General features: G+C 53.0%; 53 protein-coding genes and 1 other RNA gene (1 of these 54 only partly in view). 35 read left to right on the top strand and 19 right to left on the bottom strand.

Annotation, left to right across the window (positions count from 1 at the left end; all coding sequences use genetic code 11):
* Positions 1–50, top strand: the final stretch of a protein-coding gene (gene ptsG / locus A6301_RS03620; RefSeq protein ID WP_107167696.1) for a PTS glucose transporter subunit IIBC. The gene continues 1,384 nt to the left of window position 1, outside the view; 50 of the gene's 1,434 nt are visible here — the last part of the coding sequence; its start codon lies off the left edge, out of view; the stop codon is at positions 48–50.
* A 168-nt stretch (positions 51–218) separates the two neighbouring features.
* Here the strand turns inward: ptsG and A6301_RS03615 are convergent, their stop codons facing one another.
* Positions 219–1,016, bottom strand: a complete 798-nt coding sequence (locus A6301_RS03615; protein ID WP_234257119.1) for a helix-turn-helix transcriptional regulator — start codon at positions 1,014–1,016, stop codon at positions 219–221.
* 123 nt (positions 1,017–1,139) lie between these two features.
* Here A6301_RS03615 and A6301_RS03610 point away from each other — a divergent pair, with 123 nt between their 5' ends.
* The 9 genes from A6301_RS03610 to A6301_RS03570 all read left to right on the top strand — a co-directional run bounded on the left by A6301_RS03610 (position 1,140) and on the right by A6301_RS03570 (position 9,358).
* A complete protein-coding gene (locus A6301_RS03610; RefSeq protein ID WP_234257118.1) occupies positions 1,140–2,594 on the top strand; it encodes an MFS transporter in 1,455 nt (484 codons plus the stop codon).
* 218 nt (positions 2,595–2,812) lie between these two features.
* Positions 2,813–3,163, top strand: coding sequence for a purine nucleoside phosphoramidase (gene hinT, locus A6301_RS03605; RefSeq protein ID WP_107167693.1), 351 nt, complete (start codon positions 2,813–2,815; stop codon positions 3,161–3,163).
* Between the two features lie 40 nt (positions 3,164–3,203).
* Entirely contained in the window at positions 3,204–3,584 is a 381-nt protein-coding gene (locus A6301_RS03600) for a YcfL family protein (RefSeq protein ID WP_215484169.1), read from the top strand.
* A 21-nt stretch (positions 3,585–3,605) separates the two neighbouring features.
* Positions 3,606–4,187, top strand: coding sequence for a penicillin-binding protein activator LpoB (gene lpoB / locus A6301_RS03595; RefSeq protein WP_234257117.1), 582 nt, complete (start codon positions 3,606–3,608; stop codon positions 4,185–4,187).
* The gene (gene thiK, locus A6301_RS03590) at positions 4,168–5,052 is read left to right on the top strand and encodes a thiamine kinase (protein WP_234257116.1); all 885 of its coding nucleotides are present in this window, start codon (positions 4,168–4,170) and stop codon (positions 5,050–5,052) included. The genes lpoB and thiK overlap by 20 nt, the downstream gene beginning before the upstream one ends.
* Positions 5,053–5,123: 71 nt before the next feature.
* Positions 5,124–6,152, top strand: a complete 1,029-nt coding sequence (gene nagZ, locus A6301_RS03585) for a beta-N-acetylhexosaminidase (protein ID WP_215484165.1) — start codon at positions 5,124–5,126, stop codon at positions 6,150–6,152.
* A gap of 28 nt (positions 6,153–6,180) precedes the next feature.
* Entirely contained in the window at positions 6,181–6,723 is a 543-nt protein-coding gene (ycfP, locus tag A6301_RS03580) for an alpha/beta hydrolase YcfP (RefSeq protein WP_107167688.1), read from the top strand.
* A gap of 365 nt (positions 6,724–7,088) precedes the next feature.
* Positions 7,089–8,393, top strand: a complete 1,305-nt coding sequence (locus A6301_RS03575; protein WP_107167687.1) for an NAD(P)/FAD-dependent oxidoreductase — start codon at positions 7,089–7,091, stop codon at positions 8,391–8,393.
* Positions 8,394–8,818: 425 nt separating this feature from the next.
* The gene (locus A6301_RS03570; RefSeq protein WP_107167686.1) at positions 8,819–9,358 is read left to right on the top strand and encodes a glycine zipper 2TM domain-containing protein; all 540 of its coding nucleotides are present in this window, start codon (positions 8,819–8,821) and stop codon (positions 9,356–9,358) included.
* A gap of 84 nt (positions 9,359–9,442) precedes the next feature.
* Here the strand turns inward: A6301_RS03570 and A6301_RS03565 are convergent, their stop codons facing one another.
* Both A6301_RS03565 and A6301_RS03560 read right to left on the bottom strand, forming a co-directional pair.
* Complete coding sequence (locus tag A6301_RS03565) at positions 9,443–10,585, bottom strand: MFS transporter (protein WP_234257187.1); 1,143 nt, start codon at positions 10,583–10,585, stop codon at positions 9,443–9,445.
* A gap of 89 nt (positions 10,586–10,674) precedes the next feature.
* Complete coding sequence (locus A6301_RS03560) at positions 10,675–11,883, bottom strand: MFS transporter (RefSeq protein WP_234257115.1); 1,209 nt, start codon at positions 11,881–11,883, stop codon at positions 10,675–10,677.
* A 135-nt stretch (positions 11,884–12,018) separates the two neighbouring features.
* On the opposite strand from A6301_RS03560, the gene A6301_RS03555 reads away from it, so the two are divergent.
* The gene (locus tag A6301_RS03555; protein ID WP_234257114.1) at positions 12,019–12,624 is read left to right on the top strand and encodes a TetR/AcrR family transcriptional regulator; all 606 of its coding nucleotides are present in this window, start codon (positions 12,019–12,021) and stop codon (positions 12,622–12,624) included.
* Positions 12,625–12,660: 36 nt separating this feature from the next.
* Here A6301_RS03555 and yegD read toward each other — a convergent pair whose 3' ends face one another.
* The 4 genes from yegD to mfd all read right to left on the bottom strand — a co-directional run bounded on the left by yegD (position 12,661) and on the right by mfd (position 19,792).
* Positions 12,661–14,013, bottom strand: coding sequence for a molecular chaperone (yegD, locus tag A6301_RS03550; protein ID WP_205542779.1), 1,353 nt, complete (start codon positions 14,011–14,013; stop codon positions 12,661–12,663).
* Positions 14,014–14,173: 160 nt separating this feature from the next.
* Positions 14,174–14,680 (bottom strand): hypothetical protein, encoded by a 507-nt coding sequence (locus tag A6301_RS03545; protein ID WP_234257113.1) that lies wholly within the window; start codon positions 14,678–14,680, stop codon positions 14,174–14,176.
* Positions 14,681–14,757: 77 nt separating this feature from the next.
* Positions 14,758–16,206, bottom strand: a complete 1,449-nt coding sequence (locus tag A6301_RS03540; RefSeq protein ID WP_234257112.1) for an alkaline phosphatase — start codon at positions 16,204–16,206, stop codon at positions 14,758–14,760.
* Positions 16,207–16,339: 133 nt separating this feature from the next.
* Positions 16,340–19,792: a transcription-repair coupling factor gene (gene mfd / locus A6301_RS03535; RefSeq protein WP_234257111.1), complete on the bottom strand. Its 3,453-nt coding sequence runs from the start codon at positions 19,790–19,792 to the stop codon at positions 16,340–16,342.
* Between the two features lie 136 nt (positions 19,793–19,928).
* Between mfd and lolC the strand changes: the two genes are divergently transcribed.
* The 5 genes from lolC (at position 19,929) to cobB (ending at position 24,913) form a co-directional block, all read left to right on the top strand.
* On the top strand, positions 19,929–21,131 hold the full coding sequence (gene lolC / locus A6301_RS03530; RefSeq protein ID WP_234257110.1) for a lipoprotein-releasing ABC transporter permease subunit LolC: 1,203 nt from the start codon (positions 19,929–19,931) through the stop codon (positions 21,129–21,131).
* Entirely contained in the window at positions 21,124–21,831 is a 708-nt protein-coding gene (gene lolD / locus A6301_RS03525) for a lipoprotein-releasing ABC transporter ATP-binding protein LolD (RefSeq protein ID WP_205542776.1), read from the top strand. The genes lolC and lolD overlap by 8 nt, the downstream gene beginning before the upstream one ends.
* Positions 21,828–23,075: a lipoprotein-releasing ABC transporter permease subunit LolE gene (lolE, locus tag A6301_RS03520; protein ID WP_107167678.1), complete on the top strand. Its 1,248-nt coding sequence runs from the start codon at positions 21,828–21,830 to the stop codon at positions 23,073–23,075. The genes lolD and lolE overlap by 4 nt, the downstream gene beginning before the upstream one ends.
* A gap of 84 nt (positions 23,076–23,159) precedes the next feature.
* A complete protein-coding gene (gene nagK / locus A6301_RS03515) occupies positions 23,160–24,071 on the top strand; it encodes an N-acetylglucosamine kinase (protein ID WP_107167677.1) in 912 nt (303 codons plus the stop codon).
* An 11-nt stretch (positions 24,072–24,082) separates the two neighbouring features.
* Entirely contained in the window at positions 24,083–24,913 is an 831-nt protein-coding gene (cobB, locus tag A6301_RS03510; protein ID WP_234257109.1) for a Sir2 family NAD+-dependent deacetylase, read from the top strand.
* A gap of 22 nt (positions 24,914–24,935) precedes the next feature.
* Here cobB and A6301_RS03505 read toward each other — a convergent pair whose 3' ends face one another.
* On the bottom strand, positions 24,936–25,172 hold the full coding sequence (locus A6301_RS03505; protein WP_107167675.1) for a hypothetical protein: 237 nt from the start codon (positions 25,170–25,172) through the stop codon (positions 24,936–24,938).
* A gap of 186 nt (positions 25,173–25,358) precedes the next feature.
* Positions 25,359–26,075, bottom strand: a complete 717-nt coding sequence (locus A6301_RS03500; protein WP_234257108.1) for a Crp/Fnr family transcriptional regulator — start codon at positions 26,073–26,075, stop codon at positions 25,359–25,361.
* A 116-nt stretch (positions 26,076–26,191) separates the two neighbouring features.
* Between A6301_RS03500 and A6301_RS03495 the strand changes: the two genes are divergently transcribed.
* From A6301_RS03495 to A6301_RS03455, 9 genes are all read left to right on the top strand, one after another.
* Positions 26,192–26,533, top strand: a complete 342-nt coding sequence (locus tag A6301_RS03495; protein WP_137741598.1) for a cupin domain-containing protein — start codon at positions 26,192–26,194, stop codon at positions 26,531–26,533.
* Positions 26,534–26,571: 38 nt separating this feature from the next.
* The gene (locus A6301_RS03490; protein WP_234257107.1) at positions 26,572–27,336 is read left to right on the top strand and encodes a class I SAM-dependent methyltransferase; all 765 of its coding nucleotides are present in this window, start codon (positions 26,572–26,574) and stop codon (positions 27,334–27,336) included.
* 158 nt (positions 27,337–27,494) lie between these two features.
* Positions 27,495–28,532, top strand: coding sequence for a vitamin B12 ABC transporter permease BtuC (gene btuC / locus A6301_RS03485; protein ID WP_234257106.1), 1,038 nt, complete (start codon positions 27,495–27,497; stop codon positions 28,530–28,532).
* 66 nt (positions 28,533–28,598) lie between these two features.
* Positions 28,599–29,150: a glutathione peroxidase gene (locus A6301_RS03480; protein ID WP_107167670.1), complete on the top strand. Its 552-nt coding sequence runs from the start codon at positions 28,599–28,601 to the stop codon at positions 29,148–29,150.
* Positions 29,151–29,927, top strand: a complete 777-nt coding sequence (gene btuD / locus A6301_RS03475) for a vitamin B12 ABC transporter ATP-binding protein BtuD (protein WP_107167669.1) — start codon at positions 29,151–29,153, stop codon at positions 29,925–29,927. It abuts the gene before it with no gap.
* Between the two features lie 149 nt (positions 29,928–30,076).
* Positions 30,077–30,571 carry an NlpC/P60 family protein gene (locus A6301_RS03470; RefSeq protein WP_107167668.1) on the top strand — a complete coding sequence of 165 codons (495 nt, stop codon included), beginning with the start codon at positions 30,077–30,079 and terminating at the stop codon, positions 30,569–30,571.
* Positions 30,572–30,613: 42 nt separating this feature from the next.
* Positions 30,614–31,630: a lipoate--protein ligase A gene (locus tag A6301_RS03465; protein WP_234257105.1), complete on the top strand. Its 1,017-nt coding sequence runs from the start codon at positions 30,614–30,616 to the stop codon at positions 31,628–31,630.
* Positions 31,631–31,766: 136 nt separating this feature from the next.
* Positions 31,767–32,492 (top strand): EAL domain-containing protein, encoded by a 726-nt coding sequence (locus tag A6301_RS03460; RefSeq protein WP_168444504.1) that lies wholly within the window; start codon positions 31,767–31,769, stop codon positions 32,490–32,492.
* Positions 32,493–32,678: 186 nt separating this feature from the next.
* Positions 32,679–34,130 (top strand): YdiU family protein, encoded by a 1,452-nt coding sequence (locus A6301_RS03455; RefSeq protein WP_107167665.1) that lies wholly within the window; start codon positions 32,679–32,681, stop codon positions 34,128–34,130.
* 20 nt (positions 34,131–34,150) lie between these two features.
* Here A6301_RS03455 and A6301_RS03450 read toward each other — a convergent pair whose 3' ends face one another.
* From A6301_RS03450 to A6301_RS03425, 6 genes are all read right to left on the bottom strand, one after another.
* A complete protein-coding gene (locus tag A6301_RS03450) occupies positions 34,151–34,948 on the bottom strand; it encodes a heme ABC transporter ATP-binding protein (RefSeq protein ID WP_137741589.1) in 798 nt (265 codons plus the stop codon).
* Positions 34,941–35,945, bottom strand: a complete 1,005-nt coding sequence (locus tag A6301_RS03445; protein WP_107167663.1) for an iron ABC transporter permease — start codon at positions 35,943–35,945, stop codon at positions 34,941–34,943. Before A6301_RS03445 ends, A6301_RS03450 begins: the two co-directional genes overlap by 8 nt.
* Entirely contained in the window at positions 35,942–36,760 is an 819-nt protein-coding gene (locus A6301_RS03440) for a hemin ABC transporter substrate-binding protein (RefSeq protein WP_107167662.1), read from the bottom strand. Before A6301_RS03440 ends, A6301_RS03445 begins: the two co-directional genes overlap by 4 nt.
* Positions 36,757–37,809 carry a hemin-degrading factor gene (locus A6301_RS03435; RefSeq protein WP_234257104.1) on the bottom strand — a complete coding sequence of 351 codons (1,053 nt, stop codon included), beginning with the start codon at positions 37,807–37,809 and terminating at the stop codon, positions 36,757–36,759. The genes A6301_RS03440 and A6301_RS03435 overlap by 4 nt, the downstream gene beginning before the upstream one ends.
* A 217-nt stretch (positions 37,810–38,026) precedes the next feature.
* Complete coding sequence (locus tag A6301_RS03430; protein WP_234257103.1) at positions 38,027–39,073, bottom strand: 3-deoxy-7-phosphoheptulonate synthase; 1,047 nt, start codon at positions 39,071–39,073, stop codon at positions 38,027–38,029.
* A gap of 191 nt (positions 39,074–39,264) precedes the next feature.
* Entirely contained in the window at positions 39,265–40,086 is an 822-nt protein-coding gene (locus A6301_RS03425) for a pyruvate, water dikinase regulatory protein (protein ID WP_014700375.1), read from the bottom strand.
* A gap of 300 nt (positions 40,087–40,386) precedes the next feature.
* Between A6301_RS03425 and ppsA the strand changes: the two genes are divergently transcribed.
* Positions 40,387–42,765, top strand: coding sequence for a phosphoenolpyruvate synthase (gene ppsA / locus A6301_RS03420; RefSeq protein WP_234257102.1), 2,379 nt, complete (start codon positions 40,387–40,389; stop codon positions 42,763–42,765).
* 279 nt (positions 42,766–43,044) lie between these two features.
* On the opposite strand, the gene apbE is transcribed toward ppsA, so the two are convergent.
* From apbE to ydiK, 3 genes are all read right to left on the bottom strand, one after another.
* Positions 43,045–44,091, bottom strand: a complete 1,047-nt coding sequence (gene apbE, locus A6301_RS03415; protein ID WP_234257101.1) for an FAD:protein FMN transferase ApbE — start codon at positions 44,089–44,091, stop codon at positions 43,045–43,047.
* A gap of 91 nt (positions 44,092–44,182) precedes the next feature.
* An RNA gene (gene rprA, locus A6301_RS03410) (antisense sRNA RprA) lies at positions 44,183–44,294 on the bottom strand.
* A gap of 282 nt (positions 44,295–44,576) precedes the next feature.
* The gene (gene ydiK, locus A6301_RS03405; RefSeq protein ID WP_107167657.1) at positions 44,577–45,695 is read right to left on the bottom strand and encodes an AI-2E family transporter YdiK; all 1,119 of its coding nucleotides are present in this window, start codon (positions 45,693–45,695) and stop codon (positions 44,577–44,579) included.
* Positions 45,696–46,113: 418 nt separating this feature from the next.
* On the opposite strand from ydiK, the gene A6301_RS03400 reads away from it, so the two are divergent.
* Positions 46,114–49,167 (top strand): FAD-binding and (Fe-S)-binding domain-containing protein, encoded by a 3,054-nt coding sequence (locus tag A6301_RS03400; protein WP_107167656.1) that lies wholly within the window; start codon positions 46,114–46,116, stop codon positions 49,165–49,167.
* Complete coding sequence (locus A6301_RS03395; protein ID WP_107167655.1) at positions 49,167–49,583, top strand: hotdog fold thioesterase; 417 nt, start codon at positions 49,167–49,169, stop codon at positions 49,581–49,583. Before A6301_RS03400 ends, A6301_RS03395 begins: the two co-directional genes overlap by 1 nt.
* 48 nt (positions 49,584–49,631) lie before the next feature.
* On the opposite strand, the gene A6301_RS03390 is transcribed toward A6301_RS03395, so the two are convergent.
* Positions 49,632–50,033 (bottom strand): hypothetical protein, encoded by a 402-nt coding sequence (locus A6301_RS03390; protein ID WP_005970399.1) that lies wholly within the window; start codon positions 50,031–50,033, stop codon positions 49,632–49,634.
* Between the two features lie 426 nt (positions 50,034–50,459).
* On the opposite strand from A6301_RS03390, the gene sufA reads away from it, so the two are divergent.
* The 7 genes from sufA (at position 50,460) to A6301_RS03355 (ending at position 57,597) form a co-directional block, all read left to right on the top strand.
* Positions 50,460–50,831: a Fe-S cluster assembly scaffold SufA gene (sufA, locus tag A6301_RS03385; protein WP_005970398.1), complete on the top strand. Its 372-nt coding sequence runs from the start codon at positions 50,460–50,462 to the stop codon at positions 50,829–50,831.
* 13 nt (positions 50,832–50,844) lie between these two features.
* Positions 50,845–52,344: a Fe-S cluster assembly protein SufB gene (sufB, locus tag A6301_RS03380; RefSeq protein WP_107167654.1), complete on the top strand. Its 1,500-nt coding sequence runs from the start codon at positions 50,845–50,847 to the stop codon at positions 52,342–52,344.
* 97 nt (positions 52,345–52,441) lie between these two features.
* A complete protein-coding gene (gene sufC, locus A6301_RS03375; RefSeq protein WP_005970394.1) occupies positions 52,442–53,188 on the top strand; it encodes a Fe-S cluster assembly ATPase SufC in 747 nt (248 codons plus the stop codon).
* A complete protein-coding gene (sufD, locus tag A6301_RS03370; protein ID WP_107167653.1) occupies positions 53,163–54,509 on the top strand; it encodes a Fe-S cluster assembly protein SufD in 1,347 nt (448 codons plus the stop codon). Before sufC ends, sufD begins: the two co-directional genes overlap by 26 nt.
* A complete protein-coding gene (gene sufS, locus A6301_RS03365; protein ID WP_234257186.1) occupies positions 54,509–55,732 on the top strand; it encodes a cysteine desulfurase SufS in 1,224 nt (407 codons plus the stop codon). Before sufD ends, sufS begins: the two co-directional genes overlap by 1 nt.
* Positions 55,733–55,765: 33 nt before the next feature.
* Positions 55,766–56,182 carry a cysteine desulfuration protein SufE gene (sufE, locus tag A6301_RS03360; RefSeq protein WP_103807807.1) on the top strand — a complete coding sequence of 139 codons (417 nt, stop codon included), beginning with the start codon at positions 55,766–55,768 and terminating at the stop codon, positions 56,180–56,182.
* 392 nt (positions 56,183–56,574) lie between these two features.
* Positions 56,575–57,597, top strand: a complete 1,023-nt coding sequence (locus A6301_RS03355; protein ID WP_234257100.1) for a L,D-transpeptidase family protein — start codon at positions 56,575–56,577, stop codon at positions 57,595–57,597.
* The last annotated feature ends 74 nt before the right edge of the window (positions 57,598–57,671 follow it).

Below are 57,671 nucleotides of genomic sequence, written 5' to 3'. Positions count from 1 at the left end.
AATCCGATAACCTGAAAACTGATATGGACGACTACATCCGTAACCACTGATGAGTCGTTGGGGAGTTGCAAAAAGGGGCGTAAGCCCCTTTTTTTATGGTCAGGATTGAGCCGCTTTCAAGAAAACTTGCGCTGAACAGCAAGGTGATAATCTGCTTCTGTAACGTGCGTGATTCTGCCGCATAAATTGTTTACTGGTGCTACTGCCACCACGTCACATCATTCCTCTCCCTGAGATTGCTGTGCATAGACCACCAAGCGCAGATGCCGATCCTCATCAATGGTCAGCGATGTGTGCTCGAAGGCTTCAGCTTTGTCGGCGATCATCAGTTGACGCACTCCATTGCACGGAGCATGCACGTCATGCTGACGCCACCACGTTTTGAAATCGGGCGATACCTGTTCCAGTTCATCCACTAACTCATGAATATCGGCTTCCTGCGTTGCGCGAGCAAAATCACGGCGGAAACTCGACAGCATTTGCGGGGCTTGTTCCTCCCAGCCGACAAATCGCTCATGCAGCAACGGGTCGGTAAACAAGAGCCAGAGCAGGTTACGTCTCTCGGAAGGATGAGCGTTGAAGCCGAAAAGCTGGTTTGCCGGTTCATTAAAAGCCAAAACGTCCCAGCGCAGGTTGAGTATATAGGCTGAATGCGGAGCCAGATCGTGCATCAGACGCCGTACCAGTGGTGGCACCACGCACCATGTCTTACCTGGCTCGACAGGTGGCCTCTCATGTGCCAGCAGGTATAGATGACGGCGTTCGGCTGCATCAAGTCTGAGCACCCGCGCCAGATTGTTCAGAAAGGCTGCGGACACACCGATATCGCGTCCCTGTTCAAGCCAGGTGTACCAGGTCAGACCGACCCCGGCGAGCGCAGCGACTTCCTCACGCCGCAGTCCAGGCGTGCGCCGTCTTCCACCGCTAGGCAAGCCCACATCCGTGGGTGATACCCGTTCGCGGCGTGCGCGTAAAAAAGCAGCCAGATCGTGTCGAGTTCTCTCCAATGTTCTCATTGTTTACCGCATTGCTTTTAGTAATAGCATAAGTGGTTAAATTGTAATTGTTTAAAAAGGATTTGAGAATGATGGCGTGCTCACTCTTGATACATAAATTTGCGATACATAAGGATAGATAAAATGAACTCAACTTGTCGTGCTTCGGCTTTAGCGACGACGACAGCCAATAGTCCGCCGTGGCTTGGCCTGTCTGTGCTGCTCATGGCGGGCTTTGTCACGATCTTCGATCTGTTCGTGGTCAATGTTGCCATCCCCAGCATGCAGGCCGATTTGGGGGCCAGCTTTGCACAGATCGGTTTCATCGTCGCGGGTTACGAACTGGCTTTTGGTGTGCTGCTGATTACGGGCGGTCGACTAGGAGATGTGTTTGGGCGGCGTCGCCTGTTTGTTGTGGGGATGGTCGGATTTACGATCGCTTCTGCACTGTGTGGCTTAGCACCTGACGCGGAGCTCCTAATTGGCGCACGCATATTGCAAGGGCTTACGGCCGCGTTACTGTTTCCACAGGTTTATGCCTCTATTCGCGTTAACTTTAACGGCCACGATAGCCGCCGTGCCTTTGGACTACTGGGGATGACGTTAGGATTGGCTGCTATCGCGGGCCAGGTACTGGGGGGATGGCTGGTGCATGCTAACCTGTTCGGCCTAGGCTGGCGCAGCATCTTTCTTATCAATATTCCCATCGGTTTGCTGGCTATCGTAACCGCAAGATTTATCCCCGAATCCCGTACGCCACAGCGCCCTTCACTGGATTGGACCGGGGTGGCGTTGGTTAGCATCGGACTTACACTGTTACTGGTGCCGCTGATTGAAGGTCCGGGACAAGGGTGGCCGACATGGTGTCTATGGATGCTGGTTGCTGCGGTTGCCCTGCTGGGGATTTTTTACCGTCAACAGAAACGACGGCGAATGGCGGGGCATCTTCCGCTGGTTGATATGCGTCTGCTCGCACAGCGCCGTTTCCTGCTGGGGGTGTTGCTGGTGCTGCTGGTGTATTCCACATCCAGCTCCTTTTTCCTGTGTTTTGCCTTGCTGGTGCAAACGGGGCTGGGGCTTGATCCCTTTCTCGCGGGTAGTATTTTCGCGCCTTGTAGCGTGGGTTTTGTCTTGGCATCGCTGGCTGCGCCGCGCCTGATTGCCCGCTGGGGTACACTTGCCATCATAGCGGGGGCGTTAGTTTATGCCGTTGCCATTGGACTGTTGGTTACGCAGGTGCAGTTAGCGGAGGCGGATCTGGTAGCTACACGACTGATCCCTGTATTGATTGTCGTTGGCGCAGGGCAAGGTTTCATTATGACGCCGTTGTTGAATCTGGTACTAGGGTTTGTCGATGGGCCTCAGGCCGGTATGGCATCGGGCGTGATCTCAACGGTTCAGCAGGTTGGGGCGGCGTTGGGTGTGGCTGTGGTTGGCATCCTGTTTGGCTCCGCGCTGGCTACAGGCGATGGTGCCGTTGCACAAGCGGGTCAATATGTGTCGGCCTTTGTCGTGGGAATGCTCTACAACGTAGGCGCGGCTTTGCTGGTGTGCATCCTGTTGCTGATGTTGGTGAGAACGCAGCGGTCGTTTAACTGAAAAAGGAAAGCGGGCGGCGGACATTCGTCGACTAGCGTCAAATGCTTGCCGCAGCAGTGATAGCGTGGCTATTTCTGGTATAAAGCGGGTTTTTCCTGAGTGTCGTATTTTGACCACCTGCGCCAGAAATATATAAAGAAGGTTGAAAGAAATGGAATATGTCACTCATACTGCCTACATGACGTCGTTCAACGCCAGCTTTAACAAGGAAATCAATCATGGCTGAAGAAACCATTTTTAGTAAAATCATTCGCCGGGAAATTCCTGCCGATATTGTGTATCAGGATGAACTGGTCACCGCCTTCCGTGATATCGCGCCTCGTACGCCAACGCATATTCTGATCATCCCGAATGTATTAATCCCAACCGTTAACGATACGGCGCCAGAGCATGAAGCGGCGCTTGGGCGGATGATCACGGTTGCGGGTAAAATTGCGCAACAGGAAGGCATTGCGGAAGACGGCTATCGCCTGATCGTTAACTGCAACCGGCACGGCGGACAAGAGGTATATCACATCCATATGCATTTGGTTGGCGGTCGTGCATTAGGGCCTTTGCTGGCGGATTAGGTTAGACAATCAGGTGAGAAAACCATCATGCGAGTAAACCATGCGTAACCCGATGCTTTTTCTGTCTGCGTGTTTGATGGTGGGAATGCTGGCGGGCTGTAGTGCGCCAAAGGTGCTGACCATCAATGAGCGGCAAACGCTGGTGTTGGATGCGCCTGTGCTGTCAGCGGGTATTACGGCGGGGAATCCGTCGCTGGATTCAGAAAATGGCCGGCTGCGTGCTTCTTCCTCCGTCAGCAATGATGCTTCACACGCGGTGACCGTGCATTACCGCTTCTATTGGTATGATGAGAACGGGCTGGACGTACTGCCTTTTGAAGCGGTGCAGTCTATTGAAATCCCGCCACAGACGGAAATGACGGTTTTTTCAACGCGCAGCAGTCCCAATGCGCGTCAGGTTCGTCTTCATCTGTTTTTGTAATGGTGTGCTGAGAGAGAAAATATGAAAAAGTATCTAGGGGTGATACTGGCGGCATTGGTACTGACTGGGTGCCCCAGCCGTCCGCCGGAGCCCACCGAACCGCCTGCGACTATTGAGCCGGTTGAACCTCAAGTGCCGACCACGCCAACGCCGCCGCCGGGGGAATCTGTACCGCAGCCGCCTAAAATCCAGACATTGAACTGGGAAGCCAGCATTAATCCGCTGGTGGCACAGATGTTGAAAGCCGATGGCGTCACGCCAGGCAGCATACTGTTGGTGGATAGCGTGAAAAACAACACCAATGGCTCACTGCCAATAGCGAAAGCGACAGGGGCGTTGTACAGCGCGTTATCCTCCGGCAAGGCCTTTACGCTGGTGCCACGTGAGCAGCTAGCCGTTGCGAAACAAACGCTGGGTTTGTCGGTTGACGACAGCCTGGGGTCGCGCAGTAAGGCTATTGGTCTGGCACGTTATGTCAGCGCACAGTATGTGCTGTACAGCGACGTCAGTGGCGACGTGAAATCGCCGCAGATCGACATGCAACTGATGCTGGTGCAGACCGGTGAAATTGTGTGGTCAGGCAATGGCGCCGTTCAGCATTAAACAGGCGGGTATCCAGCAGCACCTGACTACGGCGATCCAGAAACATTTCCCAGCCGTGGAGATGGATGATATTCGCTTTGAACTGGTTGGTGGGTTAAGCAGTAAAAGTTGGCGTATCCGCGGACCAGGCATTGAGTGGCTTGCGCGGCGACAGTCGCCAACTGAGCGAAAAATGGGCGTTAATCGCCAGCGAGAGTTCGCTTTGCTACGGCAGATGTCAGCGATAGGGCTTGCGCCACGGCCACTGCTGTGGCGCGATGGCTGGCTCATTGTTGAGTGGGTGCCGGGGCGTATTGCTACCTCTGATGAGTTCCTGATGATGCTGGCGAATGGCGAAGTAGCGCGTATATTGTCCCAGCTTCATCGTCTGCCGTGTAGCGGTCATCCTGTCGATCTCAAAACGTTATTTGCTCAACATTGGCAGTTGATGGACCCACGACGTCGTTCACCTGCGTTGTTGCGCGGCCACCATCATTTTCAGTGTACTGCGTTGCCCACACCGTTGGCTCTGGCTCCCCTTCATCTGGATGTGCATGCGGAGAATCTACTGATTACGCCGCAAGGCGCGATGCTCATTGACTGGGAATACGCCTCAGACGGCGATATCGCCTTTGAGCTGGCGTTCATTGTGCGAGCGAGTCAGATGGAAAGCGTGGCGCAAACGCGTTTTCTACAAAGCTATCAGCAGTATCGGCGAGGATTTTCCGTGAGCCGCCTTCAGCAACAGATGACGCAGTGGTTCCCCTGGGTCGATTATCTGGTATTGATGTGGTTTGAAATTCGCTGGCAGCAAACAAAGAACCCCGAATTTTTAGCAGAAATCCCCGCACTCTATCAGCGGCTACAGCTGTGCCATCGGCTATAGTCTGGTTGAAGGCGTGATGTTGTGGTAGTGACCATTTTACTCAGTTGTACTATCTAAAGAATGAGGTTTTTGTGGGTCCGGTAATGTTAGATGTCGCCAGCTATGAGCTGGATGCAGAAGATCGTGAAGTGTTGGAACATCCACTGGTTGGTGGCGTGATTCTGTTCACCCGTAATTTTCATGACGCGGCACAGTTACGTGAACTTGTACGCCAAATCCGCGCCGCATCGCGCGAACGTCTTGTCGTTTCTGTGGATCAGGAAGGAGGACGTGTTCAGCGTTTTCGTGATGGATTTACCCGTTTGCCTGCTGCACAGGCATTTGCTGCATTAAATAGCCTGTCGGACGCTCAGCGGTTGGCGGAAGAGGGCGGCTGGCTGATGGCGGCAGAAATGATTGCGATGGATATCGACATCAGTTTTGCACCAGTGCTGGATATTGGTCACCAGAGTGCGGCGATTGGCGAACGCTCGTTTCACGAACAGCCAGAAACGGCGTTAGCGGTGGCGCAGAGTTTTATTCGCGGCATGCACAGCGCGGGTATGAAGGTCACGGGTAAGCACTTCCCCGGTCATGGTGCGGTCAGCGCCGACTCACATAAAGAAACGCCGCGCGACCCGCGTCCGCTTGCGGAGATTCGCGCACACGATATGCGGATTTTTAAAGAACTGATCCAGCGCCAGCAACTGGATGCGATCATGCCTGCCCATGTGATTTACACTGAGGCCGATCCGCGTCCCGCCAGCGGCTCACCCTACTGGCTTAAAACAGTACTGCGTGATGAGCTGGGTTTTGATGGCATCATTTTCTCCGACGATCTCTCGATGGAAGGCGCGGCCGTGATGGGGAGTTATCCTGAGCGGGCGCAGGCAGCGTTGCAGGCAGGCTGTGACATGATTCTGGTTTGCAACCAGCGGGAAGGAGCCATCAGCGTGTTAGATAACCTGTCTCCGGTCAAAGCGGAGCAATTGACGCGCTTATATCATCAGGGTTCGTTTTCTCGTCGAGAACTGCTGGATTCGCCGCGCTGGAAGCAGGCCAATCAGGCGCTCACTTCACTCAGCGAGCGCTGGCAGGCGCATAAAAATGGTGAGAAATAGGCAACCTAGTCAGTGGTGAGGATAAAAGATGATTATCTATTTACATGGTTTTGATTCGACCAGTCCAGGTAACCATGAAAAAGTCTTGCAGCTTCAGTTTATCGATGAAGATGTACGGCTGATTAGCTACAGCACGCTGCACCCGCGTCATGACATGCAACACTTGCTAAAGCAGGTGGATAAGATGATCCAACATTCTGATGACGAACGTCCGCTGATCTGTGGCGTGGGGTTGGGGGGGTTTTGGGCTGAACGGGTCGGATTTCTGTGTGATATACGACAAGTCATCGTCAATCCTAACCTTTTCCCGCAGGAAAACATGAGCGGGAAAATTGATCGGCCGGAAGAATATCTGGATATTGCCACGAAGTGTGTCGCTAATTTTCGTGAAAAGAACCGCGATCGCTGCATGGTCATGCTTTCCCGTCAGGATGAGATGCTCGACAGCCAACGCAGTGCACAAGCGCTGGAAGAATATTATGAGATCGTCTGGGACGATATCCAGACGCATAAATTCAAAAGTATCTCTCCCCATTTACAGCGGATAAAGGCCTTCAAAACGCTGGGCTGAGCCTGTGCTCGTGGTGCTCGTTAATCGCGACTGGCTTTCCTTCTGATGCCCTTGTTTATGGGGGATCAGAAGGAATGGTGCGGTTTATTTACTTTCCTTAATTCTTACAGACGCGCCTAGGCGCACGATTCAGCATTTTTTCTTCACGCAGACTTCCGCTAATTCACTGAAATGAAAATGGATTTTTCTCGGTAAAAAACCGTACAGCAAAATAAATTGATATATATCAATTTTGGTATGACCAAATAACCTAGCGTGCTATTCTTGCAGCAGATATCAGGCTTAACTTACGCGAACCCTATGTTATATAAGGATATTATTTTTTACTCTTTATTAACGATTGGTTCACATTTTAGGGGGTCATTTTGACATCACCAACCAAAAAAATTGTCATTGTCGGCGGGGGAGCTGGCGGACTTGAACTTGCTACAAGTTTAGGCCACAAGTTAGGACGCAAGAAAAAAGCGGACATTACGCTGGTAGATCGTAACCATAGCCACCTGTGGAAACCCTTGCTGCATGAAGTGGCGACAGGCTCGCTGGACGACGATATGGATGCGCTGAGCTATCTGGCGCACGCTCGCAACCACCATTTCCAGTTCCAACTGGGCATGCTGACGGATATCGATCGTGAGCAGCAGCAGATTCAACTGGCCGAAGTGTGTGATGAGCAAGGTGATGTACTGGTTGCGGCGCGCCGCATCCCGTATGACATCCTGGTGGTGGCATTAGGCAGCGCCTCAAATGACTTTGGTACACCGGGCGTGAAAGATCACTGTATCTTCCTGGATAACCCAAAACAGGCTCGTCGCTTCCATAACGAAATGCTGAATTTGTTCCTGAAATTTACAGCAAATCAGGACGAAAAAGAGCGCGTAAATATTGCGATTGTGGGCGGCGGTGCAACGGGTGTCGAACTGTCTGCGGAATTGCATAACGCGGTGAAACAGCTGCACAGCTATGGTTTTGACGGACTGGATAACCAAACGCTGAATGTGACGCTGGTGGAAGCGGGTGAACGTATTTTGCCAGCGCTGCCGCCACGTATTTCAGCGGCAGCACATCAGGAACTGAACAACATTGGCGTCCGCGTACTGACGAAAACGATGGTAACCAGCGCGGACAGCGGCGGTCTGAATACGAAAGACGGTGAATTTATCGACGCCGATCTGATGGTTTGGGCGGCAGGGATCAAAGCGCCGGATGCAATGAAAGATATCGCGGGTCTGGAAACCAACCGGATCAATCAGCTTGTCGTTGAACCGACGTTGCAGACGACGCGCGATCCTAACATTTTCGCTATCGGCGACTGTGCATCCTGCCCGCAGGAAGGTGGCGGTTTTGTACCACCGCGCGCGCAGGCTGCTCATCAGATGGCATCACGCTGCCACAGCAACATCATCGCGCTGCTAAACGGACAAACGCTGAAACCTTACGTCTATAAAGACCACGGTTCGCTGGTTTCGTTGTCTAAATTCAGTACGGTGGGTAGCCTGATGGGCAACCTGATGCGGGGCTCTGTGATGGTAGAAGGGCGGATTGCGCGTTTTGTTTACATCTCCCTCTATCGTATGCACCAGGTTGCCCTGCATGGCTATATCAAAACGGGCTTGATGATGCTGGTTGGTGGTATCAACCGGGTGATACGCCCGCGCCTCAAATTGCATTAATGCATCACCACTGAAATTTTCTGATACGGGCGCGAACGCGATTTCGCGCCCGTATTCTTTTTATCATCTCCAGTTTTGACTCTTGGAAAATAGCGTCCTTCTGTTTGTCATGCCATTGAGCACCTACCTGAAATAACAGCATAAAATGTCGTCCTATTAGCAATTACAGTTAAGATAATTCCCAAATGACGGTTTTATGTTACGAATCTGACACTTTTGGTGAGTTAGTCTTATTGCGAGAGTGTGAAACATTGTGCAGACTTTCCACTGTTTACAGATGGCGTAGCACGCACGCCGAAAATTCTGAATGTTGTTATTCAGGAGGAACCATCGGATTCATCGCGTTAAACGCGAGCTGGCGTAAAACAAGATTACGGCAGGGTTGCAGATGGGGAATGCGTGAGAATAGATTCGGGAGGTATCCTGTGAACAAATCAATGTTAGCGGGTGTAGGTATTGGTGTGGCTGCGGCATTGGGTGTGGCGGCGGTGGCGAGTATGGACGTCTTTTCCTCTAAACCTCAGTATGCACAGGTGCTAACGGCAACACCGATTAAAGAAACGGTCAAAACGCCTCGCCAAGAGTGCCGCAATGTTAGCGTGACTCACCGCCGTCCGGTACAGGACGAAAACCAGATTGCTGGATCGGTACTGGGTGCTGTGGCGGGTGGCGTTTTGGGGCATCAGTTCGGTGGCGGACGCGGTAAAGATGTCGCGACGGTAGCGGGCGCGTTGGCAGGCGGTTACGCGGGCAACCGTGTACAAAGTGGCATGCAGGAAAATGATACGTACACGACACAGCAGCAGCGTTGTCAAACGGTGTACGACAAATCACAAAAAGTTTTAGGTTATGATGTCACCTATAAAATCGGCGACCAGCAGGGCAAAATCCGCATGGATCGCGATCCAGGTACACAAATTCCCGTGGACAGAAATGGTCAGTTAGTCTTGAATCAACAGAGCTGATTTACCCCAACGTCTACGTTTTTGCGCTGACACCCTCTCTAAAAACCGCGAGACACCTGAAGAAGGTGCTCGCGGTTTTTTACTTTATTCGATCTTGTTGCTTTCGATCCGCGTCATGCTCAGTGATAACAGCAAAGCGACCGCTGCGCATCCACCCGCTAACCAAAGCGTCGCGTTCAGGCCGGAGCTATCCACTATCTGACCCCCGACCCAGGACCCAAGCGCGATACCAACATTAAAAATCCCCACATACAGCGCGGAAGCAATCTCCACGGTGCGCGATGCGGCTTTCATCATCCACGTCATCAAACCAACGGATACACCGCCGTAGGCCACTCCCCAGACCAGCAGCGCCATGCCGCCACCTATAGGCGAAGATCCGATGGTGAGGAACAAGATTGGGGTCAATAGCAGCCCGAAGGCAATTGCCGTTAAAGTTAACGCTGTGCGCTGCGCCGCAATGATGCCTGCCAGAAAATTGCCAACGATGCCTGCAATACCATAGGCAAATAGCAATGCACTAATCCACTGCGTGTCGAATCCCGACAGCGAGAGCAGCAGCGGACGCACAAAGGTAAAGGCCATGAAGTGTCCTGCCACCAGTAATAGCGTCAGAATTAACCCGATTTGCAATTTACGGTTGGTCAGTTGCTCACCGAACTGGTGCATGGTGGTTGAGTGGGTAACGGGCAGCGTCGGAATCACCGCGAGATGAAGTATCAGCACCAGTCCACTAAACGCTGCCATGCAACCAAAGGCCCAGCGCCATCCGGCGATGTCTCCGATAAACGCACCGAATGGTACACCCAGTACCGATGCTGCGGCGACGCCGCCAAAGATAATGGATGTCGCCAGACCGATGGATAGTTCGGGAACGAGCCGTGCAGCCAGACCACCGGCAATCGCCCAGATGCCACCCATACAGAAACCGACAAGCACGCGTGCAGCCAGCATCCAGCCGATGTTTGGTGCCAGCGCTGAGGCAATGTTGGCGATAACCAGCAACGCCAGTAGGCCACATAAAATCCTGCGTCTATCCATACCGCCGGATACGATCACCACGAGTGGAGCGAATAACGCGGCTAACAGCGCAGGGAGTGAAATCATCAGTCCCGCGATCCCGGTAGAAATCGTTAATGTAGCCGCGATTGGCGTTAGCAGGCCCACGGGGAGCATTTCCGTCGTGACAACAGAGAACGTCGCTAGACTGACGGCGACGACGGCCAGCTAGGGGTGCTGTGTAGCCGCGTTTATAGGGACAGATGAAGACGTATTCATGGTTCAATCCTTAACTTGGGAAAAAGGTTGGATGACGGTCAAGCGGCCTTGGGAAGGGAGACGGGATGTTCCCGAAAACGCAGGTATCCCCATAGCGCGACCAGCAGCACTAAAACGCCAGCGCACAGCGCAACGATGAATCCGGCTTGGGTACCGCCGTCATCAACAACGTGGCCTGATAATGCTGCGCCCAACGCCACACCGATGTTTAGCCCCGCCAGCAGCCAGGTCATGCCTTCGGTTAAGCGGTATTCAGGCACCAAACGCTCGACCAGCGACATCGCTACGATCATGGTGGGGGCGAAGAACAGCCCAGCAATCAGTACGGCCGCAGCAAGTGCAGGAAGACTGTCAACCAGCAACAGGGGGAGTGTGGTGATTGCCGTTGCCAAACCGCCTAGCAATAGCAGGTGATGCAGTGCGGTTCGTAGCTTTAGAGCACCGAACAGCAGGCCGGCCAGACAGGAACCGATCGCATAAGCTGACAAGATCAGACTGGCCGCTGCTGGTTGGCTACGCTGTTCGGCGAAGGCGACGCTGACGATATCCACAGCGCCAACGATGATGCCCATCGCGACCATCAACAGCGTCAGCAGGCGGATGTTTGTCTGCTTGAACACTGAGCTGGGACGATCGGTGCAGGTGTGCAGTAGCGCTATAGGTGGTTCAGTGCTGCGCTGTGTAACCAGTGCGAACACGCCAACAATCAGCAAGAGTGCCGCTGCCAATGGACCCGCCTGAGGGAACACGGCTACGGATAGCCCGATAGCCAGCGGAGGTCCGGCGATGAAAGTCGCTTCATCGAGTACCGTCTCCAACGAGTAAGCGGTTTGCAAACGAGGTTGCCCGCGATAGATGGCGGTCCAGCGTGCTCTTACCATCGCGGACATACTGGGCATGAAACCGGTCAGTAATGCACCGATGAATAAGGTCCAGTCAGGTGCTTGCCACCAGGAACTGGCGAGGAGAAGCAGCATGCCGATTGTGCTGATTAGCGTTGCCAGTGGCAGTACGCGAGTTTGTCCATGTCGATCCACCAGACGGGAGATCTGCGGTGACAGCAGGGCGTAGGCTAGTACAAAGGTGGCAGATACCGCTCCCGCCAGCGCATAGCTGCCGCGCAACTGCGACAGCATGGTGATAATGCCGATACCTGTCATGGGCAGCGGCACCCGCGCCAACAGGCCAGCTAGCGCGAAGCCTTTCGTGCCAGGCGCAGAGAAAAGCGCTCGATAAGGGTTAACCATCTCGTTCTCCAAAGTGAATTTGCTTGCCACCACAGCGCGGCACAGCGACAATACATACAGAGCGTATGAATAAAAGCATATATTCATACGGAATGAATGTAAATAATCATACGATGTGTATGTAAGGATGTGTCGATGGTTCGTCGTACCCGTGCTGACATGGAAGAAACACGCGCTACGCTGCTGGCGACCGCCCGTAAGGTCTTCAGCGAACGCGGCTATGCGGATACCTCAATGGACGATCTCACCGCGCAGGCGAGCCTGACCCGTGGAGCGCTTTATCATCATTTTGGTGACAAGAAAGGATTACTGGCGGCGGTGGTGGAACAGATCGATGCTGAGATGGATGAGCGACTGCAAGCGATCTCCGATACCGCCGAAGATGATTGGGAGGGGTTCCGCTGCCGCTGCCGCGCCTATCTGGAAATGGCGCTGGAACCAGAAATCCAGCGTATCGTGTTGCGTGATGCGAGGGCTGCACTGGGTGGTGCATCGCCGGATTCACAACGGCATTGCGTTGAGTCGATGCAGCGGCTGATCGACAATCTCATACGCCAAGGCGTAGTGGCTGAAGCCGACCCACAGGCGCTGGCATCGTTGATCTACGGCAGTCTGGCCGAAGCGGCGTTTTGGATTGCGCAGGGAGAGGATGGTACTGCGCGGCTGGCACAAGGCGTTACCGCGCTGGAGTTGCTGCTGCGTGGGTTGTTGGTCAACCCACAACCAATAATAAAATCATAGCCTTACGGGACGTATGGCTGACGTCTCGTATTTGACTTAACGGCGAAAGACGACCTCTGCCCAGCGTGCCAGACCGGCGGTAACGGAGCCAAAATCGTTACCGCTGGCGATAGGAATATCAGGCAGTAACTGCTGAATGGCCTGACGTAACAGAGGAGATTTTGCGCTACCGCCGGTCAGATAGATCACTTCTGGTCGGGTCTGGCTGGTTTCTAACGCCAGCGTTACCTGTTGCTGAATACGCGTGAGCGGGTTATCGATTGCGGCGTTGAGTTCATCAGCATGAATGCGCGTTGCCAGACCTGATTCGATAAAGTGTAAATCGGCAGCTGTTTCCGATTGGTTGGAAAGTGCGATTTTGCTCTCTTCCGCCAGTTGAATCAGACGATAGCTCAGGCGCTGTTGCCACACGGTCAGCAATCTTTTCACTAATTCTGGCTGGCGAGCATCGCGGATCATTTCGTTGATTAACGCGCGGCTGGCGGTGCTATGGAACTCTTTTTGCGCGGGAATATCGTTAATTGCGACCGCATTCCACCATGTCATGATCGGCAAGGCGATGCCTTTTTCCGACTCGCTATTCATGCCGAGCAGCGGCATTAGCTGTTTGAATGCGAGCATGATGTCCAGATCGTTACCGCCAACGCGGCAGCCGCTGTGTCCTAACAGGCTTTGCGACCGTTCGTGTTGTTTGTGCCACTCTGGTCCCATCAGCAACATGGAGCAGTCGGTGGTGCCGCCGCCGATATCCACGACCAGCACACGCGTTTCTTTCGTCAGTGTGGATTCGAAGTCCAGTCCGGCGGCGACAGGTTCAAACTGGAAGACGACGTCTTCAAACCCTGCACGGTGTGCGGCGCGATCTAAAATCCCTTGCGCCTGCTGGTTGGCTTCTTCGCCCCCGATACTTTGAAAGTTAATCGGGCGACCGATGACGGCTTGACGAATAGGCTGATCAAGCTGGGTTTCTGCCTGCTTGCGGATATGCAGCATCATGGCGCAGACCAGATCTTCAAACAGCGCAATCTGCTGTGCTTTCAGCCCGACGGCACCGAGGAAGGATTTCGGCGATTTAACGAACCATGTCTCTTCCGGGTCATCCATGTAGTGCCGTAATGCCTCGCGCCCGAACTTCACGCTATCGGGCTGCACGCGAATATCTTCCTCGCGGTTGTAGCTAATTGCGCGTTGTAGCAGTAGCCCGTTCTCACCTTCTGCGTTGACCTGATGGTGCCGCCATAGCCACTCGCTCACCGCTTCACGCACGGGCGCACACAGCAGGGAAGAAAGATAAGGCGAGCCATTTTCCAGAGACAGGAGCCGTGGCGTCCCTTCATCCATAACCGCCACGGAACAGTTCGCCGTGCCGTAGTCAAAACCGATAAACATCGTCGTGCCCCATGCCATAAAAAAGGGTGGCGACTTTACTGCGTTCCGGCAGTGCTTGTAAAGGGAGAGGCGATGTGTGAGTAAAATTGGGCAGTTGACTGCCCGGTTGTCTTCCGCGAAGGCGCGTCATGTGAGATTACGCTTCCGTCGTAAAGTGAGTCTACTGGCGATCGACAATGAGAACATCAGGAATAGGCGGCAAGCCCGGCAGTGTGAGAGTGACATGCTTCACTGTCGCCGGGGGGGCAACGAAGAGCCCTTGCCAACTTCCGACGCGGGGATTTTTCTTGCGATCATAGCTGAAATTGAGGCGTAGCGTTTTAGGAATGGTCGCTTTCCCTGCGGGGCTAAGCGTCCAGCGTTGCCCCTCGGCTTCGAGATAAAATGCGTTATCTATGCCGTCTGGTGGCAAATTGTCATAGATAATTTCGCCGCCGAACGTATCTGCTATCGTTTCAAAGCGTACATCGACTTTCAAGTGGCCTTCTTGGCGAACAGCGCGAATCACTTGCGCTTCAGCTTGATTGCTGGCCGTCATCACAGTCGGTTTTTCGGCGGCCTGAACCGTAAGTGTAGGGAACAGCAGCGCTGAGCACAGCAGCAGGAGGAACCTCCATCTCTGCCGGGATAGTGTGGGGCATTGGGTTAGCATAAATAAGATGGGCATGAATAAATACGGCCTCTTCTCTGGGGTTTACATCGGCTGTGCAGGAGGATGATTCCTACACAGCGTAATGTGATGGGTTACTGAGCCTGTGGCGTGGCAATACCGAATGCGCTCGCAACCGTGCGAAAGATATCGGTGTTATCGACGAATTGTTGACTATCTTCCGGCACGTGGTAAGCGGCCAGACCCGGATTAGGCTTGGCAACAGTTGTCAGGAAGTCTGCACCAGCGCCTTTGGCGTACACCGGCACCAGCTCACGGGTGTGGGTATCGGTGTGCCAGCGCACCAGCGGAAGAGCACCCGCCCCTTGGTTCACGATGTCAGAGAACGCTTCTTTGTTTGAATCTGGCCCCTGTAGCAACCCATTACCGTGATCGGTGGTGACAATCACCAGCGTTTCATCCCATGAACTGTGTTCGTCGACCCAGGCAGTAACGGCTTCCACTGCCTGGTTAAAGTCGATTTGTTCTTCAACCAAGCGAGGCAGGTTATTGGCATGAGCAGCCCAGTCAACCGCACCGCCTTCGACCATTAACATGAAGCCGTTAGGATTTTTCGCTACCAGATTCAGCGCACCTTTGGTCATAGTGGCGAGATCGGGCTGGTTGGTCAGTAAATTGCCTGCTGCGACGCCATCACGATTGAATTGCAGTGTCGCGTTGTTTTGTACGGTGCCCAACAGCTTGGTCTTTTTACCCATATCCAGCTTGTTGTTGGCTAATGCGACGAAATCAGCTTTGGTTTCAATATGTTTGTAAGCTGTTTTGCCTGAAACCAGACGATCCCATTCGGCTTTACCGCCAACATAGCGATAGGCCTTGTCATTTTGGGGCGTCGTTGGTTTGCCGTTGGCATCATAGAGCGGATGTCCTGACCCCATTACCACCGTCGCGAGACCGGATTCGACGATCTCTTTACCAATCGCCGCATAGTCGTTGCGGCTGACGTTATGAGCGAGAAAACCGGCTGGCGTAGCATGGCTCCACTGTACCGACGTTATTACGCCCAGCGCTTTGCCATTTTCCACGACGTATTCGCCGATATGTTTCAGTTTTTGATTGTCATTAGACCAGTTAATCGCGTTGTTATAGGTTTTATGGCCTGACGCCAGTGCGGTCGCTGCGGCAGCGCTATCGGTGTAGTCGGCGCGCAGATAATCATAGCCAGAAAAATAGCCGAGGTAGTTTCCCAGACTACCTTTGAAAACGCTGTCCGTTTTATCTTTCCCCCAGATCTTATCCGCGTCGAAAGTGACCGCCCCGTCTTGCGAGTGGGTCGGTACATTCGACGTGTTGAGAGGGTGGGTGGAGGCAAATAGCTTAATGTCAAAGTCATCGTAGACTTCATGGCCCAGAGCGCCGTGACGATAATAGCTGGCTGCATGCCAGGTGTTCATGCCAGCACCGTCAGAGATCAGTAAGATGACGTTTTTTGCCTTATTCGGGGCGGTATTTTGCGCTACAGCCTGAGTCATCAGTGGAACACTGAGTGAAAAAACCAGCAGTGCAGAGGGAGACATACGCATGGGGATAATCCTTTGTAGTGAAATATTACAATCAGAAAGATCCCCGACACATTACGTTGTGCACATGGCGGTTTTGTTACAGCAATAAAAAAGTTATGTTATATCATAACATAACCATTCGTTTGTTCTATTCTCACGCCGCTAGCGTATGCTGCGCCATGTTCCCCAGCAGTGTATCGATGAATTCGATGCGCTGTGGGCGGTCGCTCAAATCCTTCATAAATTTCAGGCGAGTTGGACCATCCAGACGATAGGTGCCGGGATCGCGCTGCAACAGGCCGATAAGATGGGTCGGATCGACGCGGTTTTGCTCGCCGAACTCGATAAATCCGCCTTTTTCGTTCCCTTCAATACGGCGAATACCCAGCGCTTGCGCCTGCTGGCGCAGGGCTGCAACCTGCAACAGGTAACGGCTTGCATCGGGAAGCAGACCGAAGCGATCGATTAGCTCGACTTTCAGCTCATCCAGTTCGGTGGCGGTTTTCGCACTGGCAATACGTTTGTATAACGACAGGCGCGTATTGACATCGGGGATGAAATCGTCAGGCAGTAGGGCGGGCAACCGTAGTTCGACGTCGGTCTGACTGTTGATCAAATCTTCCAGCGATGGCTCCCGGCCAGCTTTCAGAGCATCGACCGCGCTTTCTAACAGTTCCATATACAGTGAGAAACCGACGCTGGTCATCTGTCCGCTCTGATCGTCTCCGAGCAGTTCGCCCGCACCGCGAATCTCCAGATCGTGCGTTGCCAGCGCAAAACCGGCACCGAGGTCTTCCAATGAGGCGATCGCTTCCAGACGTTTCTGCGCGTCGGTGCTCATCGCTTTAGGGTTCGGCGTCAGCAGATAAGCGTAAGCCTGATGGTGGGAACGCCCCACGCGACCACGCAACTGGTGCAGCTGTGCCAAACCGAAGTGATCGGCACGTTCAATGATAATCGTGTTAGCGCTCGGTATGTCGATCCCGGTTTCGATGATGGTGGTACACACCAGCACATTAAAACGCTGGTGGTGGAAGTCGTTCATCACCCGTTCCAGCTCGCGTTCACGCATCTGGCCGTGGCCGATCGCAATGCGTGCTTCCGGCACCAGCTCTGCCAGTCGTTGGGCGGCTTTTTCGATATTTTCCACGTCGTTATACAGGTAGTACACTTGCCCGCCGCGCAGCGTTTCACGCAGGATGGCTTCGCGTACCACCAGATTGTCATATTCGCGCACGAACGTTTTTACCGCCAACCGACGGGCAGGGGGCGTGGCAATAATCGACAGGTCGCGCATGCCGCTCATCGCCATGTTGAGCGTTCGCGGAATCGGTGTTGCGGTCAGCGTCAGGATATCAACATCTGCACGCATCGCCTTGATGCGTTCTTTGTGGCGTACGCCGAAGCGGTGTTCTTCATCGACAATCAACAGCCCTAAATCGCGCCAGTGCACATCGCTCTGCAACAGCTTATGCGTGCCGATCAGAATATCGACTTTGCCTTCCTGCGTTTCTTCCAGCACTTGGGTTTGCTCACGCGCACTGCGGAAGCGGGAGATCATCTCAATCTTCACCGGCCAGTTAGCAAAGCGATCGCGGAAATTGTCAAAATGCTGCTGCGCCAACAGCGTCGTCGGCACCAGAACGGCCACTTGCTTATGGTTTTCTACCGCTAAAAATGCGGCACGCATCGCGACTTCGGTTTTACCAAAGCCGACATCGCCACACACCAGACGATCCATTGCCAGCGGCTGGCACATATCGCTCAGTACGGCGTTGATGGCCTGTGCCTGATCGGGTGTGGTTTCGAAAGGGAAACTTTCGCAGAACAGCTGGTACTGCGTTTTATCGTGCTTAAAGGCAAATCCGCTTTTCGCCGCGCGCTGGGCATAAATATCCAGCAGCTCGGCGGCGACATCGCGCACTCTTTCCGCCGCTTTTTGCCGCGCACGTGACCAGGCATCACCACCCAGCTTATGCAGTGGCGCATTCTCATCAGCACCGCCCGCGTAACGGCTGATCAAGTGCAGAGAAGAAACCGGAACGTACAGCTTGTCCTCGCCTGCATAGGTTAAGATCAGGTATTCGGCCTTAATGCCGCCTGCTTCTAGCGTAGTCAGCCCAGCATAGCGGCCAACGCCGTGTTCGAGATGAACAACGGGCTGCCCCGGCCGCAGTTCCGCCAGGTTGCGGATCAGCGTATCGGTATTGATCGTGCGGCGACTATCCTGACGGCGGCGGCTAACGCGTTCACCCAATAGATCGCTTTCGCAGATTAAGGCGCGCTGGCGCAGCGTGTCGATAAATCCGTGCTCGCTGGCACCGATGATCAGATAGGCGCCACGCTCCTGAGCCTGCTCCAGCGTATTGATGAGCTTAGGGTTCAGCTTGATACGTGCCAGAAGCTCTTGTAACGTCTCGCGCCGACCTTCGCTCTCAACAGAGAAAACGATCTGACCATCGAACTGTTCGATAAAACGACGCAGCGCATCCAGCGGTGATTTCTGCTGGTGTTGAATCGCGAGATCCGGCAGCGGTAGATAGGCCAGATTCACGTTGGCGGCTTTTTCTGGCAGCGTATCCGTTCTTAACTGCACGCGCGGCCATGCTTTCAGTTCGGTGAACAGACCATCGACGCGTAGCCAAAGTGAATCCGACGGTAAAAGGGGGCGCATCGGATCGACTCGGCGGCTTTCAAAACGCTGCTGAATATCCTGCCAGAAGCGCTCGGCGCTCTGTTCGATATTGCCTGTGTTGACGATCAGCGTGTTGTTCGGGAAGTAGCTGAACAGCGACGGCAGTGGCTCACTAAAGAATAATGGCTGCCAGTATTCGATCCCGGCGGGCCAGACGCTCTTGCTAACCTGCTGATAAATGTGCTCAGCATCGCGTCGTACTTCAAACTGTTCGCGCCACTGGCTGCGGAAAAGCTCGATTGCCGTTTTGTCGGTCGGGAATTCATGCGCGGGCAGCAGGTTAATGTGCGGTACTTCATTCAGCGTCCGCTGGGTATCGACATCGAACAGGCGCAGGCTGTCGATTTCATCGTCGAAGAAATCGATACGATAGGGTTCTTCACTCCCCATTGGGAAGAGATCCAACAATGCACCGCGCGTCGCATATTCACCGTGCTCCATGACCTGATCGACGCTGCGGTAGCCCGCCTGCTCCAACTGTGAACGCAGCTTATCACGCGAGAGACGCTGGCCTTTTTTCAACACCAGCGCATGGCCGTGCAGGAAACTGTGCGGGCAAACGCGCTGCATCAGCGTATTGACTGGCAGAATCAGAACGCCGCGCGTCATGTTGGGTAATTGATAGAGCGTGGAAAGGCGGGTCGAAATAATTTCCTGATGCGGAGAAAAACTATCGTAGGGCAGCGTTTCCCAGTCAGGCAACGTGGTGACGTGCTGGTCGGTAAATTGCTGAATTTCGTCACGCAATCGCAGGGCATTTTGCATATCAGGGGCGATAAGCACCACCAGTCCGGTGTGGCGTTCAACGATTTCTGCACATTCAACGGCGCAGGCAGCGCCGGTTAACTCGCCCAGCAGGCGCTGCTCACCCGCTTTGGGCGGCAGCGAATAACGGTAATTTTCAGGCATCATCTGATTATCGGGTCTCGCCTCCCTGCATCCGACCAAGAAAAAGCCGTAGAGTGAGGGTGTTAGGGTTCCATAAAGCAGTACTACCCTTTATTATCCTTGATCACTTTGCTTTGGCAACCTTATCCAGACGGATTTCATGTATCAACCTGTCGCTTTATTTATTGGCCTACGCTACATGCGCGGGCGTGCATCAGACCGCTTCGGGCGGTTTGTCTCCTGGTTATCTGCTATTGGCATCACGCTTGGCGTAATGGCGCTGGTCACCGTGCTTTCCGTCATGAATGGCTTCGAGCGCGAGCTGGAAGGCAATATTCTCGGCGTGATGCCCCAAGCGGTGATCTCTACGCCACAAGGTTCGCTGAACCCCGCGTTGATGCCTGCTTCCTCTTTAGACTCGCTGGAAGGCGTGACGCGTGTCGCGCCGCTGACGACGGGCGATGTGGTGCTGCAAAGCGCCCGCAGCGTCGCGGTCGGCGTGATGTTAGGGATTGATCCTGACGAGAAAGAACCGCTATCGCGCTATTTGGTCAACGTCAAACAGCAGCAGCTTCAGCCGGGTCAATATCAAGCCATCTTGGGTGAGAAACTGGCCGAGCAACTGGGCGTGAAAACGGGCGATCAGATGCGCATGATGGTAACCAGCGCCAGCCAACTGACGCCGATGGGGCGTATTCCCAGCCAGCGTATTTTCACCGTTGCCGGAACCTTTGCTGCCAACAGCGAAGTGGATAGCTACCAACTATTGGTGAATCAGCAGGATGCCTCACGGCTGATGCGTTATCCGGCGAACCAGATTACCGGCTGGCGTTTGTGGCTGGAAAAGCCGCTGTCGGTCGATTCGCTGAGTACGCAAACGCTGCCGGAAGGCATGGTCTGGAAAGACTGGCGCGAGCGTAAAGGTGAGCTGTTTCAGGCGGTGCGCATGGAGAAAAACATGATGGGGCTGTTACTCAGCCTGATCGTAGCGGTTGCCGCGTTCAATATTATTACCTCACTGGGTTTGCTGGTGATGGAAAAACAGGGTGAAGTCGCCATTCTGCAAACGCAGGGGCTGACTCAACGTCAGGTGATGGCGGTATTTATGGTGCAGGGAGGCAGCGCGGGTATTGTTGGTGCGCTGTTAGGGGCATTGCTGGGAGCGCTACTGGCCAGCCAACTGAATACGCTGATGCCCGTGCTGGGCGTATTGCTGGATGGCGCCGCGTTGCCAGTGGATATTGATCCCATGCAGGTGGTGACGATTGCCATTTCCGCGATGGTGATTGCCCTCTTATCGACACTTTACCCATCATGGCGTGCTGCCACCGTTCAACCCGCTGAGGCTTTACGTTATGAGTGATTTATCATTATTGCAGTGTACTAACCTGTCCAAGCGTTATCAGGACGGCAAGCTCTCTACCGATGTGCTGCGCGATGTCTCTTTTGAGATGAGCAGTGGCGAGATGATGGCGATAGTCGGGAGTTCAGGTTCAGGCAAGAGTACGCTGCTGCATATGTTGGGCGGATTAGATACGCCAACGTCAGGTGAGGTTATCTTCAAAGGCCAACCGCTGAGCACGCTTTCAGCGGCGGCAAAAGCAGACTTGCGTAATCGCGAACTGGGTTTTATTTATCAATTTCACCACCTGCTGCCAGATTTTACCGCGTTGGAAAATGTGGCGATGCCGCTGCTGATTGGCAAAGTACCCACGTCACAGGCGCAGGATAAAGCACGCGAAATGCTGGCCGCTGTTGGGCTGGAATCGCGTAGCCACCACCGTTCGTCGGAACTGTCCGGCGGTGAGCGACAGCGTGTCGCTATTGCCAGAGCGTTGGTCAACAGCCCATCGCTGGTGCTGGCAGATGAACCGACCGGTAATCTCGATCAACGTACGGCTGACACCATTTTCGAACTACTGGGAGAACTGAACGTTCGTCAAGGCACCGCCTTTCTGGTGGTGACACATGACCTGCAACTGGCTGGTCGACTGAACCGCCAACTGGAAATGCGCGACGGTCAATTGCAGCAGGAATTGACTCTGATGGGAGCGCGTCAATGACCTTTCCTCCGCTCTCGTTGCTGATTGGTCTGCGATTTAGCCGTGGCCGTCGGCGTGGCGGCATGGTTTCGCTGATCTCTGTGATTTCAACGCTGGGTATCGCCCTCGGCGTAGCGGTGTTGATTCTCGGCCTAAGTGCGATGAATGGGTTTGAGCGTGAACTGAATAATCGCATTCTTGCGGTGGTGCCACATGGCGAGATCGAGCCCGTTAATCAGCCTTTTGATGATTGGCAGGACATCCTGCCTACCATCGAACAGGTGCCCGGCGTTGCCGCCGCTGCGCCTTATATCAATTTCACCGGGCTGCTGGAGAATGGCGCTAAACTTCAGGCTATTCAGGTAAAAGGCGTTGATCCGCAGCAAGAAACACGCCTCAGCGCGTTGCCCAACTATGTTCTCAATGATGCCTGGCAGCGGTTTCGCCCAGGTGAAGAGCAGGTCATTATCGGCCAAGGCGTGGCGAAAACGCTGAACGTTGTTGAAGGGGACTGGGTCACGGTGATGATCCCGAACAGTGACCCGGAAATGAAGCTGATGCAGCCTAAACGCATCCGGCTGCACGTCAGCGGTATTCTGCAACTGAGCGGCCAGCTCGATCACGGCTTAGCGCTGATTCCGCTTGCGGATGCCCAGCAGTATCTGGATATGGGGCAGAGCGTGACGGGGATCGCCATCAAGGCCAACGACGTGTTCTCTGCCAATAAACTGGTGCGCGAGGCAGGCAAAGCCTCGAATCTCTATGTCCATATTCGCAGTTGGATTGGCACCTATGGTTATATGTATCGGGATATTCAGATGGTGAGAACCATCATGTATCTGGCGATGATCCTGGTGATCGGCGTGGCCTGTTTTAATATTGTTTCAACGCTGGTGATGGCGGTGAAAGATAAAAGCAGCGATATCGCGGTTCTGCGTACGCTGGGTGCACCCGATGGGCTGATTCGGGCTATCTTTATTTGGTACGGGCTATTGGCCGGGCTGTTGGGCAGTGTGATAGGGGCTGTGGTCGGCGTGATCGCCACCTTGCAATTGACGCCGATTATTCGCGGTATTGAAGCACTCATCGGCCATAAGCTGCTGTCCGGCGACATCTATTTTATTGATTTCCTGCCGTCGGAATTACATCTGATGGATGTGTTTATCGTGTTGGGTACATCGCTGGTGCTGAGCTTGATTGCCAGCTGGTATCCGGCGCGACGCGCCAGCCGTATTGATCCAGCCCGCGTGTTGAGCGGACAGTAAGACAAGCCAACGCACATGCGGCTTGAGAGATGACGGGGATATTCCCTATCGTGTGGCAAGGTGTTCACACCCTAAGGAGCAGTCATGTACTACGGTTTTGACATGGGCGGCACGAAAATTGAGCTGGGCGTGTTCGACGCGACGTTGAATAAGGTGTGGCAAAAGCGGGTACCGACCCCGCGCACGCATTACGATGAACTGCTCACTACGCTGGTCGATCTAGTGCATGAAGCCGATGCACAGGTTGGCATGCAGGGGAGCGTGGGTATCGGCGTACCGGGTATCCAGAATGAGAGCGGGGCGTTATTCACCGCCAACCTGCCTGCGACGATGGGAAAACCGCTACGTATTGACTTGTCACAGCGCTTGCAGCGCGACGTTCGCGTTAGCAACGACGCCAACTGTTTTGTGCTGTCTGAAGCCTGGGACGCAGAATTCCGTTCCTATCCCGTCGTATTAGGGGTGATTTTAGGTACGGGATTGGGCGGTGGTCTGGTGATTAACGGGCGTCCGGTAGACGGGCGCAACGGTATTGCGGGTGAATTCGGTCATCTCCGCCTGCCGTCCGATGCGTTGGATATCATCGGCGTAGATATTCCCCGCGTGAAATGCGGCTGTGGGCAATCAGGCTGTATCGAGAACTATATTTCCGGTCGCGGTTTTGAATGGCTATATGAACATCTTTATGGTGAACCTCTACCCGCTGTCACTATCATCCGACACTATCGTGGCGGAGAAGAAAAAGCGCTGGAGTTTGTCGACCGTTTTATGGATTTGCTGGCGGCCTGCCTGGGCAATCTCCTGACTCTGTTCGATCCGCATTTGTTGGTATTGGGCGGTGGTTTGTCGAATTTTGACGAAATTTATCAAATTTTGCCGATGCGTCTTCCGGCGCGACTTTTACCGATTGCGAAACTGCCACGTATAGAGAAAGCGCGCCATGGCGATGCGGGCGGCGTACGTGGCGCGGCATTGCTACACTTAATGGATAACTAGCTGGAGTAAGTATGTATACGCGTCAACGATTAGGGCGTTTTCACAAGGGAAAGCGTATGCGGCAACAGCGTCTTCGGGCGCGTATTTTCCATCGTGATTATCTGGCAGCAAGCGAAGTAAAAAAGCCGCGCGTTGTGGTACTGACGGGCGCAGGCATTTCGGCAGAATCTGGCATTCGTACCTTTCGCGCAGCTGATGGCCTGTGGGAAGAACACCGCGTTGAGGATGTCGCGACGCCTGAAGGCTTTCAGCGTAATCCCGAACTGGTGCAGGCGTTTTATAACGCCCGTCGTCGTCAGCTACAGCAGCCGGAAATTGTGCCGAATGCCGCGCATCTGGCGTTGGCGAATCTGGAGGCGATGTTGGAAGACAATTTCCAACTGATCACACAGAACATCGATAACCTGCATGAGCGTGCTGGTAGCCAGCGCGTCATCCATATGCACGGTGAACTACTGAAAATACGCTGTAGCCAAAGTGGACAGATTTTTGAGTGGACGGACGATCTCGCCGTCGGCGAACGCTGCCACTGCTGTCAATTTCCTGCCCTGTTACGTCCACATGTGGTGTGGTTTGGTGAAATGCCGCTGTACATGGACAAAATTTACCAGGCGCTGGCGCAGGCAGACTATTTTATTGCGATTGGTACGTCGGGGCACGTCTATCCCGCCGCGGGTTTTGTCCATGAGGCCCATTCGCACGGTGCCTATACGCTGGAGTTGAATCTGGAGCCTAGTCAGGTAGAAAGCCAGTTTGATGAAAAAATTTACGGCCTCGCGAGCACCGTAGTGCCCGAATTCGTCGGTGCCTGGCTGACGCGTGGTCAAAGCATCAAGTTTTAACCGTCAGCAAAACGTGAAAACGTCATGAATGGTATGAGGATGACGTTTTCTCTTGCCGATCGTTGCCGCAGCAGCATTCGTCAAGTTGATCGAAAGGCAACATGGCCGTGTGGTTAAAGAAACAATATTCGCTTTCGCTACAGCGAGCATGCGCAGCGGTTTCTGTCGGTGAGACCGTCTGCGGATGCGGCAGCTTTTGGCTGTTATTGCGTGACAATATTCCATGATGTGACAGTGTTCGTCGGAAAAAGCCTAGCATAGCGTTACCTCACGGCGTCTTATAAAGACAAATATGTTAATGAGAGTCATTCTCATCAATGTAAGCTAAGCGTAGTCGATAATCCGATGGGGTGGGAATGACAATTGTCAAAATACATATCCAAAATTGTTCTATAGCACCGCTATGCTTCCTCTTACAAAGCCTTAGCACCACCGGTTATCCCCGTCAGAATGTCCGTCTGGCCTCGGCAGCCAGCTCTTTCAGATAATTCAGATCGCACAATTCCACCTGATGGCCTCGATAGGTGATGTGGCCTTGCCGCTTCCAGTCGGACATCAATCGACTCAATGTTTCACCGCGCATCCCCAATGACGTAGCGAGTTGCCCACGGCTCACGGGTAATATCAGATGCTGAGTTTGTTGAATGTGATGCTGCCGCAGCAGGTAATCTGCCAGACGCTGTGGCGCGGAGCTGGAGGTCAGCCAGTCGATTTGGTTGATCGTTGAGTAGAGCTTTTTGCCCAGATAATTCAGCAAACGCAGCGCCAATTCCGGGCGTTGCAGACAAAACTGGTGAATATCCTGCCGTGGAATCATCAGCGTGTGGCCATCGCTCAGCGCACGAATGTTCATCGGGAAGCGGCCGTGATCCATAAAGACGGCAGCAATAGCGACAAACTCACCGCGTTCAAACTGCCCGAAAATTTTCTCATCACCGCCATAGGTATGGCGGAAAGCCTGCAATTTCCCTGCTTCAACCAGCAAACAGTGCTGCATTTTGTCGCCTTCGCGAAACAGAACATCGTCCTGCCGGAAAAACAGGCGTTCGCTTTTTGCCAATAGTTCACACACCACGTCGCTGGGTTCGCCACGCATCCAGTCATGCTGAAACAGCACGTCGCCGTATTCGTCGGACGATAGCGCCTTTTTGACAAATGTCATTTGCCCTCCCAGAGGCGGGTATTACCATTAAGCTAGTAAATGAAAATAATAATCACTTGCATGAATTCAGCAAGCAAAATCACGGCACGCTGAATCGAAAATAGCGGAGCGTTTCCATGAAAGACAATACCCTTCCGGCGGCACAGGCGCTGGTTCTCCATGAATTAATTACCCCAACCGAACACGGTATTGCCAGCCGCGTGTTGGCCCGTACCGACGGCGGCAACGTTACGCTGTTTGCCTTCGATCAGGGGCAGGGGTTGAGCGAACACAGTGCGCCTTATGATGCACTGGTTATGGTACTTGAAGGTGAATTATTGCTGACGATCGGGGGTGAACCTGTTATCGCACAGCCCGGCACGCTGGTACGTATGCCCGCGAATATCCCTCATGCCGTTGATGCGCAGCAGTCGTCACGTATGTTACTGACCATGTTGAAGACGCTGAAAACGCAGTAAATAGCGAACGCGATAACACAGAATTAAGGAGTGACAGTATGAGCGATCATGAAGCAGGACATAAATTCTTAGCTCGATTGGGGAAAAAACGTCTGCGCCCCGGCGGCAGAAAGGCAACCGAGTGGCTACTCAGTCAGGCGGGATTCCGGCAGGACAGCGTGGTGCTGGAAGTGGCTTGCAATATGGGCACCACGGCGATGGAAATCGCGCGTCGTTTTGGCTGTCAGGTCATCGGTGCGGATATGGATAAAGCCGCGCTAGAAAAGGCGCAGGAAAACGTTGTGGCGAACGGTCTGGCCTCGCAGGTCACGATTATGCAGGCGAATGCGCTGGAACTGCCGTTTCCCGATAACCACTTTGACGTCGTGATTAATGAAGCCATGTTGACGATGTATGCTGACAAGGCCAAAAGCCGCATTATTGCCGAATATTATCGTGTGCTGAAACCGGGCGGTCGTCTGATTACCCACGATATCATGCTGCTTTCCGAGAAAGATACCGGGGCATTGCAGGCAGTGGAACAGATGCATAAAGCGATTAACGTACATGCACAGCCGATGCTGCGTGAACGCTGGGTTACGCTGTTTCAAGAATGTGGTTTTAGCAAGGTTAACTATGATAACGGCGCGATGACGCTGCTGACGCCACAAGGGCTGATTTATGATGAAGGCTTAGCGGGTGCGGCGCGTATCGTAAAAAATGCGCTGAAAAAAGAAAACCGCAGCATGTTCTTCAACATGTTTCATACCTTCCGCCGCAATCGGAACCAGCTCAACTATATTGCGGTATGCAGTACCAAGTAATGGTCATCTCCATTTTGATTGCGGAGCGGTAGCAAGGAAAAAGCGTGTAAGGTCAGCGAAATCGTTTAACATACGTGACAACGTTTAGAGATGCCCCGAGCGCTTAAACCTCGGCAGGTCATTCTCTTATTACGCTGGATTCCTTGTTACGGTGAACAATGCAGCCATTACCGCCGGGTGATATCTCGCGAAAGCACGCGACGCCGTTACCTCATTACAGCCAGTTAAAACAACAGCAGTGCAGACGCGATCGTCGGAGTCTGGCATTGCTGTTGGTGTTTCTCGCACTCACGCTGGTTGTAAGCCTGTGCGCCGGGGAACGTTGGATTTGGCCGACAGCCTGGCTGGATGACGCTCAGCAGCTCTTTGTCTGGCAACTGCGGTTACCCAGAACGCTGGCTGTCATGCTCGTGGGTGCCAGTTTGGCGATGTCAGGCACTGTCATGCAGGCCGTCTTTGATAATCCGCTGGCTGAACCGGGACTGCTGGGGGTTGCAAACGGCGCTGGTGTAGCTTTGGTGTTGACGGTGCTGCTGGGGCAGGGACTGCTACCTGTCTGGGCGTTAAGTTTGAGCGCCATCGCTGGTGCGTTGTTGATCACCTTTCTGTTACTTCATTTTGCCCGCCGTCATATTTCCAATACCCGTTTATTACTCATCGGCATTGCGCTTGGGATTATCTGTAGCGCGGTGATGACCTGGGCGGTCTATTTTAGTACCAGTCTCGATTTACGCCAGCTGATGTACTGGATGATGGGCGGCTTCAGCGGCATTGACTGGCGGCACGGCTGGCTGATGTTGACGCTATTGCCGCTGCTCTTGTGGTTAAGTCGTCAGGGAACGGTACTGAACGGGTTGACGCTGGGTGAAATTCAGGCGCGTCAGTTAGGCATTCCGGTCTATCGCTGGCGGACGATTCTTGTGCTGGTCATGGGCGTACAGGTTGGTTTGAGCGTCGCGCTGGCCGGTATCATTGCGTTTATTGGCTTGGTGATCCCGCATATGCTGCGACTGTGTGGACTGACCGATCAGCGTTATTTATTGACCGGATGTGCGTTAGCCGGTGGTGGTGTTCTGCTGCTGGCGGATACGGTCGCGCGCGTTGCGTTGCGTTCAGCCGAGTTGCCGATAGGCGTGGTTACCGCTACGCTGGGGTCGCCATGGTTTATCTGGCTGTTATTACGTAATCGACTGTAGCGATACGTCTTGTGTTACCCATGCTTGTTTTATCAACGCGGTTTTATTACTGGAGGGAGCAAAACGATGAGCACTGAAATCTATGCTATTTCGCTGACCACTATCGACGGGAAAGCGACAACGTTCGAAGCGTTTAAAGGGCAGGTTGCTTTAGTCGTCAACGTCGCCTCTCAATGCGGCCTGACTAAACAATATGACGCATTGGAAAAACTCTACGAAACCTATCGTGACAAAGGTTTAGTCGTGCTGGGATTCCCCTCCAATGAATTTGCGGGGCAAGAGCCGGGTTCGGAAGCAGAGATTCAGGAATTCTGCCGTGGAACGTTTGGCGTTCAGTTCCCGATGTTCAGCAAAATTGAAGTGAACGGTGAGAACCGCCACCCGCTATACCAACAGTTGATTCGTCAGCAGCCGGAAGCCAACGGCACCTGGAAAAGTGACTTTTTTGCCCGCTTGGTCAATAAAGGCCGTAAACCCAAGAACCCGGAAGATATCCTGTGGAACTTCGAGAAATTTCTGGTGGATCGCGAAGGGCGTGTGATTGAGCGTTTTGCGCCGGATATGTCGCCTGACCATGACACCATCGTGAACGCGATCGAAGCGGCATTGGCAAAATAATTGATCCAGCAGATATCACCCGTATTGCAGTTGCGGCAGGCTAGCGTCTTGCCGCGTTTGTCGCCAACGACTGCGGAATGTCATCGCGGTGAACTGCTGCACATCATCGGCCCGAACGGTGCAGGAAAGAGTACCTTGTTGGCAAGAGCGGCGGGTTTGCTGGCAGGAGAAGGTGACGTGTTGCTGGCTGGTACGCCGCTGTCGCAGTATACGGCAGCGGATTTAGCCATGCGGCGCGCCTATCTGGCGCAGCAGCAACCGCCGCTGGCGCTGATGCCGGTATTTCAATATTGGCAACGACATCAACCACCGCTGGCGCAGGAATACGCGGTTGAACAGGTGGTGCACTCTCTGGCGGAACGCCTGATGCTAACTGACAAGCTGGCGCGTCCGCTCACGCAGCTATCGGGCGGTGAGTGGCAGCGCGTTCGGCTGGTGGCCGCGCTATTGCAAATTTGGCCGACGATCAATCCGCACGCACGTTTGCTGCTGCTGGATGAACCGACCAACAGTCTGGATGTGGCGCAGCAGGTGGCATTGGACTCGTTACTGAGCGAACTCTGTCGTTTGGGAATTGCCGTCGTGGTTTGCGCACACGATCTCAACCACAGCGCCCACCATGCGGATCGCGTCTGGCTGTTGTCAGCAGGCGTTTTGGTGGCACAGGGCGAAACGGCGAATGTCATGCTGCCGGAAGTGTTGTCTCCTGTATTCGGTGTCGCGTTTCAGCGGCACGTGGTCGATGGCCGAAACTGGATTATCACCCGCAGCGCCTGACTGCTGCCGTCAGAGAATCTGTGTCGCCAGAAAATAGGAAAAATCACCTTTACTTGCCAGCCACCCTGATTAAACGCTAAATTAATCCAATACCTAGCATTTTCAGACGCTAGAGGTTTATGGCCTCGGCGGTTTTATGGTAATCGCGCATGATACCTTTACGATCAGGTTTGACTCTACGATATGCTTTGCTCCTCGCCAGCCTGATTTTGGTTGGCTGTAGCAGTAGTCGGCATAATAATCCGCCGCCGAATGCGCGTCTGAGTGATTCGATCATGGTGATGGTGCAGCTAAACGATCAACTGGGGCAATGGTATAGAACGCCTTATCGCTATGGCGGTCTGGATCGTAACGGCGTCGATTGTTCTGGTTTCGTCTATCTGACGTTTCGCGATAAGTTTGGTATGCAACTGCCGCGCACGACGGAAGAGCAAACCGAGCTGGGTGAGCGCATTGACCGTGATAATTTGCTGCCGGGCGATTTGGTCTTTTTCAAAACGGGCAGCGGCAGCAGCGGGCTGCACGTCGGCATTTATGACAAAGACGACCAGTTTATTCACGCTTCCACCAGCCAAGGCGTCATCCGCTCGTCGCTGGATAACGTATATTGGAAACGGGCTTACTGGCAGGCTCGCCGCATCTGATTTCCCCCTTTTATTTAGCATATTTACAGCACGGAGCTGCTTATGTCCTCTCTGCGTTTATTGATCTCCGACTCTTACGATCCTTGGTTTAATCTGGCCGTTGAGGAGTGCATCTTTCGTCAGATGCCCACCACGCAGCGGGTGCTGTTTTTGTGGAGGAATGCGGAGACGGTGGTGATTGGCCGCGCCCAGAACCCGTGGAAAGAGTGCAATACCCGACGGATGGAAGAGGATGGCATCAAGCTGGCACGGCGCAGCAGCGGCGGCGGGGCGGTTTTTCACGATCTCGGCAATACCTGCTTTACCTTTATGGCCGGTAAACCGGAATACGATAAAAGCGTATCAACGCAGATTGTGCTGGATGCACTCAGCTCGCTTGGGTTAAAAGCCAGTGCGTCTGGGCGTAACGATCTGGTGGTAGAAACGGCTGATGGCGTGCGTAAGGTCTCCGGCTCCGCCTATCGTGAAACTAAAGATCGTGGTTTTCATCACGGTACGCTACTGCTGAACGCGGATCTCAATCGTTTAGCAGATTATTTGAACCCGGATAGTAAAAAACTACAGGCGAAAGGAATTACGTCCGTGCGTTCCCGCGTCGCTAATCTGGTGGAATTACTGCCTTCTGTCGATCATCCGGTGATTTGCCAAGCCGTGATGCAGGCCTTCTTTGATTATTTTGGCGAACAGTGCGAACCAGAAATTATCTCGCCTTCTGCTCACCCAGATTTACCGGGATTCAGCGAACAATTTGCGCGTCAAAGTAGCTGGGAATGGAATTTCGGTCAGGCACCGGATTTCTCGCATTTACTCGATAACCGCTTTACCTGGGGCGGCGTTGAATTACATTTCGATGTGGAACGCGGCGTGATTGTTCGGGCGCAGATTTATACCGATAGTCTGAATCCGGCGCCATTAGAAGCACTGGCGTCCGCATTACAGGGAACAGCATATCGCCCGGAAGCCTTGGCAGCCGCATGTCAGGCACTGATTACCGCTTTCCCCGAACAGCAAAACGAACTACAGGAACTGGCTGATTGGCTGGCGCAAAGTTTGCGCTAGATCGTGAAGTAACACTCTGAATAAACTGACTACATCATAGAAAAGCGCTTTTCGTGCGGTATGCGAGCAAGCGTGGTGGATTTGGCTATAATAATAACGTAATGTGATTATTATTTATTCTGTGTAGTACAGGATCATGCGCGTCCATCTTGCTGTTGATTACACCAGTGATTATGTTTTTTGGCCGATATTCAGGCTGGATGGAACGCTGTTGGCGGTTGAAATGATCAGCCATTTTAACGGCCTGGCGGGTAAGTTGAGTATGCCCGCCGATATTCTCCTCATGCAGTTAAGTCCGCGGCAACAATATGATTTTGTTCATGAGCAGCTTCTTTTTATCAAAGAAAAATCCGCATGGTTTATCGATAATCACATTCAACTGGTGTTGAAGGTTGGACGCCAGATAACCGAGATGTTAATGAAGTCCGACGTACTGCGTGGCGAGATCAAACACCTCAATTTTGTTTTGCTGGAAATTAATGAGTTTTTTCCGCACCTGTCGCAGGGAAAAGAAAACGCTGCGCTGCTAAACCTGAGTCAATCCGTTCCTTTATGGCTGGATAATTTTGGTTCTGGAAAAGCCACGCTTAAACCGTTGCATGATGGGCTAGTGCGCGGTGTGAAGCTGGATCGTCAGTTTATCGGGCAGCTTTTATCGCGACCGACGAATACGCTGATGATGGAGCCGTTATTACGGACGATTAAAAACAGCTATTCAGGCATCAGTATTATTGCTAAGGAAATTAATAATGTGGCGATTTTGAATAAAATCGGGCAACTGAATATTGATGCCGTTCAAGGACAGATGTGGCCTGCGGTGCATTTCGAACGGCTTGAGCAGCGCATGTCGCTTATCGGCTAACTCAATAGATTCACCGCGTTTAGGGTGATGGTATTCTCCTGAATACACGTTATGGAAATAATACCCCTGTGTTTCATCCGTGTTAATTTCATTGTCATCCCTCTACACTTTCTGCATACCCGTTAGTCGTTGTGTAGTGAGCGTGTGGCTCTCTTCAGCCGGACAGGGTGGCCTTAGGGAGACAGGATGCAGCAAACACCGTTATTTAAAAATCACTACTTTCATCAACTGCCGGGGTTCTATACCGCGCTACAGCCGACGCCGTTGCAGGGGGCTCGCCTGCTTTATCACAGTGAAGGATTGGCCGCAGAGCTTGGCTTGTCTCCCGACTGGTTTACGCCAGAACAGGATGGCATCTGGAGCGGTGCGCGTTTGCTGCCGGGAATGGAGCCGTTGGCACAGGTCTATAGCGGTCATCAGTTTGGTGTGTGGGCCGGCCAATTGGGTGATGGGCGTGGCATCTTGCTGGGGGAACAACAGCTGGCGGATGGTCGTAGCATGGACTGGCACCTGAAAGGTGCGGGGCTAACGCCGTATTCACGTATGGGCGATGGCCGTGCTGTGTTGCGTTCGGCAATACGCGAGTTTCTGGCCTCGGAAGCGATGCACCATCTGGGGATTCCCACCACGCGGGCGCTGACGATTGTCACCAGCGAACATCCGGTGCAGCGTGAGCAGGAAGAAAAGGGTGCCATGCTGCTGCGCGTGGCGGAAAGCCATGTGCGCTTCGGCCATTTTGAACATTTCTACTATCGCCGTGAGCCGGAAAAGGTGCGCCAGCTGGCGGAATATGTGATTGCCCGTCATTGGCCGCAGTGGGAAAACGACGAACGTCGCTATGAACTGTGGTTTGGCGATGTGGTAGAACGTACCGCACGGTTGATTACGCATTGGCAGGCGGTTGGTTTTTCGCACGGTGTAATGAACACGGACAACATGTCGATTCTGGGGCTGACTATCGACTACGGCCCTTATGGTTTTCTAGATGCTTATCAGCCAGATTTCATTTGCAATCACTCAGACCATCGTGGGCGCTACGCATTTGATAATCAGCCAGCGGTTGGGCTGTGGAATCTGCATCGTCTGGCGCAGGCACTGTCGGGGCTGATGGATACTGATACGCTGGAACGCGCGCTTGCGCGCTATGAACCGGCGCTGATGCAGCACTATGGCACGCTGATGCGCGCCAAATTGGGCTTGTTTACTGCGAGTTCTGAAGATAATGACGTATTGGTCGAGCTGTTGCGTTTGATGCAGCAGGAAGGCAGCGATTACACCCGAACATTCCGATTGCTAGCGGACAGTGAAAAGCAGGCATCGCGTTCGCCGCTTCGTGATGAGTTCATCGACAGAGCCGCGTTCGACAGCTGGTTTGCGACCTATCGCCAGAGATTGATGCAGGAAGAACAGAGCGATGAGGAACGCCGTCGTTTGATGAATGCGACGAACCCGAAATATATTCTGCGTAATTATCTGGCGCAAATGGCGATTGAACGAGCGGAAAGTGATGACATCAGCGTGCTGACACGCTTGCATCAGGCGTTGTGTCGGCCGTTTGATGAACAGCCGAATAACAACGATTTGGCGGCGTTACCGCCAGAATGGGGTAAGCATCTGGAGATATCCTGCTCCAGCTAAGCCAGAGCAGGAGGGGCAGGCTATTGACGCAGATAAACCTGCGGGATGGCGTAGTCAGGATGTGAACCCACGCTAAGATCGGCGCGATACCAGTGCGCCAGCGTTTCTGCCTGTAGTACGTGTGTCGGCGATCCTTGTGCGACCAGCTTGCCTTCGTGCAGCAGCAGGATGCGGTCGGCATACAGCGCCGCCAGATTCAGATCGTGCAGGACACAGCACACGGCGAGCGGCTGTTCACGCGTAAGCTGTTTGAGCAGCCGTAACAGGTGCTGCTGATGGTACAGATCCAGCGCCGAGGTAGGTTCATCGAGAAATAACCAGCCTGGCGTCGGTTCTGGATGCCACAACTGCGCCAGCACACGAGCCAATTGCACCCGCTGCTGCTCTCCGCCAGAAAGATGACGATAGTCGCGAGTTGCCAGCTCCAGGCAGCCCGTTTGTGCCATGACCTGTTGAACCACATCATCATTTTTTGGGTAACGCCCATGAGGAGAACGACCCATTGCGACGACATCCTGCACGCTAAACGCAAACGCCATACCGCTATACTGACGCATCACCGCACGCGTTTTTGCCAGTGCACCGGGCTGCCAGTGCGAAAAAGGTTGCCCGGCTAACAGGCACTCACCTTCATCTGGCGTCAAATAACCCGTCAGTAAACGGAGCAGGGTAGATTTCCCCGCGCCGTTAGGACCGATAATCGCCACGATTTCCCCACAATTCAGTTCCAGAGAAACATCGTCGGTTAGATAGCGTCCGTTGGTCTGAAAGCGCAAATTGTGGGCAGATAAGGTCCGGTCAAGCGCTGAGTCAGTCATTGCCGCGTCCTTTATGCTGAACGATCAGCCATAAGAAATAGGGGCCGCCAATCAGGCTGCTTAATAACCCAACGGGCATTTCTGCCGGAGAAAGTAGCGTACGCGCCAGCGTATCGGCAAACAACAACAGGCAGGCACCGCCGAGGATAGATCCGGGAAGGAGCCAGCGATGGTCGGCACCCAGATGCATGCGCATCAGGTGTGGGATGATAAGCCCGATAAACCCGATTACGCCGCTGACCGCCACTGCCACGCCAACCAGCAGTGAACTCAGCAACAGGAGCGTGTATTTAGTGCGCTTCACGTTAACGCCGAGGTAGTGCGCTTCTTCATCTCCTAACTGCAATAGGTTTAAACGACGTGCGTAGTATAAGGTAGCGATCATCGCAGGAATGACCAACGTGCTGGCGACGAGCAGCATGGGCCACTGCGCTTGTCCGAGACTCCCCATACCCCACAGTGAAAACTGGCGTAACTGCTGATCGGTACTGAGGTAGGTCAATACGCCGATGAGAGCAAGACACAACGCATTGAGCGCGATACCAGCCAGCAATAGCCGCGTTAATCCACCCTGTTCAGAACGGCTGAGGATGAAGATGATGGCAGTAATCGCCAAACTCCCGGCAAAGGCGGCAAACATCGGGCCATAAAGCGCCAACAGCGGAGGCAAACCAAGCGGCAGCACGATGGTCAGCGCTACGCAGAGAGCGGCACCGCTGCTGATCCCCAAAAGGCCGGGGTCGGCGAGCGGATTACGAAACAGCCCTTGCATAATCGCGCCGGAACAGGCCAGCGCCCCGCCGACGAGTATCGCCAGCAGCACGCGGGGAACGCGGATATTCAGCCAAATATGCCAAATCGGATCGTCAAATGGCGTTTGCCAGAGCGTGTTTAGCGACAGGCTTAGCGCGCCCATGTTGGCGGCACCCACCATCAGTGCCACCATCAGCAACAGCAGCGCGATCAACCAAGAGCGCGGATGAAACCGTGACGTCATTTTATCGCTTCAGCTGTCTGACGCAGCGTTGCCATCAGCGCCGGGGTTTCGAGCGTAAAGCCGAGCATCGCCATGTCATCCACGACTAACAAACGCTTGTTTTTACCGGCAGGGGTCAGTTCCAGCCCCGGTAATTTCCAGACCTGTGCGTCGCCGCCCAGCGTTTTCAGCCCCTGACTGGAGATCAGAATCAGATCCGGCGCGCTGGCAATCACGCCTTCCTGCGACAGTGGTTGGTAGCGTTCAACGTTTTGCATGGCATTCTTCAGACCCGCACCTCGGATAATGGTGTCTGGCGGGGTGTTTTTACCCGCGGCCAGCGCAGTCATACCGCCGTGGCTGAGAATGAAGAGCACGTTAACCGGCAGCGGCGACGTTTTTACTGCCGCCAATTTCTGCTGATAGGCTTCCGTCAGTTTTTTACCTTCAGTCTCTTTTCCTAGCGTCTGAGCGATAGCACTGATTTTCTTCGGCACGGCATCCAGAGACGGCTCAGCGGTCACATGCACCACTTTGGTGCCGCTGTCCGCAACCTGCTGTAAAGTAAGCGAGGGCTGAGACAGATCGCTGGCAACAACCAGAGAAGGTTTCATTGCCAAAATACCTTCGGTATTGAGGTGACGCATGTAGCCTACATCAGGCAGTTTCTTCACGGCTTCTGGGTGCAGACTGGTGCTGTCGCGTGCGACTAAATCTTTCTCTGCGCCGAGCGCGTAGATGATTTCCGTGACGTCGCCGCCGATAGAAACGACACGTTCGGCAGCAGACACCCCCAACGGGAGTGTCAATAACAGAGGGAATAACCAGTTTTTCATGCGGCAAGATCCTTACGCGGTTTCAGGGCATCGACCTGGTCGCGCCACTGTTGTTGTTCCGGCGTTCCTTCGGTACGTTGCCCAAAGAGTTGTGCAATTTGAGAGCCGTCTGCGGCATAGAGTTCCAGGCTGGTCACGATACCGTCGACCGTTGGTTTACGCGTGATCCAACTTTCAGCAATCGCGCCTTCGATCAGGTGCAGCGTGAAATCTTTATTAAAGATATTGATCCATTCCGCATGTTGCTCCATGCGCTCTACACGCTCAAGCGTACCCGTGAAGATTTGCACGCAGCCACGGTTACCGACAAATACCATGATTTCGTTCTGATCTTCACGTGCGGCAAACAGAATCTGTGACAGTGCGTCGTTTTCTACACGGTAGGCCAAATCGTCAGCGACCGAGTTAAACGCCTGCTGGCGTGTCAGATTGTAACGCTTGAGCAGGATGAAGAAATCATGTACGTCCGTCATCGCACGCCAGTCTGCTTCAAACTGAGGATTATGGGTAACGGTCTGCTCGGTTGCGGCGTTGTTACTTGCTGGACGAAGTGCTAACGCTGGGTTTTCGCTGCTGGTAAATTTCTCAACGAATAGCTGCCAGGCGGCCATATCGGTGGTGTCGGTCGTATAGACCTTCAGAATGGCATCACCCTGATGATCGAAGAATTGAATGCTCTGGCGTTCACCGCGTGCGGTGTTTTCACGCAGTTCAAAGGCTGAAGCCCATTGAGAAAGGAACAAACGCAGATCCAATTCGCGTGGATTGAGGATAAGACCGGCATGCCCATCCAGCGTCTGGTTTTGATAGTAGCCAGTATGTTCATGCACGGCGTACTCGTTGCGGGTGATCGACTTGGTATTACCAACCTGCTCCAGTGCACTGAGCCACACTTTGGCGTCACCCTGTAGGCGCTGCGCATCGTGTCCAACACGGGCGTGCGTCAGCTCCGCTTCGCTGATGCCGAGTAGCGCAGCCAGATCGCGTGCGTATTTACGCGGATGTTCAACTTTAGCCTGGAGGTATTGTTGGTAAATGGACGTCTGCATCGGGTTCCCTTAATCGTTGTCGTAGAGATTATAGCAATGAATGAGAATCATTTTCATGTAACAAAAACGCAACCTCAAGTGAAGTTTTCTTAATAAGTGGAATAAGGAGAATCGAGAGAGGAATTTAGGCGCTCGCGAGACAGCGGGAACGGTGGCAGGAAAGAAGGAAAACGGCTGGCATAGTACCGGGGGAAGGCGTATGCCAGCGCGTATTGTGTTAAAAACGACTATCGACGGCGCTTGCCAAACGTGCCAGCAGCGTTTCGGTGTCCTGCCAGCTTAGGCAAGGATCGGTAATGGATTGTCCATACGTCAATGCCAGAGGATTAATGGCGGACTGGTTCCCTTCGATTAAGAAACTTTCCGCCATGATGCCTGCGATAGCTCGCGATCCTGCGCGGATTTGCTGGCAGATGTCATCAGCAACGTCGAGCTGACGACGATGTTGTTTCTGACAGTTAGCATGGCTGAAATCGATCACCAGATGCTCAGGCAGAGAAAACTCGCTGAGATGCGCACAGGCGGCGGCGATATCTTCCGCATGGTAATTCGGCTTTTTCCCGCCACGCATAATAATGTGGCCAAACGGGTTACCTTGGGTTTTGTAGACGGACATGAAACCCTGCTTATCCGGCGAGAGAAACATGTGCTGGGCACGCGCGGCACGGATTGCATCGACGGCGATACGCGTATTGCCGTCTGTCCCGTTTTTGAAGCCGACAGGGCAAGACAGCGCAGAGGCCATTTCGCGGTGGATTTGGCTTTCGGTGGTTCTCGCGCCAATGGCACCCCAGCTAACCAGGTCGGCAATATATTGACCGGTGACCATATCGAGGAATTCCGTCGCGGTCGGCAATCCAAGCTGGTTGATATCCAGCAGCAGACGGCGCGCAATCTCCAGCCCTTCGTTCACCTGAAACGTGCCATTGAGCGCGGGATCGGAAATTAGCCCCTTCCAACCCACCACCGTGCGCGGTTTTTCAAAGTAGGTGCGCATGACAATTTCCAGTCGATCCTGATACTGCGTGCGTAGCGCAGCCAGACGACGCGCATAATCTAATGCGCTGTCGGTGTCATGGATTGAACACGGGCCAATCACGACGAGTAAACGGGGATCGTGGCCGGAGAGAATAGCTTCAATTTTCTTGCGTGACGAGGTGACATTTTCGGCAACGGCAGGGGTGATTGGGAGTCTGGCAAGTAGCGTTTGGGGCGTAACCAGACTCTCGATGCGCGCGCTCCGCAGTTCATCTGTTTGTAGCATGTTTTGTCTCTAAATACGGTCAAGCTGAAAACCCGTTGTCATCGAAAAAACGTGGATATGGCAGTATTTTCAGGCAATGTTTTCAACTAAAAGGTTGCTTCGCAGCGGCGAAATGCCGGGAAGTGATGGTGCACACAATAAACGAAATGGCACACATTACAACCGTATCAGGACAAAAAAACTATCATGTACTAGTACATTCTTCGGCTCATACCAAGAATGTCGATGATTTTGGCGGAAATTTCCTCGACAGAATAATTGGTGGTGTTGAGATATTTAATCTGATGTTTGCGAAATAGCGCCTCGACTTCGCTGAGCTCCATACGGCATTGGCGCAGAGAGGCGTAACGACTATTGCCCCGGCGCTCTTCCCGGATTGCCGCCAGCCGTTCGGCATCAATGGTGAGCCCAAATAGCTTGTGTTGGAAGGGTTTCAGCGCATCTGGCAGACGCAGGTTGTCCATATCATCGGCAATAAAAGGATAGTTAGCCGCGCGGATACCGAACTGCATTGCCAGATACAGGCTGGTCGGCGTTTTGCCACAGCGTGACACACCGAGCAGAATGACCTGAGCCTGATCGAGATTACGTAGGGAAATGCCGTCATCGTGTGCCAGTGTGTAGTCGATAGCCGCGATACGCGCGTCGTATTTGCCCAGATTATTGGCTGTCAAACCGTGAGTGCGGTTGGCAACTGGCGTCGGAGGGATATTTAATTCTTCCTGCAAGGGCGCAACCAGCGCTTGTACAATATCCTGACAAAACCCGTCGCTGCTGGTAATAATGTTACGAACGGTTGGTGTGACGATGGAATAAAACACCAGTGGGCGAACACCGGTTTGCTGATACAACGTATTGATTTGCTCACACACGGCTTTAGCGCGGGCTTCACTTTCAACGAAGGGTAAGGTATAGCTAACCGTGTTTACGGGGAATTGCGATAACACCGCATGACCCAACACTTCAGCCGTAATCGCCGTGCCGTCTGAGACATAAAATACGCTTCTTTCCACATAACCTCCTGATGATATTTCCGACAGTTCGAACACCTTAACCTCGTCAAAAATTGTGTTTTACGAATACTTTTATTAAAACACCATTTCATTATCTTTATGATAAAGAATGCTAATCTTCTACGATATTGGATTTTTACCGTGTTAGGCAATCATTCACCATGAAATCAGTTTTTTTTCATAGGTTGATCGATTCACCTGTCCATGTTCATCAAAACGCTATGCTAACCTGATTGCGTTGAGGCGATTCTCAACCGAACTCTTTCATACCCTAATTGTATGCAGAAAGGATTATTTTCGATGTCCAATAACGGCCCTGATTTGCGTAATGTCCTTTGGTATAACCAGCTCGGTATGCACGATGTTGAAAGGGTAGGGGGCAAAAATGCCTCTTTGGGTGAAATGATCACCAACCTTTCAGATTTGGGCGTATCCGTTCCCAACGGTTTTGCGACAACGGCGCAGGCGTTTAATGATTTTCTTAATCAAAGCGGGATCAATCAGCGCATTTATGAGCTGCTCGACCGCACCGATATTGACGATCTGAGCCAACTGGCCAGCGCGGGTGCGCAGATTCGCCAGTGGATTATTGATACGCCGTTCCAGCCAGAACTGGAGAAGGCAATCAGTGATGCCTATCAGCAACTGGCTGAGGGTGAAAAAGAGGCTTCATTTGCGGTGCGTTCTTCTGCCACGGCGGAAGATATGCCGGATGCGTCTTTTGCCGGCCAACAGGAAACCTTCCTGAACGTGCAGGGCATTGATGCGGTGATGGTCGCGGTGAAGCACGTATTTGCGTCGCTGTTTAACGATCGCGCTATCTCCTATCGCGTGCATCAGGGGTATGACCACCGTGGCGTGGCGTTGTCGGCGGGTGTGCAGCGCATGGTGCGCTCCGATCTGGCCTCGGCGGGCGTGATGTTTACCATTGATACCGAGTCCGGTTTTGATCAGGTGGTGTTTATCACGTCGGCTTACGGTTTGGGTGAAATGGTGGTGCAGGGGGCGGTGAACCCAGATGAGTTCTATGTTCACAAGCCGACCTTGCAAAACAACAAACCTGCAATTGTGCGCCGTAACATGGGATCGAAAAAAATCCGTATGGTTTATGCCGCGAGTCAGGAACATGGCAAGCAGGTGCGGATTGAAGATGTGCCAGCAGAACAAACGACGCGTTTCAGCCTGACGGACGATGAAGTGCAGGCGCTGGCGCGTCAGGCATTGCTGATTGAGAAACACTATGGTCGCCCGATGGACATCGAGTGGGCGAAAGATGGTCACACTGGCAAACTCTATATCGTGCAGGCGCGTCCGGAAACGGTACGTTCCAACGGTCAGGTGATGGAGCGTTATCACCTGCCGGCCAGCGGTACGGTACTGGTGGAAGGCCGTGCGATCGGTCACCGCATCGGTGCGGGCGAAGTGAAAGTGATTCAGGACATCAGCGAGATGCACCTAATCAACGCAGGCGACGTGCTGGTGACAGACATGACCGACCCAGACTGGGAACCGATCATGAAGAAAGCAGCGGCGATTGTGACCAATCGCGGCGGACGTACCTGCCATGCGGCGATTATCGCGCGTGAGCTGGGCATTCCAGCCGTGGTGGGCTGCGGCGATGCGACCGAGCGTTTGCGCAAAGGGCAAAAAGTCACCGTTTCCTGTGCGGAAGGCGACACGGGCTATGTGTATCAGGATCTACTGGATTTCTCCGTGAAGAGTTCACAGATTGATGAAATGCCAGCTCTGCCGCTGAAAATCATGATGAACGTGGGTAACCCTGACCGCGCGTTTGATTTTGCCTGCCTGCCAAACGATGGCGTCGGTCTGGCGCGTCTGGAATTCATCATCAACCGGATGATTGGCGTGCATCCGCGAGCGCTGCTGGAATTCGATCAGCAAACCCCGGAGCTGCAACGCGAAATCAAAACGCTGATGCAGGGCTTCGACGATCCGGTGGAATTCTATGTAGGCCGTCTGACGGAAGGGATTGCGACGCTGGCAGCGGCATTCGCACCGAAGCGTGTCATCGTCCGTCTGTCCGATTTTAAATCGAACGAGTACGCTAATCTGGTTGGTGGCGAGCGCTATGAGCCGGAAGAAGAGAACCCGATGCTGGGCTTTCGCGGTGCGGGTCGCTACGTGTCGCCGGACTTCAAAGCCTGCTTTGCGCTGGAGTGTGAAGCGGTCAAACGCGTGCGTAACGTGATGGGTCTGAAGAACGTAGAAATCATGATCCCATTCGTTCGTACCGTGGCGCAAGCGGAAGCGGTGATTGCCGAACTGGCGAATCAGGGGCTGCGCCGTGGCGAAGACGGATTGAAAATCATCATGATGTGCGAAATTCCGTCCAATGCGCTGTTGGCTGATGAATTCCTGCAACACTTTGATGGTTTCTCCATCGGTTCAAACGACATGACGCAGCTGGCGTTGGGGCTGGATCGCGACTCCGGCGTGGTATCGTCGCTGTTTGACGAACGCAACGATGCTGTGAAAGCGCTGCTGTCGATGGCGATCAAGGCCGCTAAGAAACAGGGTAAATACGTCGGTATTTGCGGACAAGGCCCATCAGACCATGAAGATTTCGCGGTCTGGCTGATGGAACAGGGCATCGATAGCCTGTCGCTTAACCCGGATACCGTGGTGCAAACCTGGCTGAATCTGGCTGAGCACAAGTAATTAGTACGGTGAATGCCTGATATATAATCATCAGGCAACTGAAACAGTATTCACAGAATGAAAACGGTGGTAATGGAATAGAAGAGTAAAGCGTTTGCGCCATGGACAAAAGCGTCAGGAACGCTTTTGAACGTCGCTTGCGACGGCCCTGCAAGGGTGAATCTCAGGGATGAGATTCATATCTGCGCAATCCGAGCGTACAGGGATGTATTCACAGCGTCTTTACGATCTATCCATTACCACCGCTCGACCGCCGCTGATCGCAAGCTGTGCTGAAAATCACGGTGCCGCAATCAGGAAGGATTTAAACTGTGGCGTCATTACTGCGCTAAAGCCCTTATCCGTTTTGGTAATCAGATAAACCGCAAGCCCTTGCTGCTCTGCTAGCTTCAACGCTTTTTCAGTTCCCAGCACCATTAAACCCGTATCCCAGCCATCCGCTTCCAACGCGGTCGGCGCAATCACGGTGGCAGAAACCAACTGGTGGGTAATCGGTCTTCCTGTTTCGGGATCGATGACATGAGAATAGCGCTTGCTGCCTTCCTCAAAGTAATTCCGATAGCTGCCGGAGGTACTGATCGCATAACCCTGCAAATTCACGGCCGCCTGTACCGCATTTTCCTGGTCGGTGGGTTTCTGAATCGCCACGCGCCATGGCGTTCCTTCGGCATTAACGCCACGACTGGAAATCGCGCCGCCGACGGAAACCAGATAATTGGTAATCCCTTTACGCGTCATCAGTTGTGCGAGAACGTCTGCGCCGTAGCCTTCACCTAAGGTGGAGAGGTCGACGTATAAATCTGGGAGATCTTTCTGAATCCATTCTCCTTTTTCATCGCCGATCAGTGTCAGATGGCGTAATCCGACGTTTTGCCGTGCTAAATCAATCTGCTGTTGGCTGGGAATGTGTATCGGCTGCTTCTGTGGACCAAATCCCCAGAGATTAACTAATGGGCCGACGGTGATATCCATCGCGCCGCCAGTGGCTTTACCGATACGCAGTGCAGCCAGAATGATATCCGCCATGCCATTGCTGATGGGCTGTGGATCGGTTCCCCGATACTGGTTAAAACGCGATAGCACTGAATCGTCACGGTAGGTGGAAATATCATTATTGGTCTGCTCCAGCAGCGCATCGATTTCCCGTTGTAGCTGTGTCTTATCTTCGCTGATAGCGCCACTAATTTTTACGCTGTAGAACGTCCCCATGGTTTTACCTTCGATGGTCAATAAAGGGCGTTCTGCTGTAGACGTTGGATTATCGCATGCTGTCAAAAGGCTGAATAAGCCACAGAGTAGTAATCTCTTCGCGGCGAGAGGCTTCATGAAAAACTCCTGAAAAACTGAACTGAGGGGTTGCTGACAGGAGAGTAACAAAAAAGCAATAAGGCGTAATGGAATGGAAGAGAAATGAAAGGAAAAAAAAGGCCCATCTCAGGGGATGGGCAAAGACTACACACAGCAATTCGTTACTAACTCTGACGAGGAGGAAACCTCATTGACAAACAGTAGGTTAATACTAGCTCCGGTATTTATCCTATGGATAATGCCTTATTTCGTCATTAAGAATCATCCTAATAGTTAATTATCTTTTAAGAGTCGACCCCTCAGAGTTTTTATATTGTCAATAATATTGATGCATTAGAGAAATGATATCAAAATTTTTAGGACTAATCCCTAAGAATAGAGGGCCAATCATTAGCTATTTTTACCTATTGAAAAATAGATAAAGGAGTAATAGAGACGGAGCAAGATTGAGCGTGAGGAATGGGTGGGTGGTCAGCACCACCCACTGGATGAAAAGGCGTTGCTTACTGTGAGGATTCTTTATTTGATGTCTTGGTGGTGCTAACGGGCAGGATGCTCTGTGGTTCGGGGATTTCACGCATCCAGGCAAACAGCAGACGATAGGAAACGGCGAGGACGACTGGTCCAATAAACAGGCCTATCATGCCAAACGCCAGCAATCCACCAATTACACCGGAAAGAATCAGCAACATCGGAAGATCGGCACCCATCCTGATCAGCATCGGACGAATAACGTTATCAATTGTTCCAACGACACAGCTCCAGACCAGCAGGATGGTGCCCCAGGTGGTATCCCCCGTCCAATACAGCCAGATAATGGCAGGGATAAGCACGGGGAGCGGCCCCAATTGCGCCAGACAACACAGGAACATCAGAACGGTTAATAGGGTGGTGTAGGGAATGCCCGATAACCCCAAACCAATTCCGCCTAGTACCGACTGCACGATAGCCGTTACCACCACACCCAGCGCGACGGCCCGAATGGACTGCGCTGCCAGGATCACGGCGGCATCGCCGCGCTCTTGCCCCAGTCGGATAGCGAAATGTCTCACGGCTTTCGCGACGGCTTCACCTTTGTAATACAGCAGGGCGCTGAAGATAAGCATCAGAGAGCAGTGCATCAGAAAGCGCCCGACATGCGCCGCCTGTGCAACCAGCCAGGTCGCGGTTTTACCAAAATAGGGCTGTACTTTGGCAAACAGACCACTGCCGCCGCTTTGCAGCAGCGCCTGCCAGCTGTTGAACAATTTTTCTCCCACGACAGGGATTGATGCCAGCCACTCTAGCGTCGGTGGCGAAAAGTTTTCCTGTCTGGCTCCCCAACTCATGAGTGCCGAGCTGTTATCCACTACGCTGCTGACGAGAACGGCAATCGGCACAACAAATAGCAGGATGAGCAGAAACGTCATGACGAGCACCGCCAGAGAGCGCCGCCCCCAGAGTAGTGCCTGAAATTTGATCAGCATCGGCCAGGTGGCAATCACCACCATACATGCCCAGGCGAATCCCAAAATAAAAGGTTGTACCACCCAAAAGCAGGCAATAATCATGATGGTAATAAACACCAGACTGAACAGGTTTCTGGCCAGATCAAATCGTGGTGGCTGGGAGTATTTGCTCAACGAATTGTTCCTCAATAGCAAAAGAAAAGGCTGAAGGTGAGGTAGTGTGGGCGGCACAGTATAGTCACCATGTCATCATGAGATATTTCCGGGTGTTTTGACAGCGCGTTGAACATTTTGTTGGTGAAACAGCGGTTAACCAACATGCTGTATGTTTTTGCCGTTCTGGGAGCGCACACGATTGCGAAATGTGATAAAACGTGATGTCCCCGATGAAAGAACGGCTATAGCATAGCGGGTTACTTAAGTCCTATTTCAGGAGAAACACGGGGATGAGGTTCCCGCAGGGAGATCTCGCCCCGTGGTCGCTCCGTGTATCTCGGTGCTTAACCGATCGACATTAGGCTGTATACCACTCTTCACAGGCATATCACGACATATTGGCAAACACATCATGTACGGACAGGGTCAAAAAATAATGATCCCACAGATCACGCAATCTCCCGGGCTAGTCCAGCCGGTACTTAATTTTCTGGAAGCATTAAAGAAAAACGGATTTACGGGCGATACGGCGACCAATTATGCCGATCGTCTGACGATGGCGACGGATAACAGTATCTATCAACTTTTGCCGGATGCGGTGGTGTTCCCCCGTTCAACTGCCGATGTGGCGATCCTGTCGCGACTGGCGGGCGAGGCGCGTTTTTCAGGGTTGACCTTTACCCCGCGCGGCGGCGGGACAGGAACGAACGGACAAGCGCTGAATCGCGGTATTGTGGTCGATATGTCGCGCTATATGAACCGCATTCTGGAAATCAACCCTGAGCAAGGGTGGGTGCGCGTTGAAGCTGGCGTCATTAAAGATCAACTCAACCAGTATCTGAAGCCTTATGGTTATTTCTTTGCGCCTGAACTGTCGACCAGCAACCGGGCGACGTTAGGCGGCATGATCAATACCGATGCATCGGGGCAAGGCTCGCTGGTGTACGGAAAAACCTCAGACCATGTGCTGGGGCTGCGTGCGGTACTGCTGGGCGGCGAGATGCTGGATACGCAGGCCATGCCGGTGGAGTTGGCAGAGCAGTTAGCAGAAGAAGATTCTCCCGTTGGTCGCATTTACCACACGGTGCTGCACCGTTGCCGCGAACAGCGCGCGTTGATTATCGACAAATTCCCTAAGCTGAACCGCTTTTTGACCGGCTATGACCTGCGCCATGTGTTCAGCGACGATCTGCACACCTTCGATCTGACGCGCATTCTGACCGGGGCCGAAGGGACGCTGGCATTTATCACCGAAGCGAAGCTCGACATTACGCCGTTGCCGAAGAGTCGTCGTCTGGTCAATATCAAGTACGATTCCTTCAATTCAGCGTTGCGCAATGCGCCGTTCATGGTGGAAGCCAAGGCGCTATCCGTCGAAACGGTGGATTCCAAGGTATTAAACCTTGCCCGTGAAGATATCGTCTGGCATTCCGTCAGTGAACTGATTACCGATGTGCCTAATCAGGAAATGCTTGGCCTGAATATCGTTGAGTTTGCGGGTGATGACGAAGCGCTGATCAACGGACAGGTGGAATCGCTATGTCAGCGGCTGGACACGCTGCTGGAGACCGGAGAGGGGGGAGTGATTGGCTATCAAACCTGTAACGACCTGGCCGGAATCGAACGTATTTACGCCATGCGCAAGAAAGCCGTCGGGCTGCTGGGAAACAGTAAAGGGCAGGCCAAGCCCATCCCGTTTGCGGAAGATACCTGCGTGCCGCCACAACATCTGGCTGATTACATTGAAGAGTTCCGCGCGCTGCTGGATAGCCACAATCTGACGTACGGTATGTTTGGTCATGTCGATGCCGGGGTACTGCATGTTCGCCCGGCGCTGGACATGTGCGACCCGCAGCAGGAAATGTTGATGAAACAGCTTTCCGACCAGATTGTCGCGCTGACGGCCAAATATGGCGGTCTGCTGTGGGGCGAACACGGTAAAGGCTTCCGCGCCGAATACAGCCCTGAATTTTTTGGACCGGAACTGTATACCGAGCTGCGTCGTATCAAGGCCGCGTTCGACCCTGATAACCGGCTGAATCCTGGGAAGATTTGTGCGCCGTTGGATGTCGATGCACCGATGATGAAAGTCGATGCGGTTAAGCGCGGCACATTTGACCGCACGATCCCGCTGACGGTTCGCACCGCATTCCGTGGCGCGATGGAATGCAACGGCAACGGATTGTGCTTCAACTTTGATGCGCGTAGCCCAATGTGTCCGTCGATGAAAATCAGCGGAAACCGGATTCATTCGCCAAAAGGTCGTGCAACACTGGTACGTGAATGGCTACGCCTGTTAGCGGAGCAAGGTGTCGACCCGGTTGCTTTGGAGAACGCTTTACCACAGCAAAAGCTGAGCCTACGCGCCTTTATTCAGAAAACCCGCAATACCTGGCAGGCTAAGAAAGGGGATTACGATTTCTCGCATGAAGTTAAAGATGCGATGTCGGGTTGTCTGGCGTGTAAAGCCTGCTCAACACAGTGCCCTATCAAGATTGACGTGCCGGGATTCCGCTCTCGTTTCCTGCAACTGTATCACACGCGCTATCTGCGTCCGGTTCGCGACTATCTGGTGGCCGGTGTCGAAAGTTATGCGCCGTTGATGGCACGTAGTCCGAAGACGTTTAACTTCTTCCTGAAAATGCCGTTGCTGAATAACTTGAGTCGCAGCCAGATTGGTATGGTCGATTTGCCCTTGTTGTCATCGCCGTCGCTGCGCCAGCAGTTTGCTGGGCATAGCGGGGTTAACACCACGCTGGAACAGTTGGAACAGCTACCGGAGCAGGCGCGCCAGCAGTATGTGTTAATCGTACAGGACCCGTTCACCAGCTATTACGATGCGCAGGTGGTGGCAGATTTTGTTCATCTGATCGAAAAACTGAAGCTGAAACCGGTGCTGCTGCCATTCTCCCCGAACGGGAAGGCACAGCATATTAAAGGTTTCTTGCAACGTTTTGCCAAAACGGCGTCGAAGACGGCAGATTTCCTGAATCGTGTTGCCAAATTGGGGATGCCGATGGTGGGCGTCGATCCGGCGCTGGTGCTGTGCTACCGCGACGAATATCGAGAAATTTTGGGTGAGAAACGTGGAGATTTTCAGGTACAACTGGTGCATGAATGGTTAGTAACGGCATTGGCAGACAGCACGCCTCAGCCTGCGACCGGCGAATCCTGGTACCTGCTCGGTCACTGTACGGAAACGACCGCGTTGCCGATCAGCACGAAACAGTGGGCTGATATCTTCTCGCGCTTTGGCGCTAAACTGGAGAATATTAGCGTCGGATGTTGCGGCATGGCGGGGACCTACGGCCATGAAACCAAAAACCTCGCCAACTCGCAGGGGATTTATGCACTATCCTGGCAACAGGTGTTGCAGAAATTACCGCAAAAACGCTGTCTGACCACCGGTTATTCGTGCCGTAGTCAGGTAAAACGTATGGAAGGCCGCGCATTGCGCCATCCGTTACAGGCCCTACTGGAGATCCTCTGATGCTGTGGAAACGACAGGTTACACTGGAGCAGCTTAATCAACAGAGCCAAACGTGCATGGTCGGCCATGTCGGTATTCGTTATACCTGTCTTGCGGAGGACTCTCTGGAAGCGGTGATGCCTGTGGATTCACGCACACGTCAGCCATTTGGTTTACTGCACGGTGGTGCATCTGTTGTACTGGCGGAATCACTGGGGTCCGTCGCGGGCTATCTGTGTTCCGAAGGCGATCAGCAGGTGGTGGGGCTTGAAATCAATGCCAATCACCTGCGAGCCGTGCGTGAAGGGGAAGTGCGGGGCGTATGCCGGGCGCTTCACGTTGGCCGCCGTAGCCAGGTATGGCAGATTGAGATCTTTGATAATCAACATCGCCTGTGCTGTATTTCGCGTCTGACGACATCGGTGATTACGCCATAAATATGAAATGCTGAACCAGACTGCTGGCCGGTCTGGTTCGGTTTTTCTTTAAGGCAGAAAAGGCACGCGCTTAACGAAATCCGTCTGAAAGGCGGTCGCTTTATCCCATGAACCTTGCATGCTTAGCTGATGGCAAATCGACTTTAGCGTGTTACGGGCAAAGTAGTAACTTTGCACTCGAAAAAGGTGGCAACGCCCTTCATTGTTGATCTCTTTAATCAGCCGATTGTGCAACTTGACCAGTGCGTGCAGATAGCTGTCGTCATCGCCATTTCTCAGGCAGAGTTCAACCATGTCCATGCAGGCGTTATGAAAGCGACGTAAGTGATCAATATTACTTCCCGGACGGTTCAGACGAGCTTCCGCCATATAGAAATCAACAGTGGCATCGCGAATCTGAAATTTATATTCGTCAATCTGGTGGTGCAGCCAGGCATTCACGGAAAGCATGGTTATCGATCCTGAATATTAAATGATAATCATTATCATATTAATAAAAAAGGCCATGATCAATGGGCAAAACGTGCTTTAACGTCAAAAGTACGATCGGAAATCACATAAATCTTCATTTACCTTCCCTGTTTTATAAATAGGTATCACCGATAAATGTTATAATAATGATAACGAGATGATGATATTTATCTGACCAAAAGGACTCGGCGAGATGATATTAATTCATTTATTATCAAATAATTAATTGGTTTTTTGCTGTGTCATCTGGGGTGTTTGAAACGTGAGAAATAGCACGCTTGGCAGGCTAAAAAACCAAATGTTACGAATAGCCCTGCAAAACAAGAGGTTGAAGCTAGTTTCATTATCACTAACATTAGGGGAAACCAGCCTAAAACTGGTACCACACGCAATGAGGTATTCCATATGCAAGCGGAAAATGTAGGGACGTTTTCACTGGATGAAAATGTCTGGCAAGGACTGACGCTGACAGATAGCGCCGTGAAGCAGATTAAGAATCTGATGAAGCAGGATGAGGCCGTGCAAGGACTGCGGCTTGGCGTTAAACAATCAGGCTGTGCTGGGTTTGGCTATGTGCTGGATCTGGTGCAGGAGTTCGAAACCGACGATTTGGTATTTGAACGTGATGGCGCAAAACTGTATGTCCCACTGAAAGCGATGCCTTTCATTGACGGCACAGAACTTGATTTCGTCCGTGAAGGGCTGAATCAGATATTCAAGTTTAATAATCCCAGAGCGCAGCATGCTTGTGGATGTGGCGAAAGCTTTGGCATTTAAGTGATGAAAAATTATGGCACGTAGCACGGTAGATGTACCTGATGATGTCCAGATCTGGATGGGTGATGGACGCTATAAAGAAGGTTTCTTCACGCAGTTGGAGACCGATGAGTTAGCGCACGGCATCAATGAAGATGTTGTCCGGGCAATCTCGGCGAAGCGTAATGAACCTGAGTGGATGCTGGAATTCCGTCTTAACGCTTACAAAGCGTGGCTGGAGATGGAAGAACCGCATTGGCTGAAAGCCCATTATGAGAAACTCGACTATCAGGACTATAGCTATTATTCCGCGCCTTCCTGCGGTAACTGCGATGACAGCTGTGGCTCTGAGCCCGGCGCCAAGCAGCAATCCGGGATTACGGACGTGAATAATTACCTGACCAGCGAAGTGGAAAATGCCTTCAATCAGTTGGGCGTACCCGTCCGTGAAGGTCAGAAAGTCGCGGTCGATGCCATTTTCGACTCGGTATCCGTTGCGACCACGTATCGGCATGAGCTTGCTGAAAAAGGCATTATTTTCTGCTCATTCAGCGAGGCGATTCAGGAACATCCCGACCTGGTGCGCCAGTATCTCGGTACTGTTGTACCGGCGAACGATAACTTCTTTGCCGCGCTAAACTCAGCGGTTGCTTCTGACGGCACGTTTGTGTACATCCCGAAAGGTGTGCGCTGCCCGATGGAGCTGTCGACGTATTTCCGTATCAATGCGGCAAAAACCGGTCAGTTCGAGCGTACGATCCTGATCGCCGATGATGACAGCTACGTCAGCTATATCGAAGGTTGTTCCGCACCTGTTCGTGATACCTATCAGCTGCACGCTGCGGTGGTGGAAGTGATCATCAACAAGAATGCCGAAGTGAAATACTCCACGGTACAAAACTGGTTCTCCGGTAAAGATGACGCCGAAGGCGGGATTCTGAACTTCGTGACCAAGCGTGCGCTGTGTGCGGGTGAGCATTCGAAAATGTCATGGACGCAATCGGAAACCGGTTCGGCGATTACCTGGAAATACCCGAGCGTCATTCTGCGCGGTGACTATTCCGTGGGTGAGTTCTTCTCTGTTGCCTTGACCAACGGTCGTCAGCAGGCGGATACCGGCACCAAGATGATTCACATCGGTAAAAACACCCGTTCGACCATCATCTCCAAAGGGATTTCTGCTGGGCGCAGTGAGAACACCTACCGCGGTTTGGTGAAGATCATGCCGAGTGCGGCTAATGCCCGTAACTTTACCCAGTGTGACTCGATGCTGATCGGCAGCGAATGCGGTGCGCACACTTTCCCGTATGTGGAAGTACGCAACAACACTGCACAGTTGGAGCATGAAGCGACCACGTCGAAAATCGGCGATGACCAACTGTTCTACTGTCTGCAACGCGGTATCAGCGAAGATGACGCTATCTCAATGATCGTGAACGGTTTCTGTAAGGACGTTTTCTCTGAGTTACCGTTGGAATTCGCGGTAGAAGCACAAAAGTTACTGGCGATTAGCCTGGAACATAGCGTGGGTTAATTCGGCGGTTACCGGGATTTTCACAGACTAATAATGAGAATCATCGGTCCCGGAATTCATTGAGCGCCCGTCACATTGGGCGTTGGAAGGAATAAGCATGTTAAGCATCGAAAATTTAAAAGTTAGCGTTGAAGGTAAAGAGATCATCAAAGGGCTTAATCTCACTATTAAGCCGGGTGAAGTACACGCGATTATGGGCCCGAATGGCTCAGGAAAAAGTACGCTCTCCGCGACGCTGGCTGGACGTGAAGAATATGAAGTGACCGACGGTTCGGTCAGCTTCAAAGGGAAAGATCTGCTGGAATTATCGCCAGAAGATCGCGCGGGTGAAGGCGTCTTTATGGCGTTTCAATATCCGGTAGAGATCCCTGGCGTCAGCAACCAGTTCTTCCTGCAAACCTCCGTGAACGCGGTGCGCAAATACCGTGAGCAGGAACCGCTGGATCGTTTTGACTTCGCCGACTTTATCGAAGAGAAAATCAAGCTGCTGAATATGCCGGAAGATTTGTTGACCCGCTCGGTCAACGTGGGTTTCTCCGGCGGTGAGAAAAAGCGTAACGACATTCTGCAAATGGCAGCGCTGGAGCCGGATCTGTGCATTCTGGATGAAACTGACTCCGGGCTGGACATTGACGCACTGAAAATCGTCTCTAACGGCGTGAACTCCCTGCGCGACGGCAAACGTTCGTTCATCATCGTTACACACTACCAGCGTATTCTTGATTACATCAAACCGGATCACGTCCACGTTCTGTATCAAGGGCGCATTGTGAAATCCGGTGATTTCTCGCTGGTGAAACAGTTGGAGGAGCAAGGCTATGGCTGGCTTACCGACGAGCAATAATGTGACGAGCGATAACGTGGCGGGTAAAACCAGTATCGCACAGAAACAAGAGCAGGCGCTGCAACAATGGCATGGCCTGTTTGAACGCGATGCGTCGCGTCGTTCTGAAGAGGCAAACCAACACTGGCAGGACGTGGTGCGCCTTGGCTTACCGCATCGTAAGCATGAGCATTGGAAATACACGCCGCTGGATGGCTTGCTGAGCAACGAATTTGTCGCACCGCAGGCACCGTCTATCGATCGTGCAGCGGTGGATGCTCTGGCACTTGCGGTGGATAGCTGGCGTCTGGTGTTCATCGATGGCGTGTTTAATGCGGAACTCAGCGACAGCGCGTGGGGACCGTATCAGGTTGACGTACAGGCATCGCATGCGCGTGGCGCGTTGCCTACGGCGATTCAGTCCGAAGTATTCCTGCATCTGACCGAAAGTCTTGCTATTACGAGTACGTTGATTCGTTTGGCTGCCGGACAGCAGGCAGAAAAACCGCTTTACCTGCTGCACATCAGCAGCAGTCAGGCGGCAGCGTTGAACACGGTTCACCATCGTCATCATTTGAACGTTGAACGTGGTGCCAGCGCGGAAATTATCGAGCATTACGTCAGCCTTGACGATCATGCGCACTTTACTGGTGCTCGCCTGACGGTGAATGCGGCGGAAAATAGTCAGGTTAGCCACTATAAACTGGCGTTTGAAGCGGCGGCGGGCTACCACTTCGCGCACAACGATCTGGTTTTGGCACGCGATGCTCGGGTTCGCAGCCACAGTTTCCTGCTGGGAGCGGGGCTGACACGTCACCACACTAGTGCTCAGTTGAACGGTGAAGGGACGAATCTGTCCATGAACAGTCTGATTCTGCCTGTCGGCAGCGAAGTGTGTGATACGCGAACGTATCTGGAGCACAATCAGGGCTATGGCGAAAGTCGCCAACTGCATAAAGTTATCGTCAACGATCGCGCCAGAGCGGTGTTTAACGGCATGATTAAGGTTGCGCCGCATGCGCTGAAAACCGACGGACAGATGACCAACAACAACCTGCTACTGGGACGACTGGCTGAGGTAGACACCAAGCCGCAGTTGGAAATCTATGCAGATGACGTGAAATGTAGCCATGGCGCGACCATCGGCCGTATGGATGAAGAACAGCTGTTCTATCTGCGTTCCCGTGGTATTACGCAGCAGGATGCGCAACAGATGATCATCTTCGCCTTCGCGGCGGAAGTCACCGAAGCGATTGAAAACGAGTCTCTGCGAGATGTGGTTCTGGAACGTATCGCGCAGCGTTTGCCCAACGCGCTGGCGAATGCCGGCAAGGCGGTATGATGAACTATCCTATTGAACGGATTCGTGCCGATTTCCCCGTGCTGGCAAGCGAGGTTAACGGCCAGCCGTTAGCCTATCTTGACAGCGCGGCGAGTGCGCAAAAACCGCAGTCGGTTATCGAACGCGAAGCCGAATTCTATCGCCATGAATACGCCGCCGTGCATCGCGGCATTCATACGCTGAGCGCGCAGGCAACCAGCGCGATGGAAGCGGTGCGCGAGCAGGTGGCATCCTTTATCAATGCCGCGTCAGTGGAAGAAATTGTCTTTGTGCGTGGGACGACGGAAGCCATCAATCTGGTGGCTAACAGCTATGGCCGTACCTTCATCCAGCCGGGCGACAACCTGATCATCACCGAGATGGAACACCACGCGAACATCGTTCCCTGGCAGATGCTGGCGGAAGCGCGTGGCGTTGAGGTTCGCGTATTGCCGCTGGCTGAAGATGGCTCGCTGGATGTCGCACAGCTTCCCGCGCTGTTGGATGAACGCACTCGTCTGTTGGCGGTGACGCAGATATCCAACGTGCTGGGTACGCTGAACCCAGTGAAAGCGATGATTGCGCAGGCAAAAGCAGCGGGCGCGGTTACGTTGGTCGATGGTGCGCAGTCGATTATGCACCAGCCTGTCGATGTACAGGATCTGGACTGTGATTTCTTTGTCTTTTCAGGCCATAAGATCTACGGTCCTTCGGGTATTGGTGTGCTGTACGGCAAGCGTGATTTGCTTCAAGCCATGCCGCCGTGGGAAGGCGGTGGGGCAATGATTCGTCAGGTCAGCCTGCGTACAGGCACTACCTATGCGGATTCGCCATGGCGCTTTGAGGCTGGTTCGCCCAACACGGGCGGTATCATGGGCTTAGGTGCCGCACTGGATTATGTAACGGCACTGGGACGTGAAGAGATTCAGCGTTATGAATCCTCACTGATGCAGTACGCGTTGGAAGCGTTAACACAGGTGCCCGATCTGACGCTGTACGGCCCTGCGGAGCGTCACGGTGTGATTGCGTTTAATCTTGGGCAGCACCATGCCTATGATGTAGGAAGTTTCCTCGATCGGTACGGTATTGCGATTCGCACCGGCCACCATTGCGCGATGCCGCTGATGGAACACTATGGTGTTCCCAGTATGTGCCGTGCCTCGTTGGCCGTTTATACTACGCGCGAAGAAATTGACCGGCTGGTTGCCGGATTGCAACGTATCCATCGATTGCTGGGCAGTTAAGCGCCGCGCGCGAACCTGTCCGGGGAGGAAACCATGGCGAGTCTGCCAGAACCGCAGAAACTGGCGCGCAATTTTGCGCGCTGTAATGATTGGGAAGAAAAATATCTGTATGTCATCGAGTTAGGGGAACGTCTTGATCCACTGCCCGATGAGTGGCGTAATCCCGATAACCTGATCTCGGGGTGTCAGAGCCAAGTGTGGATTGTGACACAGCCTGATGAGCAAGGCGTGATCGCCCTGCACGGCGACAGCGATGCCGCTATCGTGAAAGGCCTGATCGCAGTCGTTTTCAGCCTGTATCAGGGGCTGACAGCGCAGGAAATTGTTGAGCTGGATGTGCGGCCATTCTTTGAATCGCTGGCGTTGAATCAACACCTGACGCCATCCCGCTCTCAGGGGCTTGAAGCGATGCTACGGGCGATTCGTGCGCATGCAGCCGCATTGCTTTAATTTGTTTCGCTGTTCTCTCTGCTTTCGCTGAGTATAGAAAAAGCGCTGTGACGAAAAAAAACGTTCAGCGCTTTTTTATTTTTTTCATTTACTGATTTTTACCAACGATACGTTATTGTTTTCCAGTTCATTTATTAACTCGCTGATATTTCAGAATTCGTCCCGTATATTTATTTCCCGTTAAATTTTATGCTGACTCTGCTTTGTAAAGAATTGAATATCAATGCTTTGATTTTTAAATCAAATATTCTTTTGTTACAACAATGCTAATATATACCCACGTCCGGTGGAAAGAGGCAGCAACGGCTGTATTGAACACCAGATCAAGAGGTATAGCCGGATACTGCATTCTGGGTACACAACCAGATGTTATTGATTGTAGGGAATCTATTATGAAACGCGTGTTAACTTTACTCGGTATGGCCTTCGCGACATACCTGGCCAGCACCGCCGCCAGAGCGACGGAATACCCGCTACCGCCACCAAACAGCCGTCTTATCGGTGAGAATATCGCTTATACGGTCCCTAATGACGGCCGCCCGCTGGAAGCTATCGCGGCGGACTTCAAGATTGGTCTATTAGGTATGCTGGAAGCGAACCCAGGCGCAGATCCTTACCTGCCGACAGCGGGTTCCACCCTCACGATCCCGACGCAAATGCTACTGCCGGATACGCCGCGCGAAGGCATTGTGGTCAATCTGGCAGAACTACGGCTCTACTACTATCCGAAAGGGAAGAATACCGTCATTGTTTACCCGATTGGCATTGGCCAACTGGGGCGTAATACGCCATTGATGACGACCAGCGTGAGCGAGAAACGTGAGAACCCGACCTGGACGCCAACGGCAAACATCCGTAAGCATTATCTCGAAGAACAGGGCATTAAGCTGCCTGCTGTCGTTCCGGCTGGCCCGGATAACCCGATGGGATTACATGCGCTGCGTCTGTCGGCGCATGGCGGTGTTTATCTGTTGCACGGCACAAACGCGGACTTCGGTATTGGCATGCGGGTAAGTTCTGGCTGTATCCGCCTGCGCCCAGATGATATCAAGGCGTTGTTCGATACTGTGCCAGTCGGTACGCGTGTACAGATTGTTAACGATGCGATTAAAACCTCCGTTGAACCGGACGGCAAACGCTACGTTGAAGTGCATCAGCCCTTATCAAAGACCGATAAGGACGATCCACAAACGATGAAAATTCCGCTGACGGCAAAGACGCAGAAATTTGTTAAGGATGCAGAGACGGACAGTAAAGCCGTTGCTGACGCGATTGTGCGTCGTTCCGGCATGCCGATTGTGGTTAGCGTAGGGCAAGATATCAATACCTATCAACCACCGGTAGAGTCTGCTCCAGAAACGTCTGAGACGCATCAGGTTGCACCAATCACGGCTATCAGCACTACCTCGCGTTAATCACGAAATAAACCGGCCAGGTGCGTCTCAGGCGCATCTGTGTTGGTTCAAGGATCGGACGGAAGGATAGATAC

Source organism: Pectobacterium sp. IFB5596, assembly GCF_021432585.1.
GTDB lineage: Bacteria > Pseudomonadota > Gammaproteobacteria > Enterobacterales > Enterobacteriaceae > Pectobacterium > Pectobacterium punjabense.
The sequence above is the reverse complement of the archived record's forward strand: the minus strand, read 5'-3'. Positions and strand labels throughout refer to the sequence as shown.

Excerpts from the sequence above, each read along its gene's own strand:
- A6301_RS03615 (WP_234257119.1), bottom strand. The coding sequence starts at position 1,016 with ATGAGAACATTGGAGAGAACTCGACACGATCTGGCTGCTTTTTTACGC.
- A6301_RS03610 (WP_234257118.1), top strand. The coding sequence starts at position 1,140 with ATGAACTCAACTTGTCGTGCTTCGGCTTTAGCGACGACGACAGCCAAT.
- hinT (WP_107167693.1), top strand. The coding sequence starts at position 2,813 with ATGGCTGAAGAAACCATTTTTAGTAAAATCATTCGCCGGGAAATTCCT.
- A6301_RS03600 (WP_215484169.1), top strand. The coding sequence starts at position 3,204 with ATGCGTAACCCGATGCTTTTTCTGTCTGCGTGTTTGATGGTGGGAATG.
- lpoB (WP_234257117.1), top strand. The coding sequence starts at position 3,606 with ATGAAAAAGTATCTAGGGGTGATACTGGCGGCATTGGTACTGACTGGG.
- thiK (WP_234257116.1), top strand. The coding sequence starts at position 4,168 with ATGGCGCCGTTCAGCATTAAACAGGCGGGTATCCAGCAGCACCTGACT.
- ycfP (WP_107167688.1), top strand. The coding sequence starts at position 6,181 with ATGATTATCTATTTACATGGTTTTGATTCGACCAGTCCAGGTAACCAT.
- A6301_RS03560 (WP_234257115.1), bottom strand. The coding sequence starts at position 11,883 with ATGGTTAACCCTTATCGAGCGCTTTTCTCTGCGCCTGGCACGAAAGGC.
- A6301_RS03555 (WP_234257114.1), top strand. The coding sequence starts at position 12,019 with ATGGTTCGTCGTACCCGTGCTGACATGGAAGAAACACGCGCTACGCTG.
- yegD (WP_205542779.1), bottom strand. The coding sequence starts at position 14,013 with ATGTTTATCGGTTTTGACTACGGCACGGCGAACTGTTCCGTGGCGGTT.
- A6301_RS03545 (WP_234257113.1), bottom strand. The coding sequence starts at position 14,680 with ATGCCCATCTTATTTATGCTAACCCAATGCCCCACACTATCCCGGCAG.
- A6301_RS03540 (WP_234257112.1), bottom strand. The coding sequence starts at position 16,206 with ATGCGTATGTCTCCCTCTGCACTGCTGGTTTTTTCACTCAGTGTTCCA.
- mfd (WP_234257111.1), bottom strand. The coding sequence starts at position 19,792 with ATGATGCCTGAAAATTACCGTTATTCGCTGCCGCCCAAAGCGGGTGAG.
- lolC (WP_234257110.1), top strand. The coding sequence starts at position 19,929 with ATGTATCAACCTGTCGCTTTATTTATTGGCCTACGCTACATGCGCGGG.
- lolD (WP_205542776.1), top strand. The coding sequence starts at position 21,124 with ATGAGTGATTTATCATTATTGCAGTGTACTAACCTGTCCAAGCGTTAT.
- lolE (WP_107167678.1), top strand. The coding sequence starts at position 21,828 with ATGACCTTTCCTCCGCTCTCGTTGCTGATTGGTCTGCGATTTAGCCGT.
- nagK (WP_107167677.1), top strand. The coding sequence starts at position 23,160 with ATGTACTACGGTTTTGACATGGGCGGCACGAAAATTGAGCTGGGCGTG.
- cobB (WP_234257109.1), top strand. The coding sequence starts at position 24,083 with ATGTATACGCGTCAACGATTAGGGCGTTTTCACAAGGGAAAGCGTATG.
- A6301_RS03505 (WP_107167675.1), bottom strand. The coding sequence starts at position 25,172 with ATGCTAGGCTTTTTCCGACGAACACTGTCACATCATGGAATATTGTCA.
- A6301_RS03500 (WP_234257108.1), bottom strand. The coding sequence starts at position 26,075 with ATGACATTTGTCAAAAAGGCGCTATCGTCCGACGAATACGGCGACGTG.
- A6301_RS03495 (WP_137741598.1), top strand. The coding sequence starts at position 26,192 with ATGAAAGACAATACCCTTCCGGCGGCACAGGCGCTGGTTCTCCATGAA.
- A6301_RS03490 (WP_234257107.1), top strand. The coding sequence starts at position 26,572 with ATGAGCGATCATGAAGCAGGACATAAATTCTTAGCTCGATTGGGGAAA.
- btuC (WP_234257106.1), top strand. The coding sequence starts at position 27,495 with ATGCAGCCATTACCGCCGGGTGATATCTCGCGAAAGCACGCGACGCCG.
- A6301_RS03480 (WP_107167670.1), top strand. The coding sequence starts at position 28,599 with ATGAGCACTGAAATCTATGCTATTTCGCTGACCACTATCGACGGGAAA.
- A6301_RS03470 (WP_107167668.1), top strand. The coding sequence starts at position 30,077 with ATGATACCTTTACGATCAGGTTTGACTCTACGATATGCTTTGCTCCTC.
- A6301_RS03465 (WP_234257105.1), top strand. The coding sequence starts at position 30,614 with ATGTCCTCTCTGCGTTTATTGATCTCCGACTCTTACGATCCTTGGTTT.
- A6301_RS03460 (WP_168444504.1), top strand. The coding sequence starts at position 31,767 with ATGCGCGTCCATCTTGCTGTTGATTACACCAGTGATTATGTTTTTTGG.
- A6301_RS03455 (WP_107167665.1), top strand. The coding sequence starts at position 32,679 with ATGCAGCAAACACCGTTATTTAAAAATCACTACTTTCATCAACTGCCG.
- A6301_RS03450 (WP_137741589.1), bottom strand. The coding sequence starts at position 34,948 with ATGACTGACTCAGCGCTTGACCGGACCTTATCTGCCCACAATTTGCGC.
- A6301_RS03445 (WP_107167663.1), bottom strand. The coding sequence starts at position 35,945 with ATGACGTCACGGTTTCATCCGCGCTCTTGGTTGATCGCGCTGCTGTTG.
- A6301_RS03440 (WP_107167662.1), bottom strand. The coding sequence starts at position 36,760 with ATGAAAAACTGGTTATTCCCTCTGTTATTGACACTCCCGTTGGGGGTG.
- A6301_RS03435 (WP_234257104.1), bottom strand. The coding sequence starts at position 37,809 with ATGCAGACGTCCATTTACCAACAATACCTCCAGGCTAAAGTTGAACAT.
- A6301_RS03430 (WP_234257103.1), bottom strand. The coding sequence starts at position 39,073 with ATGCTACAAACAGATGAACTGCGGAGCGCGCGCATCGAGAGTCTGGTT.
- ppsA (WP_234257102.1), top strand. The coding sequence starts at position 40,387 with ATGTCCAATAACGGCCCTGATTTGCGTAATGTCCTTTGGTATAACCAG.
- apbE (WP_234257101.1), bottom strand. The coding sequence starts at position 44,091 with ATGAAGCCTCTCGCCGCGAAGAGATTACTACTCTGTGGCTTATTCAGC.
- A6301_RS03400 (WP_107167656.1), top strand. The coding sequence starts at position 46,114 with ATGATCCCACAGATCACGCAATCTCCCGGGCTAGTCCAGCCGGTACTT.
- A6301_RS03395 (WP_107167655.1), top strand. The coding sequence starts at position 49,167 with ATGCTGTGGAAACGACAGGTTACACTGGAGCAGCTTAATCAACAGAGC.
- A6301_RS03390 (WP_005970399.1), bottom strand. The coding sequence starts at position 50,033 with ATGCTTTCCGTGAATGCCTGGCTGCACCACCAGATTGACGAATATAAA.
- sufA (WP_005970398.1), top strand. The coding sequence starts at position 50,460 with ATGCAAGCGGAAAATGTAGGGACGTTTTCACTGGATGAAAATGTCTGG.
- sufB (WP_107167654.1), top strand. The coding sequence starts at position 50,845 with ATGGCACGTAGCACGGTAGATGTACCTGATGATGTCCAGATCTGGATG.
- sufC (WP_005970394.1), top strand. The coding sequence starts at position 52,442 with ATGTTAAGCATCGAAAATTTAAAAGTTAGCGTTGAAGGTAAAGAGATC.
- sufD (WP_107167653.1), top strand. The coding sequence starts at position 53,163 with ATGGCTGGCTTACCGACGAGCAATAATGTGACGAGCGATAACGTGGCG.
- sufS (WP_234257186.1), top strand. The coding sequence starts at position 54,509 with ATGAACTATCCTATTGAACGGATTCGTGCCGATTTCCCCGTGCTGGCA.
- sufE (WP_103807807.1), top strand. The coding sequence starts at position 55,766 with ATGGCGAGTCTGCCAGAACCGCAGAAACTGGCGCGCAATTTTGCGCGC.
- A6301_RS03355 (WP_234257100.1), top strand. The coding sequence starts at position 56,575 with ATGAAACGCGTGTTAACTTTACTCGGTATGGCCTTCGCGACATACCTG.